Below are 56,649 nucleotides of genomic sequence, written 5' to 3' on the forward strand. Positions count from 1 at the left end.
AGATGAGGTGGTGCCGTCCATATAGGGGCGCATGAAATCAAATACCGACCATGTGGCAAAGCATTTGAGCGCCAAAAGCGCCTTTGCCCCGGATTTTTCGCGAACAGTGGCAATCTTTTCCATGTTGCGCAGCAGGCTTGCCTTATCGATGAGATAATAGGGGGTTTGAATGGTCATTGGCCTGCTCATGGAAAACCACCTGAAAAAGGGGTTTTAATAGGGGGGGTGAAAAAAGGGCTGTCTGGAACTTTTATGTTCTGCTTCGGGCAGGGTGTTCCAGATTTATGGATATGGAAAATGACGATCCGGTGACGTTTGAATTTACGTCCGCGGCCGCGCCCGCTTACCTTGCGGGTTCCTGTCTGGGTTTTCGCATCATTTTCATGGAGCCAAAGCTAATGGAGCACCCTGCCAAGTTCAAGTGACAAGTTTGCAAAGCGGGTTCTGCTTGACAAATGGCCAATATGATCCAAGCTGTCAGTCATGAAAACACGCGGACCAGTATCATGTTTCGGAGCCACCCCTTAATGGGCTGCTGACCCGGCTCGGGCCTCGTTCCCCCGAGTCCGGGGGCCTCCATCCTTAAAAAATATTCACGGTGCAGAACGGCACCAAACATGACGGCGCAGAACGGCGCCAATATCTTCAACTGTAGGCTCTGAAGGCGAAATTTCAGGGCTGACCTTACCGCCTGTTTGCGCGGTACAATAAAGACAGAAAACGCCATGCGTAAACCCAGCATTATCATCAGCAAGGCCGATCATGAACGGTTGACCACACTGGCCAACGGGCTTCTGGAAAAGAAACCGGAAATGGCCGATGCGCTGCTTAACGAGCTTGAGCGCTCCAGGGTGGCGGCTTCCGGCAATGCCTTGCAAAGCACCGTGCAGATGGGGGCTACCGTCGACTATGAATCCGACGATGGCAACAAGCGCCGTGTCACACTGGTCTATCCGGGTGAGGCTGATATTGAGCAGGGCAAGGTTTCGATTCTCACCCCCATCGGCACCGCTCTGCTTGGCCTCAAGGTTGGCCAGTCGATCAACTGGACAGCCAATGACGGGCGCACACATCGCCTGACCATCACTGCGGTGGAGACTGCTGCCTAAAGCCTGTCTCTCGAGACTTAAGAACCAGTTTCGAGATAAAGACATGCGTAAAAACAAGAGCCTGGAGCATGATGACGGTTCAAGAAAAATCGTCATGCTCTTGGCATTTTTGAAAACCAGAGCGTCGGGCGTAGAGCGCCGTGCGTTTTATGGGAAGCGATGAAGCGCTTCAGACCGTTTCCAGATAGGTTTCGAACTCGAAATTATTGACCCGCAGCGCAAAGGTTTCCAGTTCCTGCCGTTTGCAGGCAACCAGCGAGCCGCGCAGCGCATCAGGAAATATCTCGGCAACCATAGAGCCGCTTTCAAAGCTGGCAATAGCCGAGGCCCAGTCGGGCGGCAGCTTGGGCAGGTCGCGCTCATAAACATCGGTGGTGGCAGGCTCCCCCGGATTGAGGTGCCTTTCAATGCCGATGAGGGCGGCCCCTAAAATGGCGGCCAGAACCAGATAGGGATTGGCATCGGCTCCGGCGACACGGTGTTCAATCCGGCGCGCTGCCGTAGGCCCGCCCGGGATACGGATGGCGACCATGCGGTTTTCATAGCCCCATGCCACGGTGGTCGGCGCATGGGAGTTGGGGCGCAGACGCCGGAACGAATTGAAATGCGGGGCAAATACCAGCGTACTTTCCGCCATGGCTGCCAAAAGCCCGCCAACGGCATGGCGCAATGTGTCTGAGCCACGCGCGGTGCCATCATCGAAGATGTTGACGCCATCTTCATCCAGCAGGCTGAAATGGACATGCAAACCGCTGCCTGAGCGTTTGCCGTAAGGCTTGGCCATGAAAGAGGCCACAAAGCCATGTTTGCGGGCAATGCCCCTGACCGTGCGCTTGAACAGGATGGCATCGTCGGCGGCGCGCAAGACATCATCGGTATGGTTGAGATTGATTTCGAACTGGCCAACACCATTTTCGGCAATGGCCGAATCGACAGGAATATCCTGCGCCCGGCAGGCTGCATAAACATCATGCAGAAAGCTTTCAAAATCGTCGATCTCGTCAATGGAAAGGGCCGCGTCCGAATCAAGGCGTCTGCCGGTCACTGGCGAGATGGGGCCGCGTGGACGTTCAGGCTTGGGATCGACCAGATAAAATTCCAGTTCGGTGGCCACCACCGGCTTCAGTTTCAGCGCTTTGTAGCGCTCAAGAATACGCGCCAGAACCTGCCGCGGGTCGCCCAGAAAGGGTGCGCCGCTTTCCTCGGTCAGCCATAGTGGAATAAGGGCGGTGGGGTGTGCGGTCCAGTCCATCGGCAACAGGCCCCGCCCGGTCCATTGGCACACGCCATCGGCATCACCGGTTGAAAAGACCAGCTTGTTGCCAACAATATCTTCGCCCCAGACATCAAGGCCGCTGATCGAAAGAGGCATCCGCAGCTTGCCTTCAAGCGCCTTGCTTGCCTGATCGACGGGAATGCGCTTGCCGCGCAAAATACCGTTCAGGTCGCAGACCGCGGCTCGCAGGCTGTGAATGTCGGGCCGGCTTTTCAGCCAGTCCAGCATTGTGCTGATCTTTTCACTCAAGAGGCACCTCCGGGCTGGTTGACAGGCGCGCATGCGACACAAGCCCTGCCTGATGTTTCATAGAAATGAACCATTTCAGGGATGAGACTATCCGGCGGTTTCCAAATTGCCAAGATGGAGCAACAGGCTGAAAAAAATCAGTTTCTTTTGCGGGCGCGATTGGCGAACGGATTGTCGGAGGTGCGCAGCGCCATGCGGATTGGCACGCCCGGCATGTCAAAGGCTTCGCGCAGGCTGTTGACCAGATAACGCACATAAGATTGCGGCATGACATCGGGGCGCGAGCAGGAAACGACGAATCCGGGCGGGCGGGTTTTTGCCTGTGTCACATATTTGATCTTCAAGCGCCGTCCGGCCACGGCAGGTGGCGGATGATAGGCCAATATGCCTTCCAGCCAGCGATTGAGCCGGCCGGTGGAAACCCGGCTGTTCCAGACCTTGTGGGTGCGCATCACCGCTTCCATCAGCCTGTCGAGGCCACGTCCGGTTTCAGCCGAAACCGGCACGGCCTGAATGCCGCGCACCTGCGGCAGCAGCCGTTCGGTCTTTTCACGCAATTCGGCCAGAACCTGCTGCGGATTGTCGATCAAATCCCATTTGTTGAAGGCAATGACCGGCGCGCGGCCTTCGCGAATGATCAGGTCGGCAATTTGCAGATCCTGTTTTTCAAAAGGAATGGTGGCGTCAAGCACGATGATGACGATTTCGGCAAAGCGGATGGCGCGCAACCCGTCAGACACAGAAAGCCGTTCCAGCTTTTCCTGAACTTTTGATTTGCGCCGCATACCGGCCGTATCGAACAGCTTCATCTGGCGGTCCTGCCAGGTCCAGTCGACCGAGATTGAATCGCGGGTAATGCCGGCTTCCGGGCCGGTCAGCAGCCGCTCTTCGCCAATCAGCGCATTGATGAGCGTGGATTTTCCGGCATTGGGGCGGCCAACCACGGCAATGCGCAGTGGTTTGCTCTCATCATAGGCGGTATTTTCAGAGTCCGGGTCGGTAATGTCTTCACCAATCAGAACTTCGCTGGCGGCAAGAGCCTCATTGTCGTCCTCATCACCCGTGCCAAGGGCGCGCTCTTTACCCAGCGCTTCAACCACGGCATCGCGCAGATCGGGAATGCCAATGCCATGCTCGGCAGAAAGCGGCACCGGCTCACCAAGCCCCAGTTCCCATGCCTCCAGAAGTCCGCCTTGTGCGTTGCGTGCTTCGGCCTTGTTGGCGACCAGAACCACCGGCTTGCCGGAGCGGCGCACAATATTGGCAAAAGTCCGGTCGTCGGGTATCAGCCCGGCCTTGGCGTCGACGACGAAGAAGATGACGTCGGCCTCTTCGATGGCAATTTCTGTCTGCGCCCGCATCCGGCCGGGCAGGGAGGCAGCCGGAGCATCTTCAAAACCGGCCGTGTCGATCACGTCAAAGGCAAGATCATAGAGCTTTGCAGCATGGATGCGGCGATCACGGGTCACACCAGGTGTGTCATCGACCAGCGCCAGCTTACGCCCGACCAGACGGTTGAAGAGCGTGGATTTGCCGACATTGGGGCGGCCGATAATGGCGGCTTTAAAGCTCATGGTTTACGACGCATTGCCCGAACCGCGGATCAGTTCGGACATTAAAGTGGCGCGCTGGCGAATGTTTTGCGGCGCCTGATCATCTTCTGCGATTTGCTCAAACAGCTTGAGCGCATCGGCTGTCTTGCCTTCCTTCCATGCAGAAAGCCCCAATGCCTCGCGGGCGGAATGGCGCAGTGCATCGCTGTCTGAAGCCAGAGTTTCAACACGGGCGGAAACATCGCTGTAAGAGCCGCTATCGACCAGAAGAAGCCCGGCGCGCAGCCTTGCCATGTCGCGCAGAACCTGCGGAATGGCGCTGTCGGCGGCAACAAGGTCAAGCTCGCTGACGGCAGCAGCGCTATCGCCGCTATCGGCCTTGAAGGTTGCTGCGCGCAGCCGGGCCAGAACCGGATAGGCGCCATAGCCATCTTTTTCCAGCTCGGTCAGGGCTGCAAGCGCCTCCTGCTCCTTGCCTTCATTGGCCAGCATGAGTGCTTGTGAAAAAGCATCGCCTGAGCGGTTGGCACGGCTTTCGTCCCAATGGCGATAGGCAACAAAGGCCGAGGTTGCCAGAACGACAAGGATTGCAATGGTAATGATTGCCGGGCCATAGCGTTTCCAGATCGCCTGTGCCTGCTCCTTGCGGATTTCTTCATTGACTTCGCGGATAAAACTATCGTCGGCCATTTATTCAACCGTTTATGTATCGTCGGGCATTTTTACATTGCCAGACATGATCATGCCCCTGCCAGATCATGTCACTATCAGGGGCGTTTGCCAGTATGGGCGCTTGAGTATGGGCGCTTGTCAGCGTTTTAGCTGAAATTTGCCAGCATGGAAGGGGCAGGGGTGAAAATAGGCTCATCCGTGCTCTTCTGTGCCGCCTGTTGCGATGTAGTGCTGATCGATTTTGGACAATTCGCCGCCCGAAAGGGTTGCCTCGAACGCATGAAGGCGTTTGTAAACCGACAAAAGCTCCACAATGGTTGACCATGAATTGACCAGAAACTGGAAGGAACTGGTCACTTGCGAAAAAGCGTAGCTGATCTGGTTCATCAGGCCAAGCGTCAGCTTTTGTGCTGCAATCGATGGCACCATGATCAGCAGCGCAAACATGTTGTTGGCCTGCAGATAGGTGTAACGCACCACGTTGAAATAGACATAGTGGAAATAGAGCTTGAAATAATTATAGCGCACATTGGCAAACAATTCGCCAAGCGTTACCGGCTGGGCACGGTCTTCATGGTCTTCGCCATAAACCAGTTCCTTGCGGTAGGCAGCCTCCACGCGCTGATTGCGAAACTGAAGACCCGGCAGTTTGACGCCAGCCAGCGCCAGCGCCAGCGTGCCAAAAATCGACCAGGCAATGGCGGCGATCAGCAGCGGCTGTGCAACCGTGCCGACGATCGGCAATTCGCCAATATGCTTGGACAGATTGATCAGCACCGGGGTGAAGGCAATCAGTGTCATGATGGAATCGACGAAGGCGACGCCAAGATTTTCCATGATCTGGCTGAACCGCATCGTGTCTTCCTGAACACGCTGTGATGCACCTTCAATATGGCGCAGCTTCTCCCAGTGGCTGACATAATAATCATTCATGGCGGTGCGCCAGCGAAAGATCCAGTGGCTGACGAAGAAGGCATTGAGCACGGCAATATTCATGCCAACAAATGCCAGCCCGGCAAAGGAGCCGATTTCGCGGTAAAGCCGGTCGGGGGTTGCGGTTTCGCTTTTGGAAAGAACAGCCTGAATGAGATCGTAAAAAGGGCCGTACCAGGCGTTGACCGCCACCGAGACCTGTACCTGAAAATAGACGACGAACAGGATCAGGGCAGAGCCTAAAATCGACCAGTGCTGCCAGGGATTGGGGGCATACCAGCGCCAGAAACCGTAAAAGATCAAAACCCCAAACAGGAAATAGATGTAAAACCACAAGAAGGGCGGTGACCAGAAAATGGACACGCCGATGATGGGGGGCGCATCGGCAGCTGCGGGGGGCAGGCCGATCAGGCTTCCCAGTTCAGCGCCACCCAAAAACCAGACGGCCACCAGTATGGCGCTCCACAGGGCCACGGACAGGAAAAACAGCCTGGGCTGGGGAAAGAAAGATACGAACAAGGGCTGTCCTTATAAACTGGGCGAAGCGACGCTGAAGCGACACTCTGGCAAGGCGGCCATAAGGTCACATTTTGTCTTGTGCGAGCAAGATCAAAATCATGGCTATTTTGGTACAATCGCAGCGCATAAAACTGGAAAGCTGCTTGTCCGGGCTCTATGTAATGGTTTTGGCATCTTATTTTGCAAGGTTTTTTTGGTGATGACGCAACAGGCTCCCCTGCTTTCTCCCATGGCTGATTTTTCAAACGTGATCGATCCGGTCAAGCTCGACCGGATGGCGCAAGTGGCCATCAAGGTGGGGCTTCAGCTTCAGCCGGGACAGGATCTGGTGCTGACATCTTCCATTGCAGCGCTGCCCTTGACGCGCCGGATCGTGGAAGAGGCCTATAAGGCCGGGGCCGGGCTGGTTATTCCGCTTTTTTCCGATGATGAAATCACCCTTGCCCGTTTCCGTTATGGTTCAGACGCCAGTTTCGACCGGGCTGCAGCCTGGTTGCCGGAGGGCATGGCCAAGGCATTTTCACAAAATGCAGCGCGCCTTGCCGTGCGTGGCGATAATCCTTCGCTGCTTGCAGGGCAGGACCCGGAAAAGGTGGCGCGCGCCAACAAGGCCAATTCAACAGCCTATCAGCCTGCTTTGGAAAAGATTACCGGCTTTGACATCAACTGGACCATTCTTGCCTATCCGGAAGTGGAATGGGCAAGGCAGGTGTTTCCCGGAGAAACAGATGAAGAGGCAGTGCGCAAACTTGCCGATGCTATTTTTGCCGCCAGCCGGGTTGATAATGAGGACCCGGTCGAGGCGTGGCGTCAGCACAATGCGCTTTTGGCAAAGCGTACGCAGTGGCTGAATGGTCATCGCTTCCAGTCGCTGCATTTCAAAGGCCCCGGCACGGATTTGAAACTGGGTCTGGCCGAGGGCCATGAATGGATGGGGGGTGCGTCTGTTGCCAAGAACGGCATCACCTGCAATCCCAACATTCCCACCGAGGAAGTATTTACCACGCCGCATGCTCTGCGTGTTTCAGGCCATGTGTCATCGACCAAGCCTCTGTCCTATCAGGGCACGCTGATTGACGATATTTCGGTTCGCTTTGAGGATGGGCGCATTGTCGAGGCGAGCGCCTCAAAGGGCGCCGATGTGCTGGGCAAGGTGCTCGATACCGATGAAGGTGCCCGCCGGCTGGGCGAAGTGGCGCTGGTGCCGCATTCCTCACCGATCTCAAAGAGCGGCATCTTGTTTTACAACACGCTGTTTGATGAAAACGCCTCGTGCCATATTGCGCTTGGCCAGTGCTATTCCAAATGCTTTGTCGGTGGCGATAAGTTGACAGCTGATGAAATTGCAGTCCGTGGCGGCAATAAGAGCCTGATTCACATCGACTGGATGATTGGTTCCGACAAGGTCGATATTGATGGCATCCGCGATGATGGCAGCATTGAACCGGTGATGCGCGCCGGTGAATGGGCATAAAGCGCGAATGGGCATGAAGCCATGACAGAACTGGTCGTCAAACGCATTTACGAGCCCGTTTCAGACAATGACGGGCAGCGTGTGCTGGTTGACCGGTTATGGCCGCGCGGCATGAAGAAGGAAAAGGCCCATCTTGATCTGTGGCTGAAGGATGTTGCGCCCAGTGACGATCTGCGTCACTGGTTTGGCCATGATCCCGAGCGTTGGGTCGAATTTCAAAAGCGCTATCGTGCCGAACTGGACGACAGGCAGGAAGCACTGGCTGAGCTTCGCGCTCTAATGGGCAAAGGCAAGGTCACGCTTTTATATTCCGCCCATGATGAAGCCCATAACAATGCGGTGGTGCTGGCGGCTTACTTGCGTGAAACTTAAACTTCAAGCTGCGCTTCATAAATCTGTGGCTTGAAGCCGACCAGTATTTTTTCACCCCTTTCCAGCACCGGGCGCTTGATCATGGTGGGGTGCGCCAGCAGCAGGGCTTTGGCCTTGTCCTCGCTCATATCCTGCTTGTCGCTGTCGCTTAAAGAGCGAAACGTAGTGCTGGCCTTGTTGAGCAGCACCTGCCAGCCGACCTTGCCGATCCATCCTTCAAGCATGGCCTGTTCCAGCCCATCGGCCCTGAAATCGTGGAATGTGTAAGCAATATCGCGCGCCTCCAGCCATTTGCGCGCTTTCTTGACAGTGTCGCAATTGGGAATGCCATATAGAGTGATGCTCAACGGGCTGTCCTTTCCAAAAAAGATCTTCTTGCAAGCAGAGCCGATTCGCTTCCCTTTGTCAGGACGGATCGGGGGAAGGCATGAAATTTCCCGCCGTTAACCCTGCATCAAGGTTAATGCTTCATTTTTGCTCTCCAGTGGGTTTTGTAGCGTCTGGAGAGTTTTCGTGCATCGACGTGTGTTGACGAGGCTGTTGGCTGGCGCCAGCACCAGCCAGTGTTCCTTCCTTGCGCCTCTGGTTCTCGGGCTTGGCATCTGGGTCGGTTTTCCCACCGCTACCGCTTTTCAGGACATGACCAGCATTGTTGCGGGTCTTGATCAGGATAGGCGCTGGAACGCCTATATTGAAAAGTCTGTTTCCGGCTCCACCCAGGCCGCCGAAATGCCGTTTCAGGCAAGTGCGGCTTCTGCGGCCGCCTTTTCCGGTTCAGGTGTGGTGCTGCCGGGTGTCGGCAAAGTGGCATTTCTGTCCAAAAATGGTGTTGTTGCCGAGACCCCGGATGAAGAGCGCATTGTGCGTGAAGGCAAAAGCGGGCGTCTGGTCAAGATTGCGCCTGTTGCTCCGCCAAAGAATTTTACCGCCGGCTCAATCTTTCAGCGCACCTCATCGCTTTTGCGACCGGCACTGGGTGGCAGTGTCAAAATGGCTTTTGTCAAACCGCAGATCAAAGGCAAGGAGGTGCAGATCGCTTCTGCTTTCCATCTGCGTGAAGAACCGAAAGCAGCCAAGGGCGTTTCAACCATGCTGGCCGGTCTGGTGAGCAACAACAAGCCTGATATTCTCGCCACCGCCTATGCGCCCGCAGAACCCAATTATGCAAAATCATCGCCATTTGCAGCGCTTTTGAAGGAAGAGCAACCGGGTGGCGGGCGGTTCATTCCGCCCATGGGCAAGGGCGACCATGCCTGGCTGCGCAATCCGCTTCCAGCTTCGGTATTTTCCCAAAAAGAACAGAAATGCCTGGCCACCGCCATTTACTTCGAGGCGCGCAGCGAACCCTTGCGCGGGCAGGCGGCCGTGGCGCAGGTTGTGTTGAACCGTGTTCGCAATCCAGCCTATCCGGGGTCAGTATGCGGTGTTGTCTATCAAAATGACCATTGGCGCAACCGCTGTCAGTTTTCCTTTGCCTGTGATGGCCGCAAGAAGGTGGTGACCGAGCACCGCCATTACAAAATTGCGGAAGAAATTGCTCTAGCGGTGACTGCGGGTAAAATTTTCCTGCCCGAAGTTGGCTCCTCCACCCATTATTACGCCAATTATGTCAGCCCCCGCTGGGCGCGCAGCATGAAGAGAATGACCAGAATCGGTCTGCATATTTTCTATCGCACCTATGGCGGCGGCTGGAGCTGAGTGTCGGCACTTGCACCCCGCAAGGCCGCAAGAAGGCCAGGATTCTCTGTTTTCCTCCTGCCTGCAGGTTCGGGCACTATGTCGCACTTCAATAAGCCATTGATTTGGAAGGGTGAATAGATAGCTTTTGAAAACCTTTCCGTGGGTTGACGGGCGGGAGGGGTGAAACTATGTTGCGCGCCAACTGGATGCAGACCGACAGCGAACTTGACGGCGGGCAGGGAGGTTTCAAATGGCCAGCACAAACGGGCCAGACGGAACCGGAAAAACCGGCCCCGGGCAAGAGCGCAAGGACAACATCCGCGACGACGACCTTGAGCGCCGCAGGCGTAAGCTGGGGGCATCTCTGGCGGCACGACGCCCGAAAGCGCTGAAGGGGGAAAATGACACGCAAGCAGGCGGTGCGTCTGGCTATGGTCAGGCGTTCAAGCTTTCCAGCGAATTCATTGCCGGTGTGGTGGTGGGTGTTGCGATAGGCTGGATGGTGGATCGCCTTGCCGGAACTTCGCCCTGGGGGCTGGTCATATTCCTGCTTGTTGGTTTTGCGGCTGGCGTCTTGAATGTTCTGCGCTCGGCAGGTGTGGTAAGTCAGGCGGGGGAAGAAGAAAAACCTCAGCCTGATGCGAAAGAATAATAAGCGTCTTAAACTTCAGGCGTTTAAGAGCAAACAGATTTAAGGCCCTGTGAGGCCATATGAGGACTGAACGTGGCAGCTGCTGACAAGGTTGATCCGATCCACCAGTTCCATATCAATCAGATCGTTCCGATCGAGATTGGTGGATATGATCTTTCCTTTACCAATTCCTCGCTATTCATGGTGCTGACCATTGTGACAGCCTCGGCTTTCCTGCTGCTGTCAACTTCGGGCAGGCATCTTGTTCCCAGCCGCTGGCAGTCCGTTGGCGAACTGGTTTATGAATTCATCAGGTCGATGCTCAAGGATACGACGGGTGAGGCGGGAATGCGCTATTTCCCCTTTGTGTTCTCGCTGTTCATGTTCATTCTTTTTGCCAATATGCTGGGCCTGTTCCCGTATTTCTTCACCGTAACCAGCCATATTATCGTGACCTTCTCGCTGGCGATGCTGGTCATCAGTGTCGTGGTCATCTGCGGCATCAAGCGCAACGGTCTTGGTTTCTTCAAGATTTTTGTGCCAAGCGGCATTCCGGCAATTCTCGTTCCGCTTGTGGCGGCCATTGAGGTGGTGTCGTTTCTTTCGCGCCCCGTCAGTCTCTCGGTTCGTTTGTTCGCCTCGATTCTGGCAGGCCATATCACCCTTAAAGTGTTCGCCGGCTTTATCGTTTCAATGGGAGCCCTTGGCACATTCGGCATTGCCGGCTCGATCCTGCCCATCATCATGACTGTCGCCATTACGGGCCTTGAAGTGCTCGTGGCTGGCTTGCAGGCTTATGTATTCGCCATTCTGACCTGCATGTATCTCAATGATACTTTGGGAGCAGAGCACTAAAAATCGCTCGCAGACGGTCTGCGTCGACAAAACCTGAAAAGCCATTCCACAAGGAGTTGAAAATGGAAGCTGAAGCAGCAAAGTACATTGGTGCCGGTATTGCGTGTCTGGGCATGGGTGGCGCAGCCATCGGTCTTGGAAATATCTTCTCAAGCTATCTGTCGGGTGCTTTGCGCAACCCGTCCGCCGCTGACGGCCAGTTCGGTCGCCTGGTGTTCGGTTTTGCCGTGACAGAAGCTCTGGGCATTTTCTCGCTGCTCATCGCCCTGCTGGCGCTGTTCGGCTGATTTGCCAATCAGGGCCGTGCCGCTGATGGCTGGCCCGAATAACAGGGACAAAAGATGTTCGTGACACCAGCCTACGGGCAAGAAGCAGCGTCTGACGATCAGGGCGCGACCGGACCCGAAATCCTTATCGGAACAGAAGTTCCGCATGAGGCTGTCGCTGAAGGTTTGTTTCCGCCCTTCAACCCTGAGAGCTATGCCTCCCAGATTGTCTGGCTGGCTATCACTTTCGGTCTTTTTTACCTGTTCTTGAAGCGTGTTGCGATGCCGCGTCTTGCCGGCATCGTTGAAACGCGCAGCGACAAGATTTCTGGCGATCTCGATATGGCCGCCAGGATGCAGGAAGAGGCGGACGCAGCCGTGGCCGCCTATGAGCAGGAACTGGCGCAGGCCCGCGCCGGCGCCATGAGTATTGGCCAAAAGGCCCGCGATGAAGCAGAAGCAGAAGCTGAAACTGCCCGCCAGAAGATCGAGGCCGAGCTTGACGCAAAGCTGGCTCAATCGGAAGCGCATATTGCTTCCATCAAGTCCAATGCCATGAAGGATGTCGGCGCAATTGCCGAATCCACGGCTTCCGCCATCATCGAGCAGCTTGTCGGCAAGGCTGACAAGGTCAGTGTGGCTGCTGCCGTCAAATCTGTTGCCGGTTGAGGGGTTCGATCATGGACGCAACATCTCTCGCTACACTTTGGGCAACCATCTCGCTGGTGATTTTCATCGGCCTGTGTATCTATCTCAAGGTTCCGGGCATGATCACCAAGGCGCTGGACCAGCGCGCCGACCGGATTCGCAATGAGCTTGAGGAAGCAAAGCGCCTGCGCGAAGAAGCACAGGCCCTGCTTGCCGAATATCAGAACAAGCGCAAGCAAGCCGAACAGGAAGCCGTCGAGATCGTCGAGACGGCCAGGCGTGAAGCTGCTGCCGTGGCCGAAGAGGCCACGCGCAAGGCTGAAGATTATGTGGCGCGCCGGACCAGCATGGCCGAGCAGAAAATTGCACAGGCCGAGCGTGATGCCATCAGTGAAGTGCGCTCCACCGCTATTGATCTGGCGGTTGAGGCTGCCCGCAAGGTTCTGGCTGACAAAACCGACAGCAAGGCCGATGCCGAACTGTTCAAGCAATCCGTTGCCGATGTCAAAGCCCGCCTGAACTGATTGTTTTTAACTCTGGAATTTTGAAAAAAAGCCGCTGGGATCACCCGGCGGCTTTTTGTATTTGGGAAAAGGAATTTACGTGCCTGCCGTGCGGAAAGGGGCGAAAGAGAGACGGTGCAGACGATTGATTGCGCCGTGTGCATCAATCGCTTCACGATGACGCCGGGTGGCATAGCCCATATGCTGCTCAAAGCCATAATCGATGTGGTTTAGGCCGCAATCCATCATCATGCGGTCGCGCATGACCTTGGCAATGATGGAGGCTGCGGCAATGGATTGTGAACGCTGATCACCCTTGACCAGTGCCCGGCCAAGGCAGGGCAGGCCGGGCGGCACATCGCGGCCATCGGCCAGAACAAGTCCGGGCTTGAGTGAAAGAGCGTAAACACAGCGCCGCATGGCTTCCAGACTTGCCTTGCGAATATCACTGGCATCAATGCTTTGCGCACATATGGAAGAAAGAGCAACGGCTTTGGCCTTGCTCAGGATTTCATCAAACAGGCCAATGCGCTGTGTGTGGTTGAGCCGCTTGGAATCATCCAGCCCATCGGGAATATTGTCGGGATCAAGTATGACAGCTGCTGCCACCACGGGTCCGGCCAGCGGGCCGCGGCCTGCTTCATCAAGCCCTGCAACCGGCCATAGACCGTCAGCCCTGGCTGCTGTCTCGAAGGAGAAGTCGGGGCGCTGGACCATTTCAAACAGGAAAGGAGAATCGGAGTCTGTGCAAACCATGATTTGGCGAGATTCGCATTGCCCCCGATTCTCCACAAGTCCTTTCCGGCACGAGGAGAGGCGGAAAGGAAGTTTGTAACGGATACAGGCTTTAAGCTCCTGTTTTAGCCGTATCTGTACTTACAAAATGCTCTGGCATCACAGCAATTCCAGTTGTGCGCTCTGTCCGCCGGGAACAAACAAGTCGGTTCGCAACAGGGTGCGTGGCCTGTTGAGACCAAGTTTTTTGGTGGAAATCTCAAAGCGGCGGCCGATCTGCCAGGCATAGGGCCCGGCGCCTTTCATGCGCTTGCCCCAGTTTGAATCGTAATCCTTGCCGTCACGCATGGAGCGCACCAGCGACATTACATGCCGGTAGCGGTCGGGATAATTGCGCAACAGCCATTCCTTGAAAATGGGTGCAACTTCCAGTGGCAGGCGCAACACCACATATCCGGCCTCCCGCGCGCCCGCAGCCTGACCAGAATCGAGAATTCGTTCAATTTCCTGATCATTGAGACCGGGAATGATGGGCGCAACCATAATGGATGTGGGAATACCCGCTTGCGCCAGCTGGCTGATTGCCTCCAGTCGTTTTGCCGGGGTGGTGGCGCGTGGCTCCATGGTGCGTGCCAGCTTGCGATCCAGCGTGGTGAGCGATAGAGCGACTTTGGCCAGCCCCCGCTCGGCCATCCGTGCCAGAATGTCGATGTCACGTGTGACCAGTGCAGATTTGGTAATAATGCCGACCGGATGGTGGCGGGCTTCCAGCACCTCCAATAGCTCACGCATGATGCGATATTGCTTTTCGATGGGCTGATAGGGGTCGGTATTGGTGCCAATGGCGATGGTGCGGGGCACATAGCCGGGTCTGGACAGTTCCTTGTCAAGCAGGCGTGCAGCATCAGGCTTGGCAAACAGCTTTGTCTCAAAATCCAGCCCCGGTGACAGGCCCATGAAGGCATGGGTGGGGCGGGCAAAGCAATAGACACAGCCATGCTCGCAGCCCCGATAGGGATTGACCGAACGGTCGAAGGAAATGTCGGGGGAGGAATTGCGGCTGATGATGGTGCGTGGCTTTTCCACCTGCACCTCGGTTTTGAAAGGCGGCAGGTCTTCAAGGCTTTCCCAGCCATCATCGAAAATATGGCGGCTGACCGGCTCATAACGCCCCGAAGGATTGATGTTGGCTGCACGCCCGCGCGCCCGATCAGGATGGGTGCGCACCCGGCTTTGATCAATCATCGCATTGGCCATTTCAGCCCGGCCTGCGCCAAAAGCTGCCTGATCAGCCTGTGTGATCTGTTCCATTCTGGCCTTCTCCCATGATGAAGGTCGGGATTGTCGAATCGTGATTGCCATGAAATTATTCCTATTCTTAAAATAGGAACAAATCAAGAACGATATTGCAGTTGGTGCAAACACGGGCTAGAACGGAATAAAGGAATTGCTGGAATTGCTGTGAGGAGCAGACGATGTTGTGCAAGACGGATTTTTTTATTGATGGCAAGTGGGTTGCTCCAGAAAAACCTTTGGAGCTTGAGGTCATCAATCCGGCGGACGAGCAGGCTTTTGCCGTTATTTCGCTGGGGTCTTCTGCCGATGTGGATAAGGCGGTGGCGGCTGCGCGCAAGGCTTTTGCAAGCTGGAGCGTCAGCCCCCGTGAAGAGCGCATTGCCGCACTGGAACGGCTGCTGGCAGCCTATAAAGCGCGCCTGGGCGATATGGCAAAGGCCATTTCGCAGGAAATGGGTGCGCCAATTTCCATGGCTCTCAATTCACAGGCCGAAAGTGGTGCTGGCCATATCCGCGCTTTCATCGAGACTTTGCGGAATTACCAGTTTGAGGCGCCCCTTAATGCGGATAACCCCCAGGAGCGGATCGTGCATGAGCCGATTGGCGTATGCGGCCTGATCACGCCATGGAACTGGCCGATGAATCAGGTCACGCTGAAAGTGGTTCCGGCTCTTGCCGCAGGTTGCACCGTAGTCCTCAAGCCTTCGGAAATTGCGCCGCTTTCTTCCATTGTCTTTACCGAAATAATGGAAGAAGCCAATTTCCCGCCCGGCGTCTTCAACATGGTCAATGGGGATGGGCCGACAGTGGGTGAGGCCATGTCGAACCATCCTGATATTGATATGATGTCGTTTACCGGATCGACCCGTGCAGGCACTGCCGTTGCCAGAGCGTCGGCTGCAACTGTCAAGCGTGTGGCGCTGGAGCTTGGTGGAAAGTCACCTAATATCGTCTTTGCCGATGCCGATCTGGAAAAGGCGATTGCGCATGGTGTCAGGCTTTGTTTCAACAATACCGGCCAGTCTTGCAATGCGCCAACCCGGATGCTGGTGGAGCGTCCGGTCTATGAACGTGCCGTGGGGATTGCAGCCGAGGTCGCCGCTACCGTCAAGGTTGGAGATCCGGCGCAGGAAGGTAAACATATCGGGCCGCTTTCTTCAGACGTGCAGTTCAAGAAAGTTCAGGCAATGATTGAAGAGGGCATTGAACAGGGGGCGCGGCTGGTGACAGGCGGCCTTGGGCGGCCTGAAGGTTTCAATCGCGGTTATTTTGTGCGCCCGACGATTTTTGCTGATGTGGATAATGACATGACCATTGCCCGCGAAGAAATTTTTGGGCCGGTTCTGGCTATGATTCCTTTCGATACCGAGGAAGAAGTTGTCGCGGTTGCCAATGATACGCCTTATGGGCTGGCGGCTTATGTGCAGACACAGGATAAGGCAAAGGCCCAGCGCGTGGCGCGCAAGCTGCGCGCCGGAATGGTTCTGCTCAATGGCGCAAGCCGGCCCTATGGCAGCCCGTTTGGCGGCTATAAACAGTCGGGTCTGGGGCGCGAGGGCGGCAAATGGGGTCTGGAAGATTTTCTTGAAGTGAAGGCCATCAGCGGCTGGGATGAGGCGGTGGAATAAACGCATGATCCCGAAAAGTTGCAGACTTTTCGGATAAGATCATGCGCGGAGAAAAAGGCTGTCAACCATGATCCCGAAAAATTAAAGATTTTTCGGGATCATGCTCCGGGTCCTTGTAGAGAACCTACAGAAAAGGTGGTGCGACCCTAAATTTGGGCGGGGTCAGGCGCTTGAAATAGGCAAGGCCCGTCTCGGAAAGGCGATTTTCCTGCGGATGCAGGAAATTGTCGGGCATGAGGCGGGTTTTTCCGGCAACATCGGCAAGCGCAACCTTTCGCATAAATGTGCTTTCGTCATATTGGAGCGCCACCGATCCGCTGCCTTCGCTGGCCACTTCAACAGCAAATGCGCCCGCTTCAAAAGCTTCGCGGGCATCGGTCTGGCTGATGGTGCCGATATTGCCGCGCAACAGGAAGCCGAAGGCGTCAACGCGCGCCCGTTTGCCCGGCAAATGATCGGCCAGGGCCTTTTCAAGAACAGATGTCAGGTCGCTGCCGGACAATTTGATATTGCCGTGCTGGTCGCGTTCCAGTCTTTCCGGTGGCACCAATGTTTCCACCAGCGCCTTGCCATCTGCTGTCGAAATACCTTCCGAAACGGCCACGACACAGCGCCCGTAACGGTCATAGGTGGTGCGAATATCGTCAATAAAGCGTGTGATGTCGAAGGCGCGTTCGGGCACATAGACCAGATGCGGCCCGCTTGTCTCATCCTGACGCCATGCAGCCGATGCAGCGGTTAAAAAACCGGCGTGCCGCCCCATGACAATGCCGACATAGATGCCGGGCAGGGCACGAAAATCGAGGTCGATTGACAAGAATGCGCCAGCCACAAATTCTGCGGCTGAGATAAAGCCCGGCGTGTGATCATTTTCGGCCAGATCATTGTCGATGGTTTTGGGGGCATGAACCATGGCGATGGAACCGCCTGCAGCCTCACTCAAGATTTGCTGGGTGCCGGCAGTGTCATTGCCGCCAATATAGATGAAGGCATCGGCCCCGGCTTTTTGCAGGCCGTTGAGAATTAACTTGCAATAGGCCTCGTCAGGCTTGTCGCGGGTGGAGCCAAGGGCAGCACCCGGTGTGTTGCCAACTAGCCGCAATTGCGCTTCAGACAATTGGCCAAGGTCCACATAATTTCCATCGCGAATGCCGCGCACACCATGCAGTGCGCCCAGAACACGTGCATCGGGATGGCGCTTGCGCACTTCAAGTGCAGCGCCCGCCAGTGTCTGATTGATGACAGCGGTTGGCCCGCCGCCTTGCGCAATTACAAAAGTTCCGGTCATTTTGCTCTCCCGGCGCTTGAAGTGTTTATACGCATGATTTTACCCAAAAAGTCTGCAGCTTTTTGGAAATCAGGCGTGTCAGATGACGACGACAGGGTTGCGCTTGGAAGCCCGGTTGTAGAGGTCGATAATATCCTGATTGATGAGACGCACACAGCCTGAAGAGACCGACTGGCCAATGCTCCACCATTCGGGTGAACCGTGAATGCGGTAAAGCGTATCCTGCCCGTTCTGGAAGATATAAAGTGCACGCGCCCCCAGTGGATTGTCCAGCCCGCCGGGCTGTCCGTTTTGCCATTTTACCAGTTCAGGCCGACGCTCGATCATTTCGCGCGGTGGTGTCCAGGTCGGCCATTCGCGGCCATATTGAATATTGGCGCGGCCCGACCATGAAAAGCCAGACTTGCCAACACCCACACCATAGCGGATGGCCTCACCGCCGGGCTGAACGAGATAAAGCAGACATTCCTTGGTGTGAACAACGATGGTGCCGGGCGCCTCGCCAGTCGGGTCAACCACGATCTGGCGGCGGAATTGCGGTTTGATTTTCTGATAGGGCACTTCTGGAATGGCATAGGCGCCATCGGTCAGCCCTGCATACATCACATCGGGACTGGTGATCTGGGCATCGACGCTGATTGAAGGGCGCATCGGGCGGATCGAGCCGGTTGAGGTGGTGTCAAGATTAAGCGCGTCAAAGCCCGAAGAGGCTGTGGTGCAGCCACTGGCTGCCATCAGTGCGCTTGCCCCCATGCCTTGCAAAATGAGGCGGCGGGACAGAACAGATACTGCACTGTCTGCATGGGCTGTGGATGATGCTGGGTCCCTGAAAAGGTCTGACATGATATGTTCCTGCACTACCAGACCGGTTCTTGAGCGATCCGGCGCTTGCAGGTATTTTCGGCTTTTATGGTTTACAAATCATGAAATTCTTTTTCACAATGCGTGGGCGGCCTTGCTGATCAGGGCAAGATTGCTGCGCATCATGTCAAGATAGGTGGCGGCCTTGCCGTCAGGTTTTGATAGGGCGTCTGAATAAAGTGTCCCGCCAAGTTTTAATCCGGTTTCAGCGGCAATCTGCTCAACCAGCCGGGAATTTGATATGTTTTCTGCAAATATGGCTATGGCCTGTTTGTCTGTAATCTCGCGGACCACATTCGCCATATCTGCGGCGGAGGCTTCAGATTCGGTTGAAACCCCCGACGGGCTCAAGAATGTAACGCCATAATTGCGTTCAAAATAGAAAAAAGAATTATGCGCCACCACAAAGACACGGCGATTGTCGGGGATCAGGGCAATGGTTTTGCGAATGTCCAGATCCAGCGCATCGAGTTTGGCAAGATAGGCTGTCGCATTTTCCTGATAGGAGGGGCAGTTTTTTTCATCCGCCTTGCAAAAGGCGTCCGTGATGTTTTTCACATAGATTTTTGCATTGCCAACGGAATGCCAGGCATGGGGGTTAAAGGCTGTCATATGGGGCGCGTCTTCGTCATGATCATGATGGTGATGATGATGCTCATCATTGTCTTCAATGAGGGCAGCGCCTTTTGAGGCTTCAACCACTATGGCCGAGGTGCGGCTGGCATCAATCAGGCGTGCAAGAAACCCCTCAAACATCAATCCGTTGACCAGCACGATATCGGCTTTGGCAGTGGCAATGGCGTCTGATGGCTTTGGCTCATAGACATGGGCGTCGCTGTCAGGGCCGACAATGGTTTGCAACTGGATATGCTCGCCGCCAATGGTTTTGGCGAAATCGCCTAGAATGGAAAAGCTGGCAACGACGTTGAGCTTTTCATCTGCCGCGGCAGGCAGCGCAAATGTGGTCGCCATCAAGGCCAGAGCCAGTATCTTGAAAAAAATCATTGGTCGGACTTTTCTGTCAGATTGTTTGATTCAGGCAATGCGGTGGGTGTGGCGGGGACGACGGGTGCTCAATATGCCGCGTGATCCGCACAGCACGGAGAAAAAATAAAAAATGCCGCTGGACAAGATGATGGCCGGTCCTGAGGGCAGCGAAGCGTGATAGGATAAAAGCAGGCCGCCGACTGAGGAGATGAGGCCGAAGATTATGGCCAGTATCACCATGGTTTCGACGCGTTGTGTCCAGAAACGTGCAGTGGCTGCCGGCAGCACCATCAGCCCGACCGACAGCAATGTTCCCAATGCCTGAAAACCGGCAACGAGATTGAGCACAACCAGCCCCAGAAATATAAAATGCACGATTGGGCCAAGTTTTGAGACCGAATGCAGGAAGAGTGGATCGAGACATTCGGCCACCAGAGCGCGCCAGAAAAGCGTAAGTGCGGCCAGTGTCAGCACTGTCACCATGGCGATCAGGATGATGGCTGCATTGTTCAAGGCTAAAACGGTGCCAAACAGCACATGCATCAAATCAATGCTGGAGCCGCGCAGGGAGATCATGGTGACACCCAGCGCCAGTGAGATCAGGTAAAAGGCGGCCAGAGACGCATCTTCCTTCTGAATGGTCAGGCGCGACACCGCACCGGCGCCCAGCGCCACGACAGCGCCGGCCAGAAGCCCGCCAATGGTCATCGGCACAATCTGCAAGCCATAAAGCAGGAAACCAGCAGCCGCACCGGGCAAAATAGCGTGCGACATGGCATCCCCCGTCAGGCTCATGCGCCGCAGCATTAAAAATACGCCGATGGGGCAGGCGCTCAGTGACAGCAGCATTGCACCCAGCAGGGCACGCTGCATGAAGGCAAATTCGCTAAAGGGTGCGATAAAAAACTGGTGCAGCACGTCCATCAGGCAGCCTTGGTTGCCTCATGATGTGCGTGATCATGATCGCCATTGACCTCGCACCATGGCGCCTTATCGTCCCAGGCCTCGTGAAACTGGCGCGCGCGCATCAGATTTTCAGGACAAAGTGTTGTCTTTGCCTCGCCCCAGGCAATGGGTGTGCGAGCCAGAAGCAGGGCTTGCGGGAAATGGGCGCGCACCAGATCCAGATCATGGACCACGACCATGACGGTACGATTTTCGCCATGCCAGCGCTTGATGAGGACAATCAGGTCGGTCACGGTACGGGCATCAATTGCATTGAACGGCTCGTCCAGCAGGATCAGTTCCGCATCCTGAACCAGCACCCGTGCAAACAGGGCGCGCTGAAGCTGGCCGCCAGACAGGGTGTCGATGGGGCGCTGCTCAAACCCTTCCAGCCCGACTGCCGTCAAGGCTGCCGATATGGCGGCACGATCCTGCCTGGTGTGACGGCCAAGCAAGCCACGTTTTGACCACAGGCCCAGCGCAACCAGGTCAACCACACGCGCCGGAAAGCTGCGATCAAGCTCGGATTGTTGCGGCAGATAGGCGATTTGTGTTCCCGGATTGATAGTAATGGAGCCAGCCATCGGCTTTATTGTGCCGATTATGCCCTTCATCAGCGTGGATTTGCCCGAGCCATTGGAGCCGACTACAGCGGTCAGCGAGCCTTTATGCACGGTGCCTGACAGATGATGCACGGCCGCATGGCTGCGATAGCCCAGCGTCAGATCATGAAATGTGATGCAATGGTCAGTCATCGTTAATTTGCAATTCCAGAGGAGTTTAGAGATGTAATGTTATTACATTTTAATACGTAATGGCAAGACAGGAAATTATTTTTATGTTTTTTTAGAGCATTTTGTGAGCACAAATTGCACCATCTGGCGTCGCAAAAGCTCTAATTTATCCGCAACCGGGATGGGGCCTTGCCGAACCCTTTGGTGAAGGCGCGCGAGAATGTGGCAGAGGATGAAAAGCCGGTGCGTGCGGCAATATCGGCAATGGGCAGGCGGGTGTCTGCCACCAGACGCCGCGCTGCATTCAGGCGCAGACGCAAATAATAGGCCCCCGGTGTTTGCCCGATGGAATTGCGAAAAATGTTTTCCAGCACGCGTGAGGTCAGGCCAACGCGCTTTGCAATGCTGGCAATGGTCAGCGGCTGGTCTATATGAGCCTCCATCAGCCGGACCGACTGGGCCAGCCGTGCATCATAGCCATCAAGGCGGCCAAGTGAGACCAGCGGCTGCGCATCGGTTGCGGCACGGGTCTGGTCATAGATAAACACGCTGGCGACATCGATCGCCATGGTCATGCCCAGCCGCGACCGGATCAGATGCAGCATCAGGTCAAAGGTCGGTGAAGCCCCGCCCGAGGTAAAAACAGGACCGTCGATGACATAGCGGTCGGGGCGCACATCAATGCCGGGAAAACTGGCGGCAAAATCCTCCAGATCTTCCCAATGGGTGGTGGCGGCCCGCCCTTCCAGCAGCCCGGCGCGGGCTATGGCCCATGTGCCTGCCTCGATGCCGCCAAGGGCGCGGGTCGAGCGCGCCGCTTGACGCAAGCCTGCCAGCAGCGAAGCGGTTTCCTCACGCCGCATGCCAAAGCCGCCAATGAGGGCAAGCACATCGGTCTGTTGGCGCGGGTTGAAGCGCTCATTGACGGGAAGCGACAGGTCGCTTGTGGTGAGGACAGGCTCACCAGTCATCGAGGCCAGCCTGAAATCAAACAGGCGCTCTCCTGCCAGCCGGTTGGCGGCGCGCAAGGGGTCGATGGCTGAGGCCACGCACATGATGGAGACGCCGGAAAACAGCAGGAAGGTGAGTTTAAGCGGTGTATGCCCAGCCTGAAAGATGGTCTGCTTTTCTCTTTTTGCCATGTTTTATTCGTAAAATGCAAATCAACAAACTGCAAGCATGCGATGCTGGGCAAGGTCAAAGGAGGAGGATGTCATGCCGCTTGCAATGAATCGTGAAGTGTTCATCACCTGTGCTGTTACCGGGTCGGGCGCGACGCAGGACCGCAGCCCGCATGTGCCGCGCTCGCCCAGGCAGATTGCAGAATCCGCCATTGAGGCGGCAAAGGCAGGGGCGGCCATCGTGCATTGTCATGTGCGCGACCCTGAAACCGGCAAGCCGCGCCGTGATGTGCACCTCTACCGTGAAGTGACGGAGCGGATTAGAGACGCAAATATCGATGTGGTGCTTAATCTGACCGCCGGCATGGGCGGTGATATGGTGTTTGGCCCTGTTGAAGCCCCGCTGCCGCTGAAGGAACAGGGTACCGATATGGCAGGCGCGGCAGAGCGGGTTGAGCATGTGCGCCAGTGCCTGCCCGAAATCTGCACGCTGGATTGCGGCACCATGAATTTTGCCGAAGCCGATTATGTGATGACCAATACGCCCGGCATGTTGCGGGCGATGGGGTCGATGATGACCGAAATGGGCGTCAAGCCGGAGATTGAGGCTTTTGACACCGGCCATTTGTGGTTTGCAAAGGAACTGGTGAAGGAAGGGGTGCTCAAGCCTGACGCATTGGTGCAGCTTTGCATGGGCGTGCCATGGGGGGCGCCTGACGATCTCAACACGTTTATGGCCATGGTCAATAATGTGCCCGAAGAGTGGACCTTTTCAGCCTTTTCACTGGGTCGTAACCAGATGGCCTATGCGGCGGCAGCCGTGCTTGCCGGTGGCAATGTCCGTGTCGGGCTGGAAGACAATCTGTGGCTGGGCAAGGGTCAACTGGCTACCAATGCCCAGCTTGTCGAGCGTGCTGTGAGCATTGTTGAAAATATGGGCGCTCGTGTCATCGGGCCAGAAGAGGTGCGGGCACGGCTTGACCTGACCAAGCGCGCGCCGCTGGCGATCTGAGAAAGGCATGAACATGACCCTTCATAAAGCAGCCGCCATCGGCGGTGGTGTGATCGGGGCTGGCTGGGTTGCGCGCCTGCTGCTCAACGGCATTGATGTTTCGATTTTTGATCCCGACCCGGAAGCTGCCCGTAAGGTGGAAGAGGTGATGCAAGGGGCGCGCCGCGCCTACCAGCAGATGCTGCCCGAGCAATTGCCGCGTGAAGGGCAGTTGACCTTTGCAAAGACTATCGCCGAGGCGGTGGCAGATGCCGGGCTCGTTCAGGAAAGCGTTCCCGAACGGCTTGATTTGAAGCACAAGGTGCTGGCGGAAATCGATCAACATGCGCCAGCCGATGTGCTGATCGGCTCCTCCACCTCCGGTATCAAGCCAAGCGACATGCAGGTGGCGATGGTAAAAAACCCTGAACGGCTGGTGGTTGGTCATCCGTTCAACCCGGTCTATCTGTTGCCGCTGGTTGAGGTGGTGGGCGGGGAGAAAACGGCGTCGGCCACAATTGAAAGGGCAAAGGAAATCTATGCGTCGATTGGCATGAAGCCGGTGGTGGTGCGCAAGGAAATCGAGGCTTTTGTCGGGGACCGGCTGCTGGAAGCCATGTGGCGCGAGGCGTTGTGGCTGATCAAGGACCGCATCTGCACGGTTGAGGAACTTGACGACATCATGCGCTATTCCTTTGGCTTGCGCTGGGCGCAGATGGGCATGTTTCAGGTTTACCGCATTGCGGGCGGTGAAGCGGGCATGCGCCATTTCATGGCCCAGTTCGGCCCCTGCCTGGAATGGCCATGGACCAAACTGACCAATGTGCCGGAATTTAACGATGAACTGGTGGATCTGATTGCCGGTCAGTCAGATGCGCAATCCGGCAAATGGTCGATCCGTGAACTGGAGCAAATTCGCGATGACAATCTGGTCGCCATGATGCAGGCATTGGCCCGCCAGAATGATGGCAAGGGCTGGGGGGCAGGCGAGTTGCTCAATGAGTATACCGCCCGTTTGGCCAGGCTGGCCGCTGAACAGAAGGCGTAAGGCAATGGATTTCGGGCTGAGTGAGGAACAGCGCGCCATTGCTAAGACCACGCGCGCCTTTGTTGAAAATGAGCTTTATCCCTATGAGGCGGAAGTGGAGCGCAGCGGCCATCTGCGCCCTGAACTGATCAGCCAGATCCGGGAAAAAGCCATTGCGGCGGGTCTTTATGCGGCCAATATGCCTGAAGAGGTGGGGGGAGCCGGCCTCGATACGCTTACCTGGCTGCTTTATGAAAAAGAGCTTGGCCGGGCCAGTTATGCGCTGCACTGGACCTGTGTGGCGCGCCCTTCCAACATTTTGCTGGCCGGCACCGATGCGCAGAAGGAAAAATATCTCTATCCTTGCGTGCGTGGTGAAAAATCCGACTGTCTGGCCATGACCGAACCGGGAGCCGGTTCGGACCTGCGCGGCATGGCGGCAAGTGCCGTACAAGATGGTGATGACTGGGTGCTCAACGGCACCAAGCATTTCATCAGCCACGCCGATATTGCAGATTTTGCCATTGTGTTCATGGCCTCTGGCGAAGAAGAGGGGATGAGTGCGCCGGAGCGCGGGCGGCGCAGGAAAATTACCGCCTTTTTTGTCGATAAGGGCACGCCCGGTTTTCATGTGCGTGATGGCTACCGCAATGTTTCGCATCGCGGCTACACCAACTCCATTCTAGAATTCGACAATTGCCGCCTGCCCAAAGAGCAGGTGCTGGGCGAAGTGCATAAGGGCTTTGAGGTTGCCAATGACTGGCTGGGCGCCACCCGCCTGCAAGTGGCCGCAACCTGCCTTGGCCGGGCAGAGCGTGCATTGTCTCACGCCATTGATTATGCAGCCCAGCGCCAGCAATTTGGCCAGCAGATCGGCAAGTTTCAGGGCGTGTCCTTCAAGCTGGCCGATATGGCGATGGAACTGAAGGCGGCTGAATTGATGGTCATGGAGGCCGGCTGGAAATATGACCAGAAAACCGTTACCGATCAGGATATGGCCATGGCCAAGCTGAAGGCGACAGAAATGCTGGCTTTTGTGGCCGATGAGGCCATCCAGATTCATGGTGGCATGGGGCTGATGGATGATTTGCCGCTGGAGCGCATCTGGCGCGATGCCCGCGTCGAGCGCATCTGGGAGGGCACGTCTGAAATTCAGCGCCATATCATTTCACGCGCCATGCTGCGGGCAGTGGGAGGCTGAAACATGCTGCGCCTTGAGCGTCTGTTGCGGCCCAAATCCATTGCTGTTGTCGGGGGCGGCATGTTTGCGCCCAATGTGGTGGCGCAATCGTTGAAAATGGGGTTTTCAGGTCAAATCTGGCCGGTGCACCCCAAGAAAACACAGATCGAGGGCGTCAGGGCCTATGCCTGCCTGGCCGATCTGCCCGGCGTGCCCGATGCGGTGTTTATTGGGGTCAACCGCTTTGCCACCATTGATATTGTGCGCAAACTGGCGGCAATGGAGGCGGGCGGGGCGATCTGCTTTGCCTCCGGGTTTCTGGAGGCGGGTGATGATGATGCCGATGGCGCACGCCTGCAACAGGAATTGATTGCGGCAGCAGGCGCCATGCCGGTGATCGGACCCAATTGCTATGGGCTGATCAATTATGCCGATGGCGCGCTGTTGTGGCCTGATCAGCATGGCGGGCGACGGCTGAAACCGGGTGAGCGCGGGGCTGCCATCATCACCCAGTCCTCCAACATTGCCATCAATCTGTCGATGCAGCAGCGCGGCCTGCCGCTGGCCTATTTGATGACGGCGGGCAATCAGGCGCAGACCGTCCTTTCACAAATAGCGCAGGGCCTGATCGAGGATGGGCGCGTTTCATGCCTTGGCCTGCATATTGAAGGGTTTGACAATGTTGCGGATTTTGAAAAGCTGGCAGCACGCGCCCGCGAACTGAACAAGCCTGTTGTGGTGATGAAGGTGGGACGCTCCACACAGGCGCAGGCCGCCACCATCTCGCATACGGCATCGCTGGCCGGTTCCGATGCCGGTTCGGATGCTTTTTTAAGGCGTACAGGGGTAGCACGTGTCAACTCGCTTCCGGCTTTTTTAGAGACGCTGAAGCTTGTGCATGTCCATGGCCCCTTGCCGGGGAAAAACCTGTCTTCCATGAGTTGTTCAGGCGGCGAGGCTTCCGTCATGGCCGATGCTGCGGTCGGAAAAACGGTTGGGTTTCGGCCATTGTCCGCCGCGCATGGGGCCAGGGTCAAGGCCGTACTTGGACCGCTGGTGGCGGCAAGCAATCCGCTCGATTATCACACCTTCATCTGGAATGACGGCCCGGCCATGCAGGCTGCCTTCGAGACCTTTATTGCTGGCGGGTTTGATCTTAACCTGCTGGTGCTGGATTATCCGCGGGCCGATCGGTGTTCTGATGCTGCATGGGCAATCGCTTCCGGGGCGTTTGAGGCTGCCTTGAAGACCCATGATGCGCGCGGGGCGATTATCGCCACCTTGCCCGAAAACCTGCCTGAACATTATGCCGAGCAACTGATTGCAAAGAAAATTGTGCCCTTGCACGGTGTTGCAGAAGCGCTGGAGGCGGCGGAAGCAGCCGCCTTTATTGGGCAAGCCTGGGCAGAGCCATTGCCAGAGGCAGTAGCTGCTGGTGGTGGAGCCGGGGTTGGAAAAAAACCTGACAAAATGCTTGATGAGGCACAGGCAAAGGCGCGTCTTTTAGCTGCCGGTCTGCCGGTTCCGCAAGGGGTGCGTGTTGCTTCTGTAGCGCAGGCTGTGGCTGCTGCCGAAAAACTGGGCTTTCCCGTGGTGCTTAAAGCCCTTGGCGTGGCTCATAAAAGTGAGCTTTCTGCTGTCAGGCTCAATCTGAAATCTGCTGATGAGGTTTTGGAGGCCGCCGAAAAGCTCATGGGATTTGGGCAGGGTCTTTATGTCGAGGCCATGATTTCGGGCGCCGTGGCAGAACTGATTGTCGGTTTTGCGCGTGATCCGGTTTTCGGGCTGGTGATGACGCTGGGCAGCGGCGGTGTGCTGGTGGAATTGCTCAAGGATAGCCAGACCCTGCTTCTGCCTGCCACATCAGCAGAAATTGAGGCCGCTTTACGCAGGTTACAATTGTTTGCGCTGCTCGACGGCTATCGCGGTCGTGAAAAAGCCGATCTTTCTGCGGCGATCGCCACCATCCACGCCATTGCCGCTTATGTTCTTGAACATGCACAGGAAATTGAAGAACTGGACATCAATCCGCTGATTCTGTGCGCAGACAAAAAAGGCGCGTGGATTGCCGATGCGCTGCTGGTGGTACGTTCAGCAGATGAGGAAGCAGCGCCAATTGATGAGGAGGCCTTATGTCCGATGTCGTAAAAACCCGCCGTGAAGGCAGCATTCTGGAAGTCACGCTCGACCGGCCCAAGGCCAATGCCATTGATTTAAAAACCTCACGGCAGATGGGTGAGGTTTTCAAAGCCTTTCGTGATGATGATGAATTGCGTGTCGCTATTTTGCGCACGGCTGGCGAAAAATTCTTCTGTGCGGGTTGGGATTTGAAGGCCGCTGCCGCTGGTGATGAAGTGGATGGCGATTATGGCGTCGGCGGCTTTGGTGGTTTGCAGGAATTGCGTGATCTCAACAAGCCGGTGATTGCCTGCGTCAACGGCATGGCGGTTGGCGGCGGCTTTGAACTGGCGCTTTCCTGTGACCTGATCTATGCGTCCGCCCATTCCACTTTTGCCCTGCCGGAAATCCGTGCCGGTACGCTGGCTGATGCGGCCACCATCAAGCTGCCCAAGCGTATTCCCTATCATGTTGCGATGGATCTTTTGTTCACCGGCCGCTGGATGGATGCGGCAGAAGCCCATCGCTGGGGGCTGGTCAATGAGATTTTAGCTTCTGACCTGCTGGAAGCGCGTGTCTGGGAGGTGGCGCGCCTTCTGGCTTCCGGTCCGCCGCTTGTCTTTGCCGCCATCAAGGAAACAGCGCGTCTGGCTGAAGGGCTGGCCTTTCAGGACGCCATGAACAGGGTAACGCGCCGGCAATTGCCGACAGTTGATCGTTTGTATGGTTCACAAGACCATGAAGAAGGACCGCGAGCTTTTGCTGAAGGGCGCGATCCGGTCTGGAAGGGGAAATAGAGCGCTGTGCGTCCAACAGGATGCACAGCGCTCTATAAGATCAATTCCCGGCTGCTGCCATGCGTCGATTGGAAATGGCCTTTTCAAGCCAGCCAATCTCCATTTCAGGAACGGAAGATAGAAGAAGGTCCGTATAATCATCATAGGGCGGGGTGAGCACTTCGCTTTTGGAGCCATAGCGCACCAGTTCGCCACGATACATCACGGCAATGGAATCGGCGATGGTCTTCACCGTTGCCAGATCATGGGTGATGAACAGATAGGCGACGTCTTCCTCTTCCTGAAGGTCGAGAAGCAGTTTCAGGATGCCATGCGCCACCAGCGGGTCGAGCGCAGAGGTAACCTCGTCGCAGATGATGAGCTTCGGCTTGGCGGCAAGGGCGCGGGCAATGCACACGCGCTGTTTCTGGCCGCCGGACAATTCTGCCGGGTAGCGGTCGGCAAAGCCCTTGCCCATCTCGATCTTGTCGAGCAGTTCAGCCACACGTGCATCGCGCTCTGCGCCGCGCATGCCGAAATAAAACTCCAGCGGACGCCCGATGATCGCCCCCACAGTCTGGCGCGGGTTCATGGCCACATCCGCCATCTGGTAGATCATCTGGAGTTGGCGCAGATCTTCCTTGGTGCGCGCATTCAGATGACTGGCAAGCTGGCGTCCATCAAAAGTGATTGATCCCGTTTCAGGCGGCAGCAGGCCGGTAATGACACGTGCCAGCGTGGATTTTCCTGAGCCGGATTCGCCCACCACGGCCAATGTCTGTCCCGGATGGATCTCGACGCTGACATCTTTCAGAACCTTCATCTTGCCGTCCCCGTAAGAGGCGGTGATGTTGCTGACGCTTAAAATGGGTTTTAATGTCGGCTTTTGTTCCTCATGCTCGATGGCGTGAACCGAAACCAGCGCTTTGGTATAATCCTGCTGCGGCTCTTTGATGATCTGGTGCGTGTCGCCCCACTCAACGGTCTGGCCATTGCGCAACACCATGATGTCGTCGGCAACTTGCGCCACCACAGCCAGATCATGGGTGATGTAGAGGGCGGCAACGCCCGTGTCACGGATTGCCTTCTTGATGGCGGCCAGCACGTCAATCTGGGTGGTGACATCAAGCGCCGTGGTCGGTTCGTCAAAGATGATCAGGTCAGGCTTGGAGCATAGCGCCATTGCCGTCATCACCCGCTGCAACTGCCCGCCTGATACCTGATGCGGATAACGATTGCCGATATTTTCCGGGTCGGGCAGGCTGAGCTGGGCAAACAGGTCGATGGCGCGCTTTTCGGCTTCTTCGCGGCTGGAAACGCCATGCTCCATTGTCGCCTCAACCACCTGCCGCATCAGCCGGTGGGCCGGGTTGAAGGCGGCGGCTGCCGATTGCGCGACATAGCAGACTTCACGGCCGCGCAATTTGCGCAAACCCCGTTCATTTTTCAAAATGTCACGGCCATTGAGCAGGACCTCGCCACCTGTAATGCGCACACCGCCACGGCCATAGCCCATGGCGGAAAGCCCGATGGTGGATTTTCCGGCACCTGATTCGCCGATCAGCCCCAGTACCTTGCCGCATTCAAGGGTAAGTGACACATCATCGACGATGACGATATTTTTGGGCGCTTCGCCCGGAGGATAGGCGGTTGCCTCAATGCGCAGATTGCGGATGTCGAGCAGCGTGCCTGAGCCTGTTTTTGCCTGTTCAGCCATTGCCGCGGCCTCCTTTCAGGTCGGAGGTTCGGTTCAAAACCCAGTCGGCGACGAGATTGACCGAGATTGCCAGCAGGGCGATGGCGCCTGCGGGAATGAGTGCTGCCGGAATCCCGAAGACGATGCCATCCTTGTTTTCTTTCACCATGCCGCCCCAGTCGGCATCGGGCGGCTGCACACCAAGACCAAGGAAGGAAAGTGCGGACAGGAAAAGAACGGCAAAGATGAAGCGCAGACCAAGTTCGGCCACCAGAGGCGACAGCGCATTGGGCAGAATTTCACGAAAGATAACCCATGAACGGCCTTCGCCACGCAGCTTGGCCGCTTCCACGAAATCCATGACATTGATGTCAACGGCCACCGCGCGCGCCAGACGATAGACACGGGTGGCATCCAAAATTCCCATGACGAGAATGAGGGTAACCAAAGTGGCAGGCAGGACGGAGAGCACCACAAGTGCAAAAATCAGCGTTGGTATGGACATTAAAAGATCGACAAAACGCGACATGGTCTGGTCAATCCAGCCGCCGACAACAGCAGCCGTAAAGCCAAGCACCGAGCCGAGCACGAAGGAAAGCAGGGTTGCCGCCACCGCAATCAGTATGGTGATGCGCGCCCCATAAATCATGCGCGATAACAGGTCGCGGCCCAGATTGTCGGTGCCAAGCAGATGTGTGGCAGACATTGGTCCCCACACGTCGCCGACAATCTCGCCATTGCCGTAAGGGGCAATCCATGGCGCAAACAGGGCGGCAAAGGCAAATAGTGCGGTCAGGAACAGGCCGATCAGTGCGCTAAGTGGAATATGTTTGAGATTAAGCACGCCCGGCCCTCACTTTGGATGTCTGAGCCGCGGATTGGCAAGGATTGCCACAATGTCCGCGATCATGTTGAGGCCGATATAGACGGTAGCAAAAATCAGACCCACAGCCTGCACCACCGGCACGTCACGCTTGGAAACATGGTCCACCAGATATTGTCCCATGCCCGGATAGACGAAAATCACCTCGACAACGACAACACCGACGATGAGATAGGCAAGATTGAGCATCACCACATTGACGATGGGGGCAACCGCATTGGGCATGGCATGGCGGCGGATGACGTTGAAGGCCGAAAGCCCCTTCAATTCCGCCGTCTCGATATAGGCCGACTGCATGACATTGAGGATGGCGGCGCGTGTCATGCGCATCATATGGGCCAGCACCACCAGTGTCAGGGTGAGGGCTGGTAGCGCAATGGCCTGTAGCCGCGCTCCAAATGACATGGAATCAAAAACCGTTGAACTGGCGGGAAACCATTGCAATTCCACGGCAAAGAACAGGATCAGCAAATAGCCGATGAAAAATTCCGGCAATGAGGTCGAGGCAAGAGCCAGACCGGAAATCGACTTGTCGATAAACCCATTGCGGTAGCGAACGGCCAGAAGCCCCAGCAATATTGCCAGCGGAACGGCAATGACTGCGGCGCAGGCCGCCAGAAAAAGCGTATTTTTAAGCCGTCCGCCAAGCGCGCTGGCAATATCGCGCCCATTGGAAAGTGCGGTGCCGAAATCGCCGGTCAGCACACCGCTCAGCCAGCGAAAATAGCGGATATAGGCCGGATCGTTAAGACCCAGGTCACGGCGCAGATTCTCCAGCGCCTGTGGCGTTGCCGCCTGTCCCAGAATTGACTGGGCGACATCACCGGGCAGGATCTGGGTTCCGGCAAAGATCAGCACCGAGACAGCGAGCAGGAGCAGGACGCCCAGCGCCAGGCGCTGGGCGATCAACCGCAGGATAAGCATACTTCCCATCAGGAGTGTCTCATCCCTGTCTCAGCCACACGCGAGTGGCTGCTCTCAGGTTGGAAGTCTCGTGGTTGGGGTCCAGCACCCAGCCCTGAACCTCTTCACGATGGGCGTCGATGAAGTCGTTGAACATGGGCAGGATAAGGCCGCCTTCGTCACGCACGATCATTGCCGCGTCACGATACATCTGGGTGCGCTTGTCGCTGTCGAGTTCAGAACGGGCTTCAAAAATGATGTTGTCGAATTTTTCATTGAAGAAGCGCGTGTCATTCCAGTCGGCGCTGCTGATATAGGCCGTTGAATACATGGAATCCTGCGTCGGGCGACCACCCCAGTAAGAGGCGCAGAATGGCTGTTTGTTCCAGACTTCGTTCCAGTAGCCGTCGCCCGGTTCGCGCTGCAATTCAAGCTGGATACCGGCTTTGGCTGCACTTTGCTGGAAGAGCTGGGCAGCATCGACCGCACCGGGGAAGGCGACATCGGAAGTGCGCAGCAGGATCGGCCCGCTATGGCCGGATTTTTCAAAATGGAACTTTGCCTTGTCGGGATCAAAGCTCCGCTGCTCGATATCGTCAGGATAAAGGGCATAGCTTTTCGAGATCGGGAAGTCGTTACCGATCGAGGCGTAACCCTGCATGATCTGCTCAACCATCTGCTCGCGGTCGATGGCCAGTTTGAGCGCCATGCGCAAATCTGCATTGTCGAAGGGGGCGGTGTTGCAGAACATCGGGAAAATATAATGGCCCTTGGACGGCACATTGACCACAACCACGCCCGGTGAACGCTTGAGCAGTGCGACCGTTTTCGGCTCCACCCGGTTGATGATGTGAACCTGACCTGATTGCAGCGCTGCCATGCGCGCCGTGGTGTCGTTCATGACGATCACCTCGACGGAATCGACATGGCCGAGATCGTCATTCCAGTAGCCGTCATATTTTACCGACATATGGCGTACGCCCGGCTCATTGACCTCCACCTTGTAGGGGCCGGTGCCAATCCCGGCAGTGGGGTCGTCAAAGCCGCCATTGGGCTGGATGATGAGGTGATAGTCGGTCAAAAGCAGGGGCAGGTCGGCATTGCCGCGCTTGAGCTTGAAGATGACATTATCGCCATCGGTCACCAATTCGTCGATGTCGCCCAAAACGCCAAGTGCGGCTGATTTGGTGTTTTCATCGGAATGGCGGCGGATGGTCTGGGCAACATCTTCCGGCTCAAGTTCCTTGCCATTGTGGAAGGTCACGCCCTTGCGGATTTTGAACGACCACTCGGAGGCATCATCGGAAGCCTCCCAGGATTCGGCCAGCATGGGCTGGGCGCTGCCGTCTTCGGGCGATTGAAGCACCAGAAGTTCACCCCAGGTGGAGCCGAAATTCTGTGGAACCTGGGTCAGAAACTGGGCGGGGTCGAGGCTGTTGGTGGATTCGCCGCCGACAATGCCCATTCTAAGGGCGCCGCCTTTTTGCGGGGCCTGTGCGCGCGCAGCACCCGCCAGCATGGTGTTGGCCAGCGTGGCGCTCACGCCAAGGGCTGCGGCCCGTCCGAGGAAGTCGCGTCGGTTAAGCCGTCCCGCAGCGACCGCGCGACTTAAAAAATTGAGTTCATCTGACATGCGTAACCCTCCCTTGCCCCTGTGGCGCGACCTTGTGGTTGTTTTAGTTTTTCAATTACGATGAATAATGCGGTCTGGGTCAACCCTCAACTGGACAGAATACGACATATGCTGGCGTAATTTGCATGTCGCAACTGCCGCTTCATTCAGTTGGGTCTATGTATACGTCGTGTCGCAAATAGACAATGAATTTTTGAAAAAAGCAGATTTTAAGCTCAATTCAGGCGATGTTTCCTGATTATTCAAGGCTTTGGAAAGCATATTCAGGGCAGGGCGCATCGCTTCAAAGTGTCGCAAACAGAAAGATGGCTGCGCCAGAACCCTGTCGTTTTTATGCTTTTGTGCTTTCAAATCCTTCAGGCAGTCGCACCTCATAGGGCTGAGAAAAATAAAATTCTTCGATATTGTCGCCGTCACCACCGCGGTCGATAACGATAAAATCCTGTTTTGCGCCAATCGGGGTCAAGACCCCGTGCCAGACATTGCGGTGATAATTTATGCCCTGCCCGGGGGCGGTGATGAAGGCTTGCGGTGTGCCGGGGCCTTCGCGCCCGTCCGGGCACACGACCACCAGAAAGGGGCGCGGCGAAAGCGGCATGAAGGCCTGACTGCCGAGAGGGTGGCGCTCGACCATGGCAAGCTTGAGCGGAAAATCATAAGGCGTGCCGCAAAAAATCGAAAGCAGAACCCGGCCATTGGGGCCGCCTGCCTCCACTTTTGCAAGATCGTGATAACGCTGGCATTTGCCTTGATTGATCGGGTAGTGATTGTGCCAGTCGGTATCGAGCACATCACCAAAATCTGCGAAATTTTCGCGCGTCAGCGCCTTGGCGGTAAGGGTCCTGCTCATGCTGACCGTCCAAAACCGCCAAGGGCTGCATGGCGGTTGACATCCTTGTAAAGCAGATAGCGGAAATCACTGGCCCCACCTGCATAACAGGCCTGCGGGCAGAAGGCGCGCAGCCACATATAGTCGCCAGCCTCTACCTCCACCCAGTCCTGATTGAGGCGGTAGACGGCTTTGCCCTCCAGCACGTAAAGCCCGTGTTCCATGACATGGGTCTCGGGAAAAGGAATGATGCCGCCCGGCTTGAAGGTGACGATGGTGACATGCATGTCGTGGCGAATATCTTGCGGGTCAACAAAGCGTGTGGTTGCCCATTTCCCATCTGTATCGGGCATGGAAAACGGAGAAATATCGTTTTCATTGGTAAAGATCGGGTCAGGCACATCAATGCCGTCAACAAATTCATAAGCCTTGCGAATCCAGTGAAAACGGGCGGTTTTCTCGCTGTTATTGCGCAGGCTCCAACCGCTTGCCGGGGGCAGGAAGGCATAGCCGCCGGGGGTGAGATGGTGGGCTGCGCCATCCAGCGTAACGTCAATTTCGCCCTCAACAACAAACAACACGCCTTCGGCATCCGCATCGGGCTCTGGCCGCTCACTGCCGCCGCCGGGCTGCACTTCCATGATATATTGCGAGAATGTTTCGGCAAAACCGGAAAGCGGACGGGCAATCACCCAGAGGCGCGTCTTGTCCCAAAACGGCAGATAGGAGGCGACAATGTCGCTGAATTCCCGGCGTGGAATGACGGCATAGGCATTGGTGAAAACGGCGCGGTCGGTGATCAGGTCGCTTTGCGGCGGCAGGCCGCCTTTGGGAGCATAATAGGCACGTGCGGACATGGCGGTAATATCCATTTTATAGAGGCAAAAGGTCTTTCAGACGCAGATAGGCAATGCGCTCTACCTGCCGACAGGCGGTTGAAAATTCCGTATCGCGATCATTGTCAAGGCGTTGCTGGAAAGCTTCCAGAATGGTCGCCTTGGTGTTGTCTTTTACGGCAATGATAAAGGGAAAGCCAAATTTCTCCACATAGGCGGCATTGAGCCGGGTAAAGCTGTCGCGCTCTTCATCGGTCAGAGCGTCAAGCCCGGCGGACGCCTGCTCGGCAGTTGATGCGCGGGTCAGTCTTTTGGCCTGTGCCAGCTTCCCGGCAAGGTCGGGATGGGCGTTCAAGACGCCAAGGCGTTCAGTTGCGGTTGCCGTGCGAAAGGCCCGGCACAAGGCATTGTGCAATCCGGCGGCGCTGTCATGGGCTGCCCCAAGCTCCAGCTTGAAGGCGCGCTCTGCAATCCAGGGGGAATGCTCAAAAATGCCACCAAAAGCCTGAATGAAATTGACTTCGTCCATGCGCGAGGGGCGCAGTTTGGGGGCCTTGTAAGGATGGTGCTGTTTCCAGTGCCGGGCAATGTCGATGCGGCGCGGCAGCCACACTTTATCATGAGATTTCACATAATCGATAAAGCGTTTGAGTGCCGCCACCCGCCCCGGACGACCGATCAACCGGCAATGCAGGCCAATCGACATCATCTTGGCGCTGCCCTGGCGGCCTTCCTCATAAAGCGTGTCAAAAGCATCCTTCAGATAGGTGAAAAACTGCTCGCCCTCGGTAAAGCCTGCCTGAATGGCAAAGCGCATATCATTGGCGTCAAGCGTATAGGGAATGACAAGCTGCGGCTCGATGGCGTTGCCATGGCCGTCATGATCGAGCCAGTAGGGCAGATCATCGTCATAACTATCGGAAATATAGTCAAAACCGCCTTCGGCTGCCGCCAGTCGGACGGAGCAGGCCGAGGTTCGGCCCAGATAAATGCCTTTCGGGCGCTCGCCCACCACTTCCGTGTGCAGCCGGATTGCCTCGACAAGATCGGCGCGCTCAGCTTGTTCGTCATGGTCGCGATAGTCGATCCAGCGCAAGCCATGTGAGGCGATTTCCCAGTTTGCCGCCTGCATGGCGGCCAGTTGGTCGGGGGAGCGCGCAAGGGCTGTGGCCACGCCATAGATGGTGATGGGCACATCTTCTTGCGTAAACAGCCGGTGCAGCCGCCAGAAACCGGCGCGCGCCCCATATTCATAGATGGATTCCATATTCCAGTGGCGTTGGCCAGGCCAGGGGGCGGCCCCGGTTATTTCAGACAGGAAGGCTTCGGAGGCCTTGTCACCGTGAAGGATGCAGTTCTCACCGCCTTCTTCATAATTGAGCACAAATTGCACGGCGATATGCGTACTATTCGGCCATGCCGCATCCGGTGGATTGGCTCCATAACCACGCATGTCACGGCAATAACGCATGTTCGACAATCTCCCGGTCCGTCGCTACATTATCAGAATATCCAAAGGAAAAGACTGACATTCCCCTTGAAAAATTTGAAAGTGTTTTTTGGGCTTGTGTCTGTCTACGGGGCTTATGCCATACGGGTAAATGGCGCACAATTGATTGTGGTTTGGCGTGAAAGGGGGGCTCAGGTGGAAGCAGAGACGGATAGGGCAGGCGGCCGCTTGACGACGCATGTGCTTGATACGGCATCGGGCAAACCGGCAGCCGGGCTGCATATCGAGCTGTTTCGCATTGAAAATGGCCATCGGACTGCCATTACAAGCATGATCACCAATGCCGATGGGCGTTGTGATGGCCCGCTTTTGAGTGGAGAGGAATTTCGCATTGGCGACTATGAGCTGGTGTTTGCCGCAGGTGATTATCTGCGCGCCCAGGGCGTGGATCTGCCGGCGCCTGCGTTTCTTGATCTTGTGCCAATTCGCTTTGGCATGGCGGAGCAAAAGCACTATCATGTGCCTTTGCTCATATCGCCTTATGGGTACTCCACCTATCGGGGGAGCTGACGCGATGGCTGTCAAGATACGCAATGAGCTGCGCTTTATTCTAAACGAGTGTGATGTGGTGCTCAAGGACGCGGCACCCGACCTGACCCTGCTCGACTGGCTGCGTCTGTCGCGCAATCTGCGTGGCACCAAGGAAGGCTGCGCCGAGGGCGATTGCGGCGCCTGCACCGTGCTTGTCGGCAAGCGGGTCGATGGTGGACTGGTCTATGAAGGCGTCAATGCCTGTATCCGCTTCATGGGGTCGCTCGATGGCTGCCATATCGTCACCATCGAGCATCTTGCCTGTGATAATGGCGGGTTGCATCCGGTGCAGCAGGCCATGGTTGATTTTCATGGCTCGCAATGTGGTTTTTGCACACCGGGCTTTGTCATGGCGCTGTATGGCTTGTGGATGAGCGCGCCAAATCCCTCTGATTTTGCCATTGAGAAGGCATTGCAGGGCAATCTGTGCCGCTGCACCGGCTATGAACCCATCATCCGTTCAGCGCGAGCCATTTCCACCTATGGGGCAGTTGCCGATGATCCGCTGGCAAGAGAGCGCCAGTCAATTGCACAAAGGCTGGCAGCCATGGATGACGGTTTGCGCGTTGAGCTTGGCGAGGCGCAAGGGCGCTTCATCGTGCCCGCAAATATCGATGATCTTGCCACGGTTCTGGAAGCTGAGCCGACGGCGACAGTGATTGCCGGCGCAACCGATGTTGGTTTGTGGGTCACCAAAATGATGCGCGATATTTCCCCGGCCATTTTCATTGGCGAGGTGAAGGAACTGCGCTCAATGCGTGAGGAAAACGACATTATCAGCATTGGTGCTTGTGTCACCTATAATGAGGGTTTTGCGTTTTTAACCCGCCATATTCCAGCCCTTGGCCATTTGATTGCCCGTATTGGTGGCGAGCAAATCCGCAATGCAGGCACTATTGGCGGCAACATCGCCAATGGGTCGCCCATTGGCGACATGCCTCCGGCCCTGATTGCGCTTGGCAGCACGCTGACATTGCGCAAAGGTTCAGAGCGTCGCACCATTTTACTGGAAGATTTCTTCATCGCTTACGGCAAGCAGGACCGCCGGCCCGGCGAATTTGTCGAGGCTGTACATGTACCGGTGCCGCAGTTGGGGTCGGACTGCCATTATGCGGTTCACAAGATTTCCAAACGCCATGAGGAAGATATTACCGCAACACTTGGGGCGTTTTATCTGGAACTGGAAAAGGACGGCACGGTCAAGACGGTGCGCATTGCCTATGGCGGCATGGCGGCAACGCCGAAGCGGGCAGGTGTGGTGGAGGCCGCCCTGATTGGCAAGCCATGGGAGGAAGCGTCGATTGAAGCCGCACTTGGCGCTTATGAGCAGGATTTTGCCCCGCTAAGCGATATGCGCGCGACGAGCACCTATCGGATGCTGGTGGCCAAAAATCTGCTCCGGCGTTTTTATCTGGAAACATCCGGCGCAAAAATCCCGATCCGCGTGTCGCGGCAGAAAGCGGCGGCCTGAGCAGGTGGCGGGGGAGGATAAGGCAATGAGCAGGCCGATGACGGGACATTTGCCCGATGAGAAAACAGACAGGATTGCAGGTGGTGTTCATACACCAACGCATCATGATTCCGCGCATAAGCATGTGACCGGCACGGCAGTTTATATTGACGATATGCCAGAGCCTTCCGGCACGCTTCATGCCGGGATTGGCTTTGCCACGGTCGCACATGGCAGCATCAAATCCATGGATTTGTCAGCCGTGTATGCAGCCCCCGGCGTGGTTGATGTTTTGACGTATAAGGATATTCCCGGCGTCAATGAGATTTCGCCCAGCGGCATGCAGGATGATCCCGTGCTTGCCGTGGACAGAGTGGAGTTTCACGGCCAGCCAATTTTTTGCGTGATTGCCAAAACACGCGATCAGGCGCGCCGCGCCGCGCGTCTGGCTAAAATTTCCTATGAGGAACTGCCAGCCATTCTTGATATTTGGGCGCTGGATGCTGAAACGCATCGGCAGGTGAGCACGCCTTTGACCCTGAAACGTGGCGATGCAGCCAGCGCGCTTGCCGCATCGCCGCGCCGGGTGAAAGGACGTATGCAGCTTGGCGGGCAGGACCATTTTTATCTGGAAGGGCAGGTGTCGCTGGCGGTTCCGGGCGAAGATGACGAGGTGGTGGTCTATTGTTCGACGCAAGGGCCAAGCGAAACCCAGCATATGATTGCGCAAGTGCTGGGCGTGCCCAGCCATGCGGTTACCGTGGAAGTGCGCCGCATGGGCGGCGGCTTTGGCGGCAAGGAAACACAGGCCAATCAATGGGCGGTGCTGGCAGCTGTTGCGGCAAAGAAGCTGAAGCGCGCCGTCAAGCTGCGCCTTGACCGCGATGAAGACATGATGGCCACCGGCAAGCGGCATGATTTTGCCATTGATTATGATGTCGGCTTTGATGAGGAAGGCCGCATTCTTGGCATTGATTACACTTTTGCGCTGCGCGCCGGATTTTCTGCCGATCTGTCCGGTCCGGTTGGCGACCGGGCGCTGTTTCATTGCGACAACGCTTATTTCTTCCCGCATGTGCATGCAAAATCGGCGCTGCTTTACACCAATACGGTCTCAAACACCGCTTTTCGGGGCTTTGGCGGGCCGCAAGGCATGGTGGGGGCCGAGCGCGTCATTGACGAGGTGGCTTTTGCGGTCGGCAAGGACCCGCTGGAAATCCGCAAGCTGAATTTTTATGATGCGATGGGCGTGGCGGGTGAACGCAACCTGACCCCCTATCATCAAAAGGTGGAAGACTGCATCATCCAGCGCATTGTTGCGGAACTGGAAACAAGCGCTGACTATGCCGCCCGGCGCAAGGCAATTGAAAAATTCAATGCAACAAGCCCGGTGGTGAAGCGCGGGCTGGCGCTGACACCGGTAAAATTCGGTATTTCTTTTACCAAAACGGAAGCCAATCAGGCCGGGGCGCTGGTGCATGTCTATGCCGATGGTTCGGTGCATATGAACCATGGCGGCACTGAAATGGGGCAGGGCCTGCATTTGAAGGTTGCACAAGTGGTGGCCGAAGAATTCCAGATTGATCTTGACCGGGTCAAAATTACCGCCACCACGACAGGCAAGGTGCCCAATACGTCGCCGACCGCTGCCTCGTCAGGGGCTGACCTGAACGGCATGGCGGCCCAGAATGCGGCGCGCCAGATCAAGGAGCGGCTGATTGATTTTGCCATGGAAGCACATCGCGTTCGGCGTGATCAGGTGGTGTTTTTGCCCAATCGGGTGCGCATCGGCAATGAAGAAATTTCCTTCAACGAATTGGTGCGCCAGGCTTATATGAACCGGGTGCAGCTTTCGGCGGCCGGGTTTTACAAGACGCCGAAAATCCACTGGGACCGTGCCAGGGGCCGGGGCCATGCCTTTTATTATTTTGCCTATGGGGCAGCCTGTTCGGAAGTGTCGGTTGATACGCTGACCGGTGAATATGTGGTGGAGCGTACCGACATTCTGCATGATACCGGCCGCTCGCTGAATGAGGCCATTGATATCGGTCAGGTTGAAGGCGGCTTCATTCAGGGCATGGGCTGGCTGACCACCGAGGAATTATGGTGGGATGACAAGGGCCGTCTGCGCACCCATGCGCCATCCACTTACAAGATCCCGCTGGCGTCAGACCGGCCCAAAATCTTCAATGTTGCGCTGACCGACTGGTCGCAAGCCTATGAGCCGACCATCCATCGCTCCAAGGCCGTGGGGGAGCCGCCGCTGCCGCTCGGGCTTTCGGTGCTGCATGCGCTGTCGGATGCAATTGCCAGTGTCGCCGATCATAAAATCTGTCCGCGCCTTGATGCGCCTGCGACACCGGAGCGGGTCTTGATGACGGTGGAGCGCCTGAGAGCAGGGGCAGGGACAAGAACAAGGGCAGGGGCGGAGGCATGAGATGGCCTCATTTACGCGTGATCTGAAAAATTTTCTGGAGCGCAGCGAGCGCTTTGCACTGGTTAAGGTGGCGGACACGAAAGGCTCCACCCCGCGTGAAAAAGGTGCGTTCATGCTGGTCTCACCATCGACCAGCCATGGCACGATTGGCGGTGGCCAACTGGAATATATGGCCATTGATGAAGCGCGCCAGTTGCTGGCCAGGGGCAAGGCCGCAACCATGCTGGATGTGCCGCTGGGGCCTGAAATCGGTCAGTGCTGCGGTGGGCGTGTTGTGGTGGAAATTTGTGCTGGCGATGATGCGCTGGCCAAAGATTTGATCAGTAAGGCCAGGCAGCAGGAGGCAGAACTGCCGCATCTGTATATTTTTGGCGGTGGCCATGTCGGCAAGGCGATGGCGGCGGCAAGCCTGCTGCTGCCGGTTCATGTTGTGGTGGTGGAGACACGCGCCCATGAACTGGAAGAAATTGCCCCCGGCATTGCAACATTGCTGACGCCGATGCCGGAAGAAGCGGTGCGCGCCGCCCCCAAAGGTTCAGCCTTTGCTGTGCTGACCCATGATCATGCGCTGGATTTTTTGATTGTTGCCGAGGCGCTGAAGCGCGGTGATGCAGCCTATGTCGGCATGATTGGCTCCAAAACCAAAAAAGCCACGTTCCGAAGCTGGTTTTTAAAATCAGCAGGCGGAACGGAGAAGGAATTTGCACAACTTGTCTCCCCCATTGGCGGGGCTTTGGTGCATGACAAGCGGCCAGCGGTGATTGCCGCACTGGCCGCTGCCGAAATCATGACGGCGCTGGCTCTGCATGAAAGTGCGAAGACTGCATCGCCTTCAGGCTGTTTATGAAAAGATTATTCTTTTTCCTGTGTGTGGGCTTCCAAAAACCACAAGAACTTGTCGAGCGAGCGTGAATAGCCGGTAAAAATGTCGGCACTGTTGGCATCGCCCGCCTGCTCGGTCTCCTCAATGGCCTTGCGGGCATTTTGGGCGGCTGCGGAATAGGCGTCAAGCAGGGCTGCCAGATGGTCCTTGGTCTTGTAAATATCGGTCGGATATTCCTTTAGCGTGCTGTCCTTGGCGACAATTTGCGAGGTCCCAAGCGCCGTGCCGCCAAGCTGCACGGCCCGTTCGGCAATTGTATCGGCATGATCGTCCAGTTCAGTGCGGAATGTATCGAGCATTTCGTGAATGGCGATGAATTGCGGGCCTTTTACGTTCCAATGGGCCTGTTTGGTGATCAGTGCCAGGTCGATGGCATCGGCAAGACGTGCATTCAAAACTTCAATGGAGGAAGCCCGCGTGTTGGATTTCAGGTCGTTGCGGGTTGGGATCATTGTCATAAAAGATGTCCTTTCCATGATAAACAGCCAAGGCAATTGGCAGCCGGTTTAAAAATATCCAGAGCATTTTGTAAGTACAGATGAAATCATCTGACGTCGCACAAGTGCTCTAGCGCACCGCCAGGGCGGCTGGAACAAAACTTTAAAAGCAAGACGGCAAAGACCGCTGCATATATGAGGCGCAAAAAACTGTCCGCCTCACTGTTAATGTGGTAATTTAAAAACGGTTCCTCAAGCGCCTGCGGCTATTTGCCAGTCGGGGTGGCGGCCAAACCATTAAGCTTTTCACGGATGAGCCGCTGGCACCGCTCGGCCATGAAATCGAGCAACATGCGCACCTTGGTGTCCTGAAGTTTCTTGTGCGGATAAACGGCGGCAAGCTGCACCGGTGTTGGCGGTGTTTGCGTCAGGATTTCACGCAAATGCCCGTCGCGCAGATAGGCTTCCACCTCAAAGCGGGGCTTGTTGATGATGCCGCGCCCGGCCAGCGCCCATTGGGTCAGCACATCGCCATCGTCGCTGTCATAAGGCCCGTGAAACTCGAATTTCTGTGGCCCGGACGGGGTTTGCAGTGTCCAGTAGAATTCACGCGAGCCGGGATAGCGCAGCATCAAACAATCATGTTTTTTCTTGATCAAATCGCTGATCTGGGCGGGTTCGCCGCGCTTTTCCAGATAATCGGGGGCGGCCACCAGCACCCGCTCACACTCCATGATGCCGCGTAAACGCAGTGATGAATCTTCAATGTCGCCCAGCCGGAATGCGACATCAATGCCTTCTTTTAAAATATCAACCGTGTGGTCGGAGAGCCGCAGCCGCACCTCGATATCAGGGTAAAGGTCATGAAATTCCGGGATGCCGGAGGCAATCAGTCTGCGACCCAGCCCTAAGGGCGCGGTCACGCGAATGGTGCCACGCGGCTGACCGGACAGATTGGCAATGCTGGCTTCCGCCTTGGCGATGGCTGCCAGAATCTGCTTGGCTTCGCTGTAGAATATGCTGCCATGTTCGGTCGGCATCAATTGGCGCGTGGTGCGGTTGAACAACCGCACACCCAGATGTTTTTCAAGTTCCTTGATGCGATTGGAGGTGACAGCCGGGGAAATGCGCATGTCACGCCCGGCTGCCGACAGGTTTCCCAGTTCAATGACGCGGACGAAAACGGCAATATTGTCCAGATAGGCCATGTGGTTCTTGTCGCGCTCCGGTTTTTATAAAAAGACGATAATAGTTTCCATTTTTTTTTGAAAGTCCTCGTAAGTCTACCCCCTTTCCCTTTGGCTGGCAGGCCTTAAAGTCGCTTCTGCTCGAATGGGAGGAAACATGCTCGATTTTGCAATTTTCTGGGACTGGTTATCGTTTGGCGTGCGCTGGCTGCATGTCATCACCGCCATCGCCTGGATCGGCTCATCCTTCTATTTCGTGGCGCTGGATCTGGGCTTGCGCCAGCGCCCCGGTCTGCCGGAAGGAGCTTTTGGTGAGGAATGGCAGGTTCATGGTGGCGGTTTTTATCATATCCAGAAATATCTGGTGGCGCCTGCTGAAATGCCGGAGCACCTGACCTGGTTCAAATGGGAAAGCTATGCCACTTGGCTGTCGGGCTTTGCGCTGTTGTGCATCGTCTATTATGCGGGTGCTGATCTTTACCTGATCGATCCCAATGTGCTTGATGTTTCGGTGCCGGTCGGCATCGGCATTTCACTGGCCACAATCGGCATTGGCTGGTTGTTTTATGACAATCTGTGCAAATTCTCGCTTGGCAAAAGCGATACCGGCCTGATGGTCCTGCTCTATGGCATATTGGTGTTTCTTGCCTGGGGGCTGACGCATCTGTTTACCGGACGGGCCGCTTTCCTGCATCTGGGGGCCATTACGGCCACCATCATGTCGGCCAATGTGTTCATGGTCATCATTCCCAACCAGAAGATTGTGGTGGCGGATCTGATTGCCGGGCGCAAGCCGGACCCCAAATATGGCCAGATCGCCAAGCAGCGCTCGGTGCACAATAATTATCTGACACTGCCCGTTTTGTTCTTGATGCTGTCGAACCACTATCCGCTGGCGTTCGCTACCCAGTATAATTGGGTGATCGCCTCATTGGTGTTTCTGATCGGGGTGCTGATTCGCCACTATTTCAATACCTGCCATGCCCGAAAGGGCAATCCTACCCATGCCCGCAAGGGCAACCCGACATGGACATGGCTGGCGGCTGCCATTTTGTTTGTCATCATCATCTGGCTGTCAACCGTGCCGAAAGTGCTGACGGGCGAACCGGAAGCGGAAGTGTCTGCAACCGCGCAGAGTTATATTGCGTCAACCCATTTTGCATCGGTGCGGGACACGGTGATGGGGCGCTGCTCCATGTGCCATGCGCAAGAGCCGTTTTATGATGGTATCTATCATGCGCCCAAGGGGGTGATGCTGGATACGGATCGGGCAATTGCATCTCATGCCCGTGAAATCTATTTGCAGGCAGGCCGCAGCCATGCCATGCCGCCCGCCAATGTGACCCAGATGACGGATCGGGAGCGGCAATTGCTGATTGCCTGGTTCGAAGAGGGACGAAAATGACAGCATGATCTGCTAATATCTTTTGGCGGCATGTTTTTTGTAAAAAAATCTCCAGAGGAAATTGCCATGACCGAAACCCTTTTACGGGGTCGCACACTTACCTTTTTGCGCTGGCCGGAAACGATCGATGATCATGGGGCATGGCGCTATGAGGAAGATGGCGCTCTGCTGATGAAAGAGGGGCGCATCATCGCTGCCGGTTCCTATGCCGAGGTTGAGGCAAAGGCTGGCGAGACTGTCAAAAAGATTGATCATCGGCCCCATCTTCTGTTGCCGGGCCTGATTGATGCACATGTTCATTTTCCGCAAATGCAGGTCATTGCCTCTTATGGTGCAGAACTGCTGGACTGGCTCAATAATTATACCTTCCCGGAAGAGACCAAATTCCTGAACACACAGCACAGCCGCCGCATTGCGCGGTTGTTTTTAGATGAAATGATCCGCCACGGCACCACCACGGTTGCCGCCTATTGTTCGGTGCACAAGGAATCGGCAGAGGCTTTTTTTGCCGAATCGCATGACCGCAACATGCTCAATATTGCCGGTAAGGTAATGATGGACCGCAATGCGCCGGAAGGGCTAAGGGATACGCCGCAATCATCTTATGACGATTCCAAGGCGCTGATTGCGCAGTGGCATGGCACAGGTCGCCAGCATTATGCCATCACACCGCGCTTTGCCATTACCTCGACGCCTGCGCAGATGGAGATGGCGCAGGCATTGGTGACAGAGTTTCCCGATCTGCATGTCCAGACGCATCTGTCGGAAAATCATGATGAGATTGCCTATAGTTGCGAGCTTTATCCGCAGGCCAGAGACTATACGGATATTTATGCCAGATATGGCCTTTTGGGTCAGCGCACGCTTCTTGGCCATTCGATCCATTTGTCAGAGCGGGAGGCTGATGTGTTGTCCGAGACAGGCTCGGTGGTGGTGTTTTGTCCCACCTCCAACCTGTTTTTAGGCTCCGGCCTGTTTGATTATCAGCGCTACCGGGCCCGTGAAAAGCCGTTGCGCATTGCTGCTGCCACCGATGTTGGCGGCGGCACCAATTATTCCATGCTGCGCACCATGGATGAGGGCTACAAGGTGATTGCCCTGCAGGGCAAAAAACTGAACCCGTTCCAGTCCTTTTGGCAGATGACGCAGGGCAATGCACAGGCGCTGTCTGTGACTGAACGGGTGGGCACACTGGAAGAGGGCAGCGAGGCCGATATTGTTGTTCTGGACAGTCGCGCCACGTCTGTCATGGGTTTGCGCATGGAAAGCATCAACTCACTGGCCGAAGAATTGTTTCTGTTGCAGACGCTGGGCGATGACCGCGCCGTGCGTGAGGTTTATATCGCTGGCAAACCGGCCAAAAGCATTCTTGGCGTGTGAGCTTGTCTGGGTTGAAAACACAAGTGGCCGGGCAAAAATCTGCCTGATGGGAAGATTGTGAGCATGGACCCAAAGCCCTTTTTAACCTCGATTTTTAGAGCCGCAGTCGCCGCCGCTGACCCGCAGCGCACCATTGGCAGCCATCTGCCAGCGCGGCCCAAAGGGCGCACCATTGTCGTGGGGGCAGGCAAGGGGGCAGCACAAATGGCGGCCGCTTTTGAAAATCTGTGGGAGGGGCCGCTGGAGGGGCTGGTCGTCACCCGCTATGGCTATGGTGCGCCAACACAGCGCATCAAGATTATCGAGGCGGCTCACCCGGTGCCGGATGAGGCCGGTGTGCAGGCGGCGCAGCAGCTTTTGGCGCTGGTGAAAGGTTTAAGTGAGGATGACCTTGTCGTGGCGCTGGTATGTGGCGGTGGTTCAGCCCTTTTGCCAGCGCCTGCCGGTTCGCTCACACTTGCCGATGAGATTGCCGTCAATGAAGCGCTGCTGGCATCGGGTGCGCCCATCTCGGTCATGAACATGGTCCGCAAACATGTTTCCTCCATCAAGGGGGGACGGCTGGCGGCTGCTGCCTTTCCGGCTCGTGTTGTCTCGCTGATCGTTTCCGATATTCCTGGCGACAATCCGGCGCTGGTGGCTTCCGGCCCCACGGTCCCTGATGCTGCCAGCCGGGCTGATGCCTTAAAGGCAATTGCGACTTACGGCATTCAATTGCCGCAAGCTGTGATGGCGCATCTGGAGACTGCACAGGCCGATGCGCCGGCTCCTGATGATGAGTGTTTCTCGCGCAATGAGGTGAAACTCATTGCCTCGGCTGCCGTTTCACTGGAGGCTGCAGCCAATGAGGCCAAAAGACAGGGGATCGAGGCTGTCATCCTGTCTGATTCCATTGAAGGCGAAGCGCGCGAGGTTGGCTCGGTCCATGCGGCCATTGTGCGTGAGATTGCAAGCCGCAACCGGCCTTTTGCCAGGCCGGTGCTGCTGCTGTCTGGCGGTGAAACCACAGTCACGCTGCGCGCAAAGGGCAAGGGCGGGCGCAACACTGAATTTTTGCTGTCCTTTGCGCTTGGCATCGATGGTTTTGATGGAATTGACGCTTTGGCGGCCGATACGGACGGCATTGATGGGTCCGAGGACAATGCCGGGGCATTTTGCAATGGGCAAACTATTGGGCGGATGCGGGCGGTCGGAATTGATGCGCGCGCCATGCTTTCCGCCAATAATGCATGGACGGCTTTTGAGGCGACCGGCGATTTGTTTGTGCCGGGACCAACCGGCACCAATGTCAATGATTTTCGCGCTATATGGGTGCGCTGATTTACAAATAAATCAGCCGGAAATATCGATCACACCGCAATCACCGGCATCGCTGCCAAAAGCAATGCGGCGCTCTTTTTTGTCCCATGCCATGGAGGTGATGGCGCCCTTGCCGCCACGGCGCAGCAGAACTTCCCTGGAATCGGCAAAGCGCGCTGCCAGCACCATGCCGTCATTATAGCCGATGGCTGCAATGTCCTGACCGGGGTGACAACTGACGCATGTAACCATGGCGTCACCACGTGTGCCCAGTTCCAGCGGCGCCTTGCCCATTGGCCCATCCTTGCCCTGAAACGGCCAGATAATGGCTGCCGGTGCACCTGAACTGGCCAGCCAGCGGCCCTTTGGCGCCCATGACAGGCTTTTGACCTTGGCTGGATAGCCGGTCATGCGCATATGTTTGCCGTCAGCCAGCTTCCAGCCATGAAGAGCGTTTTCCTGCATGGTGGTGACAAGAAAATTGCCATCGGGCGAGAATGTGATACCGGTATGGGCGCCCGCCCATTCCAGTTCGACCGGTGTGCCTTCGGTGGCGGCAAAATGCAGTGTCGCTCCATTATAGCGGGCAACGCCAATGCGCATTCCCTTTGGGGCGAATGAAACCCCTTCAACCGAGCGCGGATGGGCAAATTCTTTCACCTTACCGTCAGCAAAGCGCACAAAGGCGCTGCGGCCTGTAGCATAGGCAAGTGCGCCTTGCGGGCCTGCGGCAACGCTGGTGATCCATTTGCGTCCCGCTTGGGCCAATTCTTCGACCTCACCGCCGGGTTTGACGGCAAAAATCTTGCCATCTTCGCCGCCGGTAATCAGCCGGTCGTTGGCGCGGTCATGAAAGGTGCAGAGCAGGCCGTCATTGGCCTGTGTGCTTTTATGGCCATGATCGAGCCGGTGAATGGAGCCGTCGGCCAGCACAAAATGCGGCACATCGGCCAGAAAGACTGCGGCCATGCAATGGCCGTCGAGATCGAGCGGGGCAATGGTTGGCATGTCGGAATCACGCGGCCTGACAGGCTTCAAAGCTTCTGCGAAGCCTGTCTTCGTCAAGCTCGCGCCCGATAAAGACCAGACGGCTTTCGTGTTTTTCACCGTCTTTCCAGGGCCGCTGGTGGTCACCTTCGATAATCATGTGAACCCCTTGCAGGACATAACGCTCCGGGTCATCCTTGAAGGCGACGATGCCCTTGAGGCGCAAGATATTGGGGCCTTCCATCTGGGTGATCTTTTCAATCCATGGAAAGAATTTTTTCGGGTCCATTTCCCCGCCGCGCAGGGAGATAGAACGCACAGTGACATCATGGATCGGTGAGGCGTGGTCATGATCATCATGATCATGGTCATGATGGTGATGGTGATGATCGTGATCATGGTCGCAGTCGGGGCCGCAGACATGATCATGGTCATGGTCATGGTCATGCTCATCAAGAAAATGCGGATCGTTTTCCAATGTGCGTTTCAGGTCAAAAGCACGGCGGTCCAGAACCTCGCTCAGATCCACGCCGGAACGCTGGGTGCGGTGGATTTTCGCCGCCGGGTTGATGGCGCGCACGGTTTTCTCCACCGCCTGCAATTCTTCTTCTGACACCAGATCGGTCTTGTTGAGAACAATCACATCGGCAAAGGCAATCTGGTCTTCGGCTTCTTTTGAATCTTTGAGCCGCAGCGGCAAATGCTTGGCGTCAACCAGCGCCACAACCGCATCGAGCTGTGTTTTGGCACGCACATCATCATCCATGAAAAAAGTTTGCGCGACCGGAGCAGGATCGGCCAGGCCGGTGGTTTCGACGATAATGGCGTCAAAACGGCCGGGGCGGCGCATCAGGCCTTCAACCACGCGGATCAGATCGCCGCGCACCGTGCAGCACACGCAGCCATTGTTCATCTCGTAGATTTCCTCGTCGGATTCCACGATCAGATCATTATCGATGCCGATTTCGCCAAATTCATTGACGATGACCGCATAACGCTTGCCATGGTTTTCCGACAGGATGCGGTTGAGCAGCGTGGTCTTGCCCGCTCCCAGATAGCCGGTCAGCACCGTTACGGGGATTTGTGGTGCGGTTTCACCAGAGGGCGTGGAGGTGGTTTGCGTGTCGCTCATGAGAACCTCGAAATGGATATGCGTTTTCATATAGGCAGTGGCAATGGCAATTGCACGGGGCCACAGCATAAGGCTTGCAGCCGGACGCGTGCTGGCCCAAAAGACTTATGAGGGATCATCATCAAAAGTCTGACATTGGTGTGAATATGACCGGTCGTTTACAAGAAAGCGCAACGCCTGTCAGGGCCATTTTATATATGGTCGCCACTTATGTGCTGTTTACCTTTCTTGACACAACGAGCAAATATGTCGTGCTGGCAGGCGTTACCCCTTTATTTGCCGCATGGGTGCGTTTTGCCGGCCATATGGTTTTAGTTCTTGTCCTGTTCAGAGGCTGGCGTAAACCGGCGCGTTTTCGTCCCGCAAACCTGTTTTTGCAGGGGATGCGCGGTGCTCTTCTGGCCACAACCACGCTTTTCAACTTTCTGGCGCTGCTGACCCTCCAACTGGCTGAAACCACCTCGATTTATTTTTTCGGGCCCATGGTGATTACCGCCCTTGCCGGACCATTTCTGGAGGAAAAGGCCGGCTGGCGACGCTGGATGGCGATCCTGGTTGGCTTTATCGGTGTTCTGGTGATCACCCGTCCGGGTGTCGGAGCCTTTGGCATGGGCCATGTTTTTGCGCTGGGCGCGGTCCTGTCAAATTCGTTTTATGTGATCATGACAAGGCGCATGTCGGCCAGTGAAACAGCCGAAAGTCTGATTTTTTATTCTGCTCTGGCCCCGACTGTCCTACTGATGCCGCTGGTTCTTCTCAATGGATGGCCGTCACTGGAGCCGGGCCTGTGGGGCCTGCTGCTTTTTCTGGGTGTTTTTGGCGGTCTTGGCCATTGGTGCCTGATTAAGGCCTATTCTCAGGCAACGACCACGGCGCTGGCGCCTTATCCTTATTTGCAGATGATATGGATCATCCTTGCCGGCTGGCTGGTTTTCAATCAACTGCCCGATGGCTGGACCCTTGCCGGTTGCGGTATCATTGTCGCCAGCGGTCTTTATATCATGGCGCGGGAGCGTCAGTTGCGGGTTCACAACCGTGCGGTTCCGGGCGCAGAGACAGAGGTTTTGGTGAAAAAACTTTGACTTGAGGGCCAGCGGTGGCATAAGCCGGATTTAAAATGTTTAAAACGCTGTCACTCGATCCTTATAGGCCTTAGAAGCCATCAGGGCCGTGACGCGCGTCAAATATGGGTGGGGAGACGCGAAACTGGCGCAAAAGGTCAAGCTTTCCACAATTGCCGATGCGCTTGGCGTATCGACAGCCACAGTGTCGCTGGCGCTGCGCGACAGCCCGCTGGTGGCTGTGTCAACCCGGCAACGCATCAAGGACTATGCGCGTGAGATCGGTTATATCTATAACCGCCGGGCCGCGTCATTGCGCACCTCGCGTTCAGGCATTGTCGGCGTGGTGGTTCATGACATCATGAACCCTTTTTATGCAGAAATTTTACGCTCCATCGAGCATGAGCTGGATCGTTCACGCCAGACATTTCTTTTGTCCAATCATTATGACAAGCTCGACAAGCAGCGCACCTTCATTGATACGCTTTTGCAACTGGGGGCCGATGGGGTCATCATGTCGCCCGCTATCGACACACCGGCAGCCGACATCCGCATGGCAGTGGAAAACGGTCTGCCTGCGGTGCTGATTGCTCGCGATGTCGAGGGGGCGCATGCGCCGGTATTTCGTGGCGATGATGCATATGGCACCGCATTGGCGACCAATCATCTGATCTCGCTTGGCCACAAGCGCATTGCCATGATCGGCGGCACGGATGAAACATCCACCGGCCGTGACCGCTATCAGGGCTATCTCCATGCGATGCAGGAGGCAGGGCTTGAGGTCAGACCCTCATGGCGTATTGCCGGACCGCGCACCAAGCAGGGGGGCTTTGAAGCGGCAAATCAGTTGCTGGCCCTGAAGGACAAGCCGACGGCCGCCTGTTGCTGGAACGATCTTGTCGCCATCGGGCTCATGAACGGCATTGCGCGCGCCGGGCTGATACCGGGCGTGGATATTTCCGTCACCGGCTATGATGATCTGGAGGAGGCAGCCATTGCCACGCCTGCACTGACCACCGTCTGGAACGGCCAGCGTGAAGTTGGCCGCCGTGCCGCCAGCGCCCTTCTCGACAAGCTTAATGGGCAGACTGTTGGCCCGACCCCGCAACTTATCAAGCCGGAGCTGCATGTGCGCCAATCCACCAGCCGCCCGGTGGAGCGTTAGTCATGACTGATACAACCGGGCCCGCCACCATTCTGGTTTCAGGAAAAGTGCATGAGCATGTGGTGGCGCGTATCGACAAGGCTTTTCGTCTTGTCACAATTGAACGCCCGGACCCGTCGCTGCTTTCTGATGAGGATATTGCCGCCGTGCGGGGACTGACGGCCTTCGGTAATGTTGATGCAGCCCTGATCGATGCGTTTCCCAATCTTGAAATCATTGCCAATTTTGGTGTCGGTTATGATTCGGTTGATGCTGTTCATGCAGCTTCCAAAAACATTATGGTGACCAACACGCCTGATGTGCTGACCGAGGAAGCGGCCGATCTGACAGTGGGGCTGCTTTTGGCCGTTTTGCGCGAAATTCCAAAGGCTGAAGCCTGGTTGCGGCAGGGCAGATGGGGCGGGCAGGGCGCCTATCGCTACAGCCCGCTGAGCCTGCGCGGTCGCAGCATTGGCATTTTCGGCCTTGGCCGGATCGGTCGGGCGGTGGCAAGGCGGCTGGAGGCATTTGACGTGCCGATTGCCTATCACAATCGCAGGCCGGTGGCCGATATATCTTATGCCTATCATCCGACCCTGGAAGGGCTTGCCAAAGCCGTTGATACGCTGGTGTGCATTGCGCCTGGCGGTGCGGAAACGCAAAAGGCGATCAATGCCCGCATCCTGAAGGCGCTTGGCCCTGAAGGTGTGTTGATCAATACGGGGCGCGGCAGCACTGTTGATGAAGAGGCATTGGCAGCAGCTTTGGAGGATGGCACGATTGCGGCTGCCGGTCTTGATGTGTTTGCCGATGAACCGCATGTGCCGCAGGTGCTGCTTGGCGCCCCTAATACAGTGCTTCTGCCGCATATTGCTTCGGCATCGGTGCGCACACGCCGCGCCATGGCCGATTTATGCGTGGATAATCTCGTTTCGTGGTTTGTCGAGAAAAAAGCGCTGACGCCAGTGCCGGAAACCGCACATGTAAAGGCAAGATAGCGCTGGTTTTACAGCCTATTCCGCCGCGTTGCGGTTTGCCTGCTTTGCAGCCGCGTGTTGGCGCACGGCATCACCGAATGCCGTAAACAGCTTTTGCGATGCAGTGTCGGATTTCAGCCAGTATTCGGGGTGCCATTGCACACCCACTGCAAAGGCTTTTGCCTCCTTGACCGAAACGGCTTCCACCGTTCCGTCCTCGGCCAGCGCCTCGATCTGAAGGCCGGGCGCCAGACGCCCGGTGGCCTGCCGGTGCACGGAGTTGACATCAATAGTGCCTGTGCCAAACACGCTGGCAAGACAGGTTCCGGGCTTGACTGTCACAGTCTGGCGGATGGCGAAACGCTCATCTTGATTGTCACTGACCGGAGCGCGGTGATCGAGATTGCCCTCTTGTTCCTGAATTTCTGTGGCCAGCGTGCCGCCAAGGGCGACATTGAGTTCCTGAATGCCCCGGCAAATGGCCAGCAGCGGTACACCGCGCTCGATCGTCTTTCGGATCAGCGGCATGGTGGTGGAATCACGAGCAATGTCATAGGGGCCGTTTTCCTCGCCAGCATCGCCACCATAAAGGGCGGGATGGACATTTGATCTGGAGCCGGTCAGCATCACGCCATCAACCGCTGACAGCAAGGCGTCTAGATCGAGACGCTCTCCCAATGAAGGCAGCATGACGGGCAGTGCTCCGGCGCCATTGAGCACCGCTTCCAGATATTGTTGGGGGGCTGCGTGCCAGATGTAGTTTTCAAATTCTTTCACGTCTGTGGAGACGGCGATCAAGGGCTGCGTCATCTGCAAGGTCCGGTACATGGCTGAGAATTATCTTCCTTTGAATAGGAGATTTTTGGCGCATATGCCATGCCCACTTTATTTCGGTAGAAGAAAGCTGGGCATCTGTGGACGAAAGCCGGTCATGACAGAATGCTGTTGCGCGCCCAGACGTGGAGGGCCATTTTGTACTTGCGTCAGAGGTTTCCATCTGGCGAAAAAATGCTTTAAAAGTTTTCTTAAGGCGATGATGTCATCCTTGGCGGCGTGGGGTGAGTGCCGGATGTGACCACGACCAAAAAAAAAGAACTGCCTGACGACGTTTATATTCCGTTCGTGGAGACATTGTTCCGCGACGCTTTTACGCTTGCCATCGGAATTTCGGCGCAAACAGCGCTGATGGCGCTGGTCTGGGCCAAGTCTGGAGACACGCTCTTTCTGATGCTGGCAGTCGTATTGGCGTTTGTCGGCGTGGTGCGTGTTCTCAATATGCGCCATTACTGCGCCTTGCCGGCTATCAAGAACCGCGAGGAGGCGCGCAGCCGCGAAAACCATTATATTATCTATGGTTCGATGCATGGCCTTGTGCTGGGAACCTTCTGCCTCGTCGCCATCTATTCCGCGCAGGACGCCTTTTCCGAGATTGCAGCGGTCTGTATTGTTCTGGCGACTGCAACCGGCATTGCCGGTCGCAATTATGGCTCGCCGCGCATGGTCAATATCCTCATCCTGATGCTGGCCGGTCCAATGGCGCTGGGTTTCATTTTGCGTGGCGATTTTTACCATGTGACGCTGGGCCTGTTGTCGGGTCCATTTCTGCTGGCCATTCACCGTTATGCCGACACGGTGCGGGATGTGCTGTTTTCAGCCATCTCGGCTGAAAAGCTGGCCAGTCGCCTGGCGCAGCGCTTCAATCGGGCGCTCAACACCATGCCGCACGGGCTTGTCATGCTCGATCCGGAGGGCAAGGTGGTGGTGGCCAATGCCGAAGCGGCCCGTCTGATGTCGTTTAACTCTCCCGATGACCTGCTTGGGCGCACGGTGCGCTCGCTGCTCATGCGCGGCGTGGTGAGCGGGATGCTGACGCGCAAGGATTGCGAATTTATCGAAAAGAAATTGACAAAAGCCTTGCGCGAAGGCCGGGGCGGCAAGGTTCTGGTCGGATTTTCCAATGGGCAGCATTATGAATTTTCCGCGCGCGAAGGCAGTCAGGAACTCGGGGTCATCACATTTGAGGATGTGAGTGCACGCGTTCAAACCGAAGAGCATATTCGCTTCATGGCCCGTTATGACAGCCTTACCGGCCTGCTCAACCGTGCTTATTTTCACGAACTGGTGGGTGAAAGTCTAAACAGCGGGGATCAGACCCGTTATTGCGCCCTTGTCATTGTCGATCTTGATGATTTCAAGAGTGTCAATGATATGGTCGGCCATCCGGTGGGCGATGGACTGATCTATGCCGTGGCTGAACGGCTTGCCCTTTTTGTTGCTCCCGGTGTCAAGGTTGGTCGCTTTGGTGGCGATGAGTTCATGCTGTTTTTCGATCATGTGAAGGGTGAGGATCATCTTGCCCGCTTGATGGATGAAGTTTTTGCCGGGCTGCAGGGCGATGTTGATGTTGCGGGCCATTTGCTGCGCATTCAGGTGAGTGCGGGGGCTGTTCTTTGCCGGGTCGGCATGAGTGAGGTCGATGATATGATCGTCAAGGCCGATCTGGCGCTCTACAAGGCCAAGGATCTGGGCAAGAATGGCTGGCAGCTTTTTGAATCTTCGATGGACGATGCTTTCCGCGACCGCCAGAAAATGAAGATGGACCTGCGCAACGCCGTTGAAACCGGCACATTGCGTATTGTTTACCAGCCTATCGTCGCCATGACCACGATGCGTATTGCCGGTTGTGAGGCGCTCTGCCGCTGGGATCATCCAGAGTTCGGGCCGATCTCGCCGGGTATTTTCATTCCGCTGGCGGAAGAGATGGGGATTATTTCGCAGATCAGCACCTTTATGCTGAATGCCGCCTGTATCGAATGTGCAAGATGGCCCGAACATACGAGTGTTTCGGTCAATCTGTCGGCCAAGGACTTTCGCAATCGAGAGGTGGTTGACAAGGTTCGTGATGCGCTCGACGCAGCGGGGCTTGCCCCGCATCGCCTTGAAGTGGAGGTGACTGAAACAGCTCTTTTGGATGACAAGTCGGAAACAGGCCAGATTCTTAAAGATTTGAAATTGCTGGGTGTGCGCATTGCGCTTGATGATTTCGGCACCGGCTATTCCAGCCTGAGCTATCTGCACAAGCTGCCGCTCGACAAGGTCAAGATTGACCGTTCCTTCCTGTCGGATGTGACCCAAAGCTCACGCTCGCTGGAACTGCTTAAAGGCATTGTGTCCCTGTCGCGTTCACTGGGGCTGACGGTGACGATTGAAGGTGTTGAAACATTCGAGCAGCTTCGCACCCTGTCGCAGCATATCGATCCTGACCTTGTTCAGGGGTTTTTGTTTGGCGCCGCCTTGAGCGCTTCAGGCATTGAAACCATGTCAACCACGCGCTGGCCTTTTGCGCATGATACGGTCATTGCCTCTGGCGCGACATTAAGTTGAGACTTTGCTTGTGGCTTCGGTGTTATTTAATTAAAATTTTACATGTGTGCTTCTACGCTTACCTTATGAGTGCGCTCGAACACAGGTAAGTTGATGGCAATCCGGCAATTGAAGCTGAGTGCGGATACAAGGCAGCTAAGGTCGGGCCCAGCCAGTTCAGGTTTTTCCGACAAGGTTTTTGAACTTCTCAACCGCTCTGAATATCGCCGCTGCGACCGGGGCGAGGATCTGGAGGATA

53 protein-coding genes (2 of these 53 cut by a window edge) are annotated in these 56,649 nt (G+C 56.2%); 27 read left to right on the forward strand and 26 right to left on the reverse strand.

The features are described from left to right. Positions 1 to 177 carry the start of a carboxynorspermidine decarboxylase gene (locus ACFPLB_RS03415; RefSeq protein WP_378227867.1) on the reverse strand. It extends 924 nt beyond the left edge of the window, so the window shows 177 of its 1,101 coding nt (coding positions 1-177); its start codon is at positions 175 to 177; the stop codon falls past the left edge of the window. Between the two features lie 548 nt (positions 178 to 725). Here ACFPLB_RS03415 and rnk point away from each other — a divergent pair. After that, on the forward strand, positions 726 to 1,109 hold the full coding sequence (gene rnk / locus ACFPLB_RS03420) for a nucleoside diphosphate kinase regulator (protein ID WP_378227868.1): 384 nt from the start codon (positions 726 to 728) through the stop codon (positions 1,107 to 1,109). A gap of 169 nt (positions 1,110 to 1,278) precedes the next feature. Here rnk and ACFPLB_RS03425 read toward each other — a convergent pair whose 3' ends face one another. The 4 genes from ACFPLB_RS03425 to sbmA all read right to left on the reverse strand — a co-directional run bounded on the left by ACFPLB_RS03425 (position 1,279) and on the right by sbmA (position 6,311). Next, on the reverse strand, positions 1,279 to 2,613 hold the full coding sequence (locus ACFPLB_RS03425) for a glutamine synthetase family protein (RefSeq protein WP_378228373.1): 1,335 nt from the start codon (positions 2,611 to 2,613) through the stop codon (positions 1,279 to 1,281). A 158-nt stretch (positions 2,614 to 2,771) separates the two neighbouring features. After that, on the reverse strand, positions 2,772 to 4,208 hold the full coding sequence (gene der / locus ACFPLB_RS03430) for a ribosome biogenesis GTPase Der (RefSeq protein ID WP_378227869.1): 1,437 nt from the start codon (positions 4,206 to 4,208) through the stop codon (positions 2,772 to 2,774). A 3-nt stretch (positions 4,209 to 4,211) separates the two neighbouring features. Further along, complete coding sequence (locus tag ACFPLB_RS03435) at positions 4,212 to 4,877, reverse strand: tetratricopeptide repeat protein (RefSeq protein ID WP_378227870.1); 666 nt, start codon at positions 4,875 to 4,877, stop codon at positions 4,212 to 4,214. Positions 4,878 to 5,051: 174 nt separating this feature from the next. Then, entirely contained in the window at positions 5,052 to 6,311 is a 1,260-nt protein-coding gene (sbmA, locus tag ACFPLB_RS03440) for a peptide antibiotic transporter SbmA (RefSeq protein WP_378227871.1), read from the reverse strand. Positions 6,312 to 6,540: 229 nt separating this feature from the next. Here sbmA and ACFPLB_RS03445 point away from each other — a divergent pair, with 229 nt between their 5' ends. Together ACFPLB_RS03445 and ACFPLB_RS03450 are read left to right on the forward strand one after the other, a co-directional pair. After that, positions 6,541 to 7,785 (forward strand): aminopeptidase, encoded by a 1,245-nt coding sequence (locus tag ACFPLB_RS03445; RefSeq protein WP_378228374.1) that lies wholly within the window; start codon positions 6,541 to 6,543, stop codon positions 7,783 to 7,785. A 21-nt stretch (positions 7,786 to 7,806) separates the two neighbouring features. Beyond that, a complete protein-coding gene (locus tag ACFPLB_RS03450; RefSeq protein ID WP_378227872.1) occupies positions 7,807 to 8,157 on the forward strand; it encodes a DUF488 domain-containing protein in 351 nt (116 codons plus the stop codon). Here ACFPLB_RS03450 and ACFPLB_RS03455 read toward each other — a convergent pair. After that, positions 8,154 to 8,504: an ArsC family reductase gene (locus ACFPLB_RS03455; RefSeq protein ID WP_378227873.1), complete on the reverse strand. Its 351-nt coding sequence runs from the start codon at positions 8,502 to 8,504 to the stop codon at positions 8,154 to 8,156. The genes ACFPLB_RS03450 and ACFPLB_RS03455 overlap by 4 nt on opposite strands. 166 nt (positions 8,505 to 8,670) lie before the next feature. Here ACFPLB_RS03455 and ACFPLB_RS03460 point away from each other — a divergent pair, with 166 nt between their 5' ends. From ACFPLB_RS03460 to ACFPLB_RS03485, 6 genes are all read left to right on the forward strand, one after another. Further along, positions 8,671 to 9,855, forward strand: a complete 1,185-nt coding sequence (locus tag ACFPLB_RS03460) for a cell wall hydrolase (RefSeq protein WP_378227874.1) — start codon at positions 8,671 to 8,673, stop codon at positions 9,853 to 9,855. 232 nt (positions 9,856 to 10,087) lie between these two features. Next, entirely contained in the window at positions 10,088 to 10,489 is a 402-nt protein-coding gene (locus tag ACFPLB_RS03465; protein WP_378227875.1) for an AtpZ/AtpI family protein, read from the forward strand. Positions 10,490 to 10,561: 72 nt separating this feature from the next. Next, positions 10,562 to 11,323, forward strand: a complete 762-nt coding sequence (locus ACFPLB_RS03470; RefSeq protein ID WP_378227876.1) for a F0F1 ATP synthase subunit A — start codon at positions 10,562 to 10,564, stop codon at positions 11,321 to 11,323. A 62-nt stretch (positions 11,324 to 11,385) separates the two neighbouring features. Next, positions 11,386 to 11,610 carry a F0F1 ATP synthase subunit C gene (locus ACFPLB_RS03475; RefSeq protein ID WP_378227877.1) on the forward strand — a complete coding sequence of 75 codons (225 nt, stop codon included), beginning with the start codon at positions 11,386 to 11,388 and terminating at the stop codon, positions 11,608 to 11,610. Positions 11,611 to 11,664: 54 nt separating this feature from the next. Beyond that, positions 11,665 to 12,258 carry a F0F1 ATP synthase subunit B gene (locus tag ACFPLB_RS03480; RefSeq protein ID WP_378227878.1) on the forward strand — a complete coding sequence of 198 codons (594 nt, stop codon included), beginning with the start codon at positions 11,665 to 11,667 and terminating at the stop codon, positions 12,256 to 12,258. Positions 12,259 to 12,269: 11 nt separating this feature from the next. Continuing rightward, positions 12,270 to 12,761, forward strand: a complete 492-nt coding sequence (locus tag ACFPLB_RS03485) for a F0F1 ATP synthase subunit B (protein ID WP_378227879.1) — start codon at positions 12,270 to 12,272, stop codon at positions 12,759 to 12,761. 75 nt (positions 12,762 to 12,836) lie between these two features. Here the strand turns inward: ACFPLB_RS03485 and ACFPLB_RS03490 are convergent, their stop codons facing one another. Beyond that, positions 12,837 to 13,496, reverse strand: coding sequence for a ribonuclease HII (locus ACFPLB_RS03490; RefSeq protein WP_378227880.1), 660 nt, complete (start codon positions 13,494 to 13,496; stop codon positions 12,837 to 12,839). 138 nt (positions 13,497 to 13,634) lie between these two features. Beyond that, the gene (locus ACFPLB_RS03495) at positions 13,635 to 14,786 is read right to left on the reverse strand and encodes a PA0069 family radical SAM protein (protein WP_378227881.1); all 1,152 of its coding nucleotides are present in this window, start codon (positions 14,784 to 14,786) and stop codon (positions 13,635 to 13,637) included. Positions 14,787 to 14,950: 164 nt separating this feature from the next. Here ACFPLB_RS03495 and ACFPLB_RS03500 point away from each other — a divergent pair, with 164 nt between their 5' ends. Then, a complete protein-coding gene (locus ACFPLB_RS03500; RefSeq protein WP_378227883.1) occupies positions 14,951 to 16,399 on the forward strand; it encodes an aldehyde dehydrogenase family protein in 1,449 nt (482 codons plus the stop codon). 124 nt (positions 16,400 to 16,523) lie between these two features. Here ACFPLB_RS03500 and ACFPLB_RS03505 read toward each other — a convergent pair whose 3' ends face one another. The 6 genes from ACFPLB_RS03505 to ACFPLB_RS03530 all read right to left on the reverse strand — a co-directional run bounded on the left by ACFPLB_RS03505 (position 16,524) and on the right by ACFPLB_RS03530 (position 22,356). Beyond that, a complete protein-coding gene (locus ACFPLB_RS03505; protein ID WP_378227884.1) occupies positions 16,524 to 17,687 on the reverse strand; it encodes a diphosphate--fructose-6-phosphate 1-phosphotransferase in 1,164 nt (387 codons plus the stop codon). 78 nt (positions 17,688 to 17,765) lie between these two features. Beyond that, positions 17,766 to 18,530 carry a L,D-transpeptidase gene (locus tag ACFPLB_RS03510; RefSeq protein WP_378227885.1) on the reverse strand — a complete coding sequence of 255 codons (765 nt, stop codon included), beginning with the start codon at positions 18,528 to 18,530 and terminating at the stop codon, positions 17,766 to 17,768. 93 nt (positions 18,531 to 18,623) lie between these two features. Continuing rightward, entirely contained in the window at positions 18,624 to 19,553 is a 930-nt protein-coding gene (locus tag ACFPLB_RS03515; RefSeq protein ID WP_378227886.1) for a metal ABC transporter solute-binding protein, Zn/Mn family, read from the reverse strand. Positions 19,554 to 19,583: 30 nt separating this feature from the next. Then, a complete protein-coding gene (aztB, locus tag ACFPLB_RS03520; RefSeq protein WP_378227887.1) occupies positions 19,584 to 20,459 on the reverse strand; it encodes a zinc ABC transporter permease AztB in 876 nt (291 codons plus the stop codon). Beyond that, a complete protein-coding gene (gene aztA / locus ACFPLB_RS03525) occupies positions 20,459 to 21,235 on the reverse strand; it encodes a zinc ABC transporter ATP-binding protein AztA (RefSeq protein ID WP_378227888.1) in 777 nt (258 codons plus the stop codon). Before aztA ends, aztB begins: the two co-directional genes overlap by 1 nt. A gap of 140 nt (positions 21,236 to 21,375) precedes the next feature. Next, positions 21,376 to 22,356, reverse strand: coding sequence for a GlxA family transcriptional regulator (locus tag ACFPLB_RS03530; protein ID WP_378227889.1), 981 nt, complete (start codon positions 22,354 to 22,356; stop codon positions 21,376 to 21,378). Positions 22,357 to 22,429: 73 nt separating this feature from the next. On the opposite strand from ACFPLB_RS03530, the gene bcoG reads away from it, so the two are divergent. From bcoG to ACFPLB_RS03555, 5 genes are read left to right on the forward strand one after another with little or no spacing between them, the layout of a single operon-like run. Continuing rightward, positions 22,430 to 23,347 (forward strand): 3-dehydrocarnitine:acetyl-CoA trimethylamine transferase BcoG, encoded by a 918-nt coding sequence (bcoG, locus tag ACFPLB_RS03535; RefSeq protein ID WP_378227890.1) that lies wholly within the window; start codon positions 22,430 to 22,432, stop codon positions 23,345 to 23,347. Positions 23,348 to 23,360: 13 nt separating this feature from the next. After that, positions 23,361 to 24,374 (forward strand): 3-hydroxyacyl-CoA dehydrogenase NAD-binding domain-containing protein, encoded by a 1,014-nt coding sequence (locus ACFPLB_RS03540; RefSeq protein ID WP_378227892.1) that lies wholly within the window; start codon positions 23,361 to 23,363, stop codon positions 24,372 to 24,374. Positions 24,375 to 24,378: 4 nt separating this feature from the next. Continuing rightward, positions 24,379 to 25,554 carry an acyl-CoA dehydrogenase family protein gene (locus ACFPLB_RS03545; protein ID WP_378227894.1) on the forward strand — a complete coding sequence of 392 codons (1,176 nt, stop codon included), beginning with the start codon at positions 24,379 to 24,381 and terminating at the stop codon, positions 25,552 to 25,554. Positions 25,555 to 25,557: 3 nt separating this feature from the next. Further along, a complete protein-coding gene (locus ACFPLB_RS03550; RefSeq protein WP_378227895.1) occupies positions 25,558 to 27,681 on the forward strand; it encodes an acetate--CoA ligase family protein in 2,124 nt (707 codons plus the stop codon). Continuing rightward, on the forward strand, positions 27,666 to 28,448 hold the full coding sequence (locus tag ACFPLB_RS03555) for a carnitinyl-CoA dehydratase (RefSeq protein WP_378227896.1): 783 nt from the start codon (positions 27,666 to 27,668) through the stop codon (positions 28,446 to 28,448). The genes ACFPLB_RS03550 and ACFPLB_RS03555 overlap by 16 nt, the downstream gene beginning before the upstream one ends. A 40-nt stretch (positions 28,449 to 28,488) precedes the next feature. Here ACFPLB_RS03555 and ACFPLB_RS03560 read toward each other — a convergent pair whose 3' ends face one another. From ACFPLB_RS03560 to puuE, 7 genes are all read right to left on the reverse strand, one after another. Further along, the gene (locus ACFPLB_RS03560) at positions 28,489 to 30,144 is read right to left on the reverse strand and encodes an ABC transporter ATP-binding protein (protein ID WP_378227897.1); all 1,656 of its coding nucleotides are present in this window, start codon (positions 30,142 to 30,144) and stop codon (positions 28,489 to 28,491) included. Then, positions 30,137 to 30,967, reverse strand: a complete 831-nt coding sequence (locus tag ACFPLB_RS03565; RefSeq protein WP_378227899.1) for an ABC transporter permease — start codon at positions 30,965 to 30,967, stop codon at positions 30,137 to 30,139. Before ACFPLB_RS03565 ends, ACFPLB_RS03560 begins: the two co-directional genes overlap by 8 nt. Before the next feature lie 9 nt (positions 30,968 to 30,976). After that, positions 30,977 to 31,939, reverse strand: a complete 963-nt coding sequence (locus ACFPLB_RS03570; protein WP_378227900.1) for an ABC transporter permease — start codon at positions 31,937 to 31,939, stop codon at positions 30,977 to 30,979. A 10-nt stretch (positions 31,940 to 31,949) separates the two neighbouring features. Further along, entirely contained in the window at positions 31,950 to 33,542 is a 1,593-nt protein-coding gene (locus tag ACFPLB_RS03575) for an ABC transporter substrate-binding protein (protein ID WP_378227901.1), read from the reverse strand. 331 nt (positions 33,543 to 33,873) lie between these two features. Further along, complete coding sequence (locus ACFPLB_RS03580) at positions 33,874 to 34,392, reverse strand: ureidoglycolate lyase (protein ID WP_378227903.1); 519 nt, start codon at positions 34,390 to 34,392, stop codon at positions 33,874 to 33,876. Continuing rightward, positions 34,389 to 35,228, reverse strand: coding sequence for a bifunctional allantoicase/(S)-ureidoglycine aminohydrolase (locus ACFPLB_RS03585; protein ID WP_378227905.1), 840 nt, complete (start codon positions 35,226 to 35,228; stop codon positions 34,389 to 34,391). Before ACFPLB_RS03585 ends, ACFPLB_RS03580 begins: the two co-directional genes overlap by 4 nt. 16 nt (positions 35,229 to 35,244) lie before the next feature. Next, positions 35,245 to 36,678, reverse strand: coding sequence for an allantoinase PuuE (puuE, locus tag ACFPLB_RS03590; RefSeq protein WP_378227907.1), 1,434 nt, complete (start codon positions 36,676 to 36,678; stop codon positions 35,245 to 35,247). 174 nt (positions 36,679 to 36,852) lie between these two features. Between puuE and uraH the strand changes: the two genes are divergently transcribed. Genes uraH through xdhC form a run of 4 tightly spaced genes read left to right on the forward strand, consistent with a single transcriptional unit; the run spans position 36,853 to position 41,982 of the window. Further along, positions 36,853 to 37,227 carry a hydroxyisourate hydrolase gene (uraH, locus tag ACFPLB_RS03595; protein WP_378227908.1) on the forward strand — a complete coding sequence of 125 codons (375 nt, stop codon included), beginning with the start codon at positions 36,853 to 36,855 and terminating at the stop codon, positions 37,225 to 37,227. Between the two features lie 4 nt (positions 37,228 to 37,231). After that, positions 37,232 to 38,719 carry a xanthine dehydrogenase small subunit gene (xdhA, locus tag ACFPLB_RS03600; protein WP_378227909.1) on the forward strand — a complete coding sequence of 496 codons (1,488 nt, stop codon included), beginning with the start codon at positions 37,232 to 37,234 and terminating at the stop codon, positions 38,717 to 38,719. A 37-nt stretch (positions 38,720 to 38,756) separates the two neighbouring features. Then, the gene (gene xdhB, locus ACFPLB_RS03605) at positions 38,757 to 41,135 is read left to right on the forward strand and encodes a xanthine dehydrogenase molybdopterin binding subunit (protein ID WP_378228375.1); all 2,379 of its coding nucleotides are present in this window, start codon (positions 38,757 to 38,759) and stop codon (positions 41,133 to 41,135) included. A 1-nt stretch (position 41,136) separates the two neighbouring features. Next, on the forward strand, positions 41,137 to 41,982 hold the full coding sequence (gene xdhC / locus ACFPLB_RS03610; protein ID WP_378227910.1) for a xanthine dehydrogenase accessory protein XdhC: 846 nt from the start codon (positions 41,137 to 41,139) through the stop codon (positions 41,980 to 41,982). A gap of 5 nt (positions 41,983 to 41,987) precedes the next feature. Here xdhC and dps read toward each other — a convergent pair whose 3' ends face one another. Together dps and ACFPLB_RS03620 are read right to left on the reverse strand one after the other, a co-directional pair. Further along, positions 41,988 to 42,476, reverse strand: a complete 489-nt coding sequence (dps, locus tag ACFPLB_RS03615; RefSeq protein ID WP_378227911.1) for a DNA starvation/stationary phase protection protein Dps — start codon at positions 42,474 to 42,476, stop codon at positions 41,988 to 41,990. Between the two features lie 245 nt (positions 42,477 to 42,721). Continuing rightward, positions 42,722 to 43,663, reverse strand: coding sequence for a LysR family transcriptional regulator (locus ACFPLB_RS03620; protein ID WP_378227912.1), 942 nt, complete (start codon positions 43,661 to 43,663; stop codon positions 42,722 to 42,724). Positions 43,664 to 43,799: 136 nt separating this feature from the next. Here ACFPLB_RS03620 and ACFPLB_RS03625 point away from each other — a divergent pair, with 136 nt between their 5' ends. The 3 genes from ACFPLB_RS03625 to ACFPLB_RS03635 all read left to right on the forward strand — a co-directional run bounded on the left by ACFPLB_RS03625 (position 43,800) and on the right by ACFPLB_RS03635 (position 47,747). Then, positions 43,800 to 45,047, forward strand: coding sequence for a urate hydroxylase PuuD (locus tag ACFPLB_RS03625; protein ID WP_378227913.1), 1,248 nt, complete (start codon positions 43,800 to 43,802; stop codon positions 45,045 to 45,047). A 66-nt stretch (positions 45,048 to 45,113) separates the two neighbouring features. Further along, complete coding sequence (gene guaD / locus ACFPLB_RS03630; RefSeq protein ID WP_378227914.1) at positions 45,114 to 46,427, forward strand: guanine deaminase; 1,314 nt, start codon at positions 45,114 to 45,116, stop codon at positions 46,425 to 46,427. A 54-nt stretch (positions 46,428 to 46,481) separates the two neighbouring features. Then, the gene (locus tag ACFPLB_RS03635; protein ID WP_378228376.1) at positions 46,482 to 47,747 is read left to right on the forward strand and encodes a glycerate kinase type-2 family protein; all 1,266 of its coding nucleotides are present in this window, start codon (positions 46,482 to 46,484) and stop codon (positions 47,745 to 47,747) included. Positions 47,748 to 47,759: 12 nt separating this feature from the next. Here ACFPLB_RS03635 and ACFPLB_RS03640 read toward each other — a convergent pair whose 3' ends face one another. Together ACFPLB_RS03640 and ACFPLB_RS03645 are read right to left on the reverse strand one after the other, a co-directional pair. Beyond that, positions 47,760 to 48,734: a WD40 repeat domain-containing protein gene (locus ACFPLB_RS03640; protein WP_378228378.1), complete on the reverse strand. Its 975-nt coding sequence runs from the start codon at positions 48,732 to 48,734 to the stop codon at positions 47,760 to 47,762. Positions 48,735 to 48,741: 7 nt separating this feature from the next. Then, positions 48,742 to 49,845 (reverse strand): CobW family GTP-binding protein, encoded by a 1,104-nt coding sequence (locus tag ACFPLB_RS03645; RefSeq protein WP_378228379.1) that lies wholly within the window; start codon positions 49,843 to 49,845, stop codon positions 48,742 to 48,744. A 140-nt stretch (positions 49,846 to 49,985) separates the two neighbouring features. Between ACFPLB_RS03645 and ACFPLB_RS03650 the strand changes: the two genes are divergently transcribed. The 3 genes from ACFPLB_RS03650 to ACFPLB_RS03660 all read left to right on the forward strand — a co-directional run bounded on the left by ACFPLB_RS03650 (position 49,986) and on the right by ACFPLB_RS03660 (position 53,048). Further along, entirely contained in the window at positions 49,986 to 50,927 is a 942-nt protein-coding gene (locus tag ACFPLB_RS03650; protein WP_378227915.1) for a DMT family transporter, read from the forward strand. 124 nt (positions 50,928 to 51,051) lie between these two features. Further along, positions 51,052 to 52,071, forward strand: coding sequence for a LacI family DNA-binding transcriptional regulator (locus tag ACFPLB_RS03655; RefSeq protein WP_378228380.1), 1,020 nt, complete (start codon positions 51,052 to 51,054; stop codon positions 52,069 to 52,071). Between the two features lie 2 nt (positions 52,072 to 52,073). After that, positions 52,074 to 53,048, forward strand: coding sequence for a 2-hydroxyacid dehydrogenase (locus tag ACFPLB_RS03660; RefSeq protein ID WP_378227916.1), 975 nt, complete (start codon positions 52,074 to 52,076; stop codon positions 53,046 to 53,048). Between the two features lie 15 nt (positions 53,049 to 53,063). Here ACFPLB_RS03660 and ACFPLB_RS03665 read toward each other — a convergent pair whose 3' ends face one another. After that, positions 53,064 to 53,837 (reverse strand): gamma-glutamyl-gamma-aminobutyrate hydrolase family protein, encoded by a 774-nt coding sequence (locus tag ACFPLB_RS03665; protein ID WP_378227917.1) that lies wholly within the window; start codon positions 53,835 to 53,837, stop codon positions 53,064 to 53,066. A 261-nt stretch (positions 53,838 to 54,098) separates the two neighbouring features. On the opposite strand from ACFPLB_RS03665, the gene ACFPLB_RS03670 reads away from it, so the two are divergent. Beyond that, positions 54,099 to 56,411 (forward strand): putative bifunctional diguanylate cyclase/phosphodiesterase, encoded by a 2,313-nt coding sequence (locus ACFPLB_RS03670; protein ID WP_378227918.1) that lies wholly within the window; start codon positions 54,099 to 54,101, stop codon positions 56,409 to 56,411. Positions 56,412 to 56,504: 93 nt separating this feature from the next. After that, on the forward strand, positions 56,505 to 56,649 hold the start of the coding sequence (locus ACFPLB_RS03675) for an N-acyl amino acid synthase FeeM domain-containing protein (RefSeq protein WP_378227919.1). It continues 629 nt past the right edge of the window; 145 of the gene's 774 nt are visible here — the first part of the coding sequence; it begins with the start codon at positions 56,505 to 56,507; the stop codon falls past the right edge of the window.

The organism is Aquamicrobium segne (assembly GCF_042656785.1).
In the GTDB taxonomy this organism is placed as follows: Bacteria; Pseudomonadota; Alphaproteobacteria; order Rhizobiales; family Rhizobiaceae; genus Mesorhizobium; species Mesorhizobium segne.

What these genes read in the sequence shown, in the direction of transcription:
- rnk (WP_378227868.1), top strand. Translation starts at nt 726, where the DNA reads ATGCGTAAACCCAGCATTATCATCAGCAAGGCCGATCATGAACGGTTG.
- ACFPLB_RS03425 (WP_378228373.1), bottom strand. Translation starts at nt 2,613, where the DNA reads ATGCTGGACTGGCTGAAAAGCCGGCCCGACATTCACAGCCTGCGAGCC.
- der (WP_378227869.1), bottom strand. Translation starts at nt 4,208, where the DNA reads ATGAGCTTTAAAGCCGCCATTATCGGCCGCCCCAATGTCGGCAAATCC.
- ACFPLB_RS03435 (WP_378227870.1), bottom strand. Translation starts at nt 4,877, where the DNA reads ATGGCCGACGATAGTTTTATCCGCGAAGTCAATGAAGAAATCCGCAAG.
- ACFPLB_RS03445 (WP_378228374.1), top strand. Translation starts at nt 6,541, where the DNA reads ATGGCTGATTTTTCAAACGTGATCGATCCGGTCAAGCTCGACCGGATG.
- ACFPLB_RS03450 (WP_378227872.1), top strand. Translation starts at nt 7,807, where the DNA reads ATGACAGAACTGGTCGTCAAACGCATTTACGAGCCCGTTTCAGACAAT.
- ACFPLB_RS03465 (WP_378227875.1), top strand. Translation starts at nt 10,088, where the DNA reads ATGGCCAGCACAAACGGGCCAGACGGAACCGGAAAAACCGGCCCCGGG.
- ACFPLB_RS03475 (WP_378227877.1), top strand. Translation starts at nt 11,386, where the DNA reads ATGGAAGCTGAAGCAGCAAAGTACATTGGTGCCGGTATTGCGTGTCTG.
- ACFPLB_RS03480 (WP_378227878.1), top strand. Translation starts at nt 11,665, where the DNA reads ATGTTCGTGACACCAGCCTACGGGCAAGAAGCAGCGTCTGACGATCAG.
- ACFPLB_RS03485 (WP_378227879.1), top strand. Translation starts at nt 12,270, where the DNA reads ATGGACGCAACATCTCTCGCTACACTTTGGGCAACCATCTCGCTGGTG.
- ACFPLB_RS03490 (WP_378227880.1), bottom strand. Translation starts at nt 13,496, where the DNA reads ATGGTTTGCACAGACTCCGATTCTCCTTTCCTGTTTGAAATGGTCCAG.
- ACFPLB_RS03495 (WP_378227881.1), bottom strand. Translation starts at nt 14,786, where the DNA reads ATGGAACAGATCACACAGGCTGATCAGGCAGCTTTTGGCGCAGGCCGG.
- ACFPLB_RS03500 (WP_378227883.1), top strand. Translation starts at nt 14,951, where the DNA reads ATGTTGTGCAAGACGGATTTTTTTATTGATGGCAAGTGGGTTGCTCCA.
- ACFPLB_RS03505 (WP_378227884.1), bottom strand. Translation starts at nt 17,687, where the DNA reads ATGACCGGAACTTTTGTAATTGCGCAAGGCGGCGGGCCAACCGCTGTC.
- ACFPLB_RS03510 (WP_378227885.1), bottom strand. Translation starts at nt 18,530, where the DNA reads ATGTCAGACCTTTTCAGGGACCCAGCATCATCCACAGCCCATGCAGAC.
- ACFPLB_RS03515 (WP_378227886.1), bottom strand. Translation starts at nt 19,553, where the DNA reads ATGATTTTTTTCAAGATACTGGCTCTGGCCTTGATGGCGACCACATTT.
- aztB (WP_378227887.1), bottom strand. Translation starts at nt 20,459, where the DNA reads ATGGACGTGCTGCACCAGTTTTTTATCGCACCCTTTAGCGAATTTGCC.
- aztA (WP_378227888.1), bottom strand. Translation starts at nt 21,235, where the DNA reads ATGACTGACCATTGCATCACATTTCATGATCTGACGCTGGGCTATCGC.
- ACFPLB_RS03530 (WP_378227889.1), bottom strand. Translation starts at nt 22,356, where the DNA reads ATGGCAAAAAGAGAAAAGCAGACCATCTTTCAGGCTGGGCATACACCG.
- bcoG (WP_378227890.1), top strand. Translation starts at nt 22,430, where the DNA reads ATGCCGCTTGCAATGAATCGTGAAGTGTTCATCACCTGTGCTGTTACC.
- ACFPLB_RS03540 (WP_378227892.1), top strand. Translation starts at nt 23,361, where the DNA reads ATGACCCTTCATAAAGCAGCCGCCATCGGCGGTGGTGTGATCGGGGCT.
- ACFPLB_RS03545 (WP_378227894.1), top strand. Translation starts at nt 24,379, where the DNA reads ATGGATTTCGGGCTGAGTGAGGAACAGCGCGCCATTGCTAAGACCACG.
- ACFPLB_RS03550 (WP_378227895.1), top strand. Translation starts at nt 25,558, where the DNA reads ATGCTGCGCCTTGAGCGTCTGTTGCGGCCCAAATCCATTGCTGTTGTC.
- ACFPLB_RS03555 (WP_378227896.1), top strand. Translation starts at nt 27,666, where the DNA reads ATGTCCGATGTCGTAAAAACCCGCCGTGAAGGCAGCATTCTGGAAGTC.
- ACFPLB_RS03560 (WP_378227897.1), bottom strand. Translation starts at nt 30,144, where the DNA reads ATGGCTGAACAGGCAAAAACAGGCTCAGGCACGCTGCTCGACATCCGC.
- ACFPLB_RS03570 (WP_378227900.1), bottom strand. Translation starts at nt 31,939, where the DNA reads ATGGGAAGTATGCTTATCCTGCGGTTGATCGCCCAGCGCCTGGCGCTG.
- ACFPLB_RS03575 (WP_378227901.1), bottom strand. Translation starts at nt 33,542, where the DNA reads ATGTCAGATGAACTCAATTTTTTAAGTCGCGCGGTCGCTGCGGGACGG.
- ACFPLB_RS03580 (WP_378227903.1), bottom strand. Translation starts at nt 34,392, where the DNA reads ATGAGCAGGACCCTTACCGCCAAGGCGCTGACGCGCGAAAATTTCGCA.
- ACFPLB_RS03585 (WP_378227905.1), bottom strand. Translation starts at nt 35,228, where the DNA reads ATGTCCGCACGTGCCTATTATGCTCCCAAAGGCGGCCTGCCGCCGCAA.
- puuE (WP_378227907.1), bottom strand. Translation starts at nt 36,678, where the DNA reads ATGCGTTATTGCCGTGACATGCGTGGTTATGGAGCCAATCCACCGGAT.
- xdhA (WP_378227909.1), top strand. Translation starts at nt 37,232, where the DNA reads ATGGCTGTCAAGATACGCAATGAGCTGCGCTTTATTCTAAACGAGTGT.
- xdhB (WP_378228375.1), top strand. Translation starts at nt 38,757, where the DNA reads ATGACGGGACATTTGCCCGATGAGAAAACAGACAGGATTGCAGGTGGT.
- xdhC (WP_378227910.1), top strand. Translation starts at nt 41,137, where the DNA reads ATGGCCTCATTTACGCGTGATCTGAAAAATTTTCTGGAGCGCAGCGAG.
- dps (WP_378227911.1), bottom strand. Translation starts at nt 42,476, where the DNA reads ATGACAATGATCCCAACCCGCAACGACCTGAAATCCAACACGCGGGCT.
- ACFPLB_RS03620 (WP_378227912.1), bottom strand. Translation starts at nt 43,663, where the DNA reads ATGGCCTATCTGGACAATATTGCCGTTTTCGTCCGCGTCATTGAACTG.
- ACFPLB_RS03625 (WP_378227913.1), top strand. Translation starts at nt 43,800, where the DNA reads ATGCTCGATTTTGCAATTTTCTGGGACTGGTTATCGTTTGGCGTGCGC.
- guaD (WP_378227914.1), top strand. Translation starts at nt 45,114, where the DNA reads ATGACCGAAACCCTTTTACGGGGTCGCACACTTACCTTTTTGCGCTGG.
- ACFPLB_RS03640 (WP_378228378.1), bottom strand. Translation starts at nt 48,734, where the DNA reads ATGCCAACCATTGCCCCGCTCGATCTCGACGGCCATTGCATGGCCGCA.
- ACFPLB_RS03645 (WP_378228379.1), bottom strand. Translation starts at nt 49,845, where the DNA reads ATGAGCGACACGCAAACCACCTCCACGCCCTCTGGTGAAACCGCACCA.
- ACFPLB_RS03660 (WP_378227916.1), top strand. Translation starts at nt 52,074, where the DNA reads ATGACTGATACAACCGGGCCCGCCACCATTCTGGTTTCAGGAAAAGTG.
- ACFPLB_RS03665 (WP_378227917.1), bottom strand. Translation starts at nt 53,837, where the DNA reads ATGACGCAGCCCTTGATCGCCGTCTCCACAGACGTGAAAGAATTTGAA.